The sequence below is a fragment of the Leisingera sp. ABD4_442 genome (assembly GCF_056160905.1).
Genome location: NZ_JBSWYB010000001.1, coordinates 279,773 through 337,233, shown reverse-complemented (window position 1 = coordinate 337,233; position 57,461 = coordinate 279,773). Strand labels below are relative to the sequence as shown.

Below are 57,461 nucleotides of genomic sequence, written 5' to 3'. Positions count from 1 at the left end.
TCAGCTGATCATTGCCTTTGTGGCCCAGCAGGGTGTCGCGGCCGGAGCCGCCGGACAGCGTGTCGCTGCCACTGCCGCCGAACAGCTGGTCATTGCCGGAGTTGCCTTCCAGGCGGTCCTTGCCGGACCCGCCCTTGAGCGTGTCATTGCCGCCTTCGCCCAGCAGCTGGTCGCCGTGGCGGCCGCCGTCGAGGCTGTCATCGCCGAAGCCGCCGAACAGGCGGTCGCGGGCAGCACCGCCCAGCAAAGCGTCGTTGCCGTCGCCGCCCTTGAGGGTATCCCGGCCGCCGCCGCCCAGGATCCGGTCATCGCCCTCTTCGCCCAGCAGCAGATCCCTGCCGGAGTGGCCGGAGATCGTGTCGTCGCCGCGGCCGCCAAGGATCAGGTCGCTGGAAGGGGAAGAGGAGTCGCCGGACAGGCTGTTGCTGAGGGAGGAGCCGGCCTGCAAGGCGAAGGTGCGGTCAGAGAATTCCAGCTGTTCGATGGAGGAAATCCGGTCGCGGCCATCGGCGGAGCTGATGGTCACGCTGCCAAAGCTGGAAGACAGCTCTGCATCGGCGAAACGGTCGCTGATGATCAGCCGGTCGGTGCCGGTGCCGCCGTTAACCGTGTCATCGCCGGTGCCCAGCGAGATGGTGTCATCGCCGCCATAGGCCTGCCACAGCTGGCCCTGCGACATGTTGGAAGTGATCGTGTCGCTGCTGGCGAGAATACGGGCTTCTGCCTGAGCACCGGACAGGGTGGAGAAGGTAAAGAGGTTCATCGAGAACCCGGTCAGGGACATCACCGATGTGCCGTGCGAGGTGATGTTGATCCCGGTTATGGTCCAGGAAAAGCGGGACGCCGAGGAAAAATCCCCGGTGAGGTTGAAGCCGGCGCCATTGGTGCCGGTGAACACGATCAGGCTGGAGGTTTGCGTGGTGATCTGCGCATTTGCGAAGTCCGGGGAGTTCAGGTCCGCCAGGGACCAGCTTCCGTTCAGATCGTTTACGGTAATTGTCGCCATTCCGTGAATTCCTGTTTTGATCAACACGCTGGCGGGGCTGCCGCGTCTTTAACGGTTCATTAGCGTTGTCAACTCTTACTTGCAAGGTAAGGAAAGCAGGAAGCTAATACGCGATCCGGATGGCGCGGTGCCTGCCTGGGACCCGGTTGGCCAGTCCGGCAGCCTGGCACGCTGCGTGTCCTTCCCGTCCGCCGGCCGCGGGCCGGTGGATGGGAAAGGGAAATGGCGCGCCGCGGGGCGCGCCAGGCCAGCGGGCTGGTGGCAGTTTCAGAACAAGAAGTTGCCCGCGTCCTGGAGCTGCTCCACGGTGATGTTCTCAACCAGGATGGTCACATTTGCAAAGGAGACCAGAACGTCGTCGCCCTGTTGTTCGAATTCCAGCTGTTCCAGGCCAGAGGCGCCGCGGCCGATGCCGATCTGGTCAAGGCCTGCAGTGAAGTCGGTGATCGTGTCGTTGCCATGATCTTTAAGGAAGACAAACACGTCCGCATGGGCGCCGCCGGTCAGCACGTCGTCGCCTTGATTGCCGAGCAGCAGATCTTTGCCTGCGCCGCCGGACAGCGTGTCGTTGCCGTCGCCGCCGTTCAGCGTGTCGGCGCCCTTGCCGCCCTTCACCACATCGGTGCCGCTTCCGCCGGACAGGCTGTCATCGCCGCCGCCGCCCTGCAGGCGGTCCTGGCCGGCGCCTCCTTCCAGCGTGTCCTTTCCAGCATCGCCGCGCAGCTTGTCGCCGCCCTTGCCGCCGCTGAGGCTGTCGCGGCCGCTGCCGCCGATCAGAAGGTCGCCTGAGGCGCCGCCGTCCAGCGTGTCGTCGCCTGCGGCGCCGTAGAGCGTGTCCCGTCCGGTAAGCCCCAGCAGATTGTCGGCGGCACCGGAGCCGGCCATCACGTCCCGGTTTTCCTCTGCGTAGGTATCGCCTTCGGTTTCTGCCGCGTCCGCCTTGGCTTTGGTGACGGCAATTGTCCGGTCGTTGAATTGAAGGAATTCCACAGATTTGAAACTGTCCCGGCCGCCTGCATGTTTGACCCCGAGACTGCCCTCCCAGGCCCCTGTTTTGGCGTCCGCCAAATCAGAATTAATAATGAGCGTATCGGTGCCGCGGCCGCCGAGGACGGTGTCATTTCCACGGCCCGGATCAATGGTGTCATTTCCGCGCCCGGCCGCCCAGAGACTGCTGCCTTTGGGGCCTTCTATCAAATCATCGCCTTTCAGCCCGTCTGCGGCAAAACTGGTGAGGAAGGCATTAAGATGGCCGCTTCTGCTGGCCTCATAGGACAGGGCCAGGCCGGTCGCAGTGACGGCATCTGAGCCGTCCTTTTGCAGACTGAACCCTGTAATTGTGCCGCTAGCCTGTTTTCTGGACAGGGAAAAACTGCCATCTAAAGTCAGCAGAAAACTGCCCCCGCCGCTGAGTTCGCCTGCGATAATCACTTGGCTGGCAGTTGTTTCAGAGACCCAGCTGTCAGCGACCATGCTGGTGCCGGTAAGGTCCCAGAAGCTTTCCGGCAGCTGTTTTCCCCAGGCGAATTTGGAATCAAATACAGTGAACTGTGCCATAGTTTTCCCCCCGGTATGGCATTACGCCCGCGTGCTGCGGGTATTTTGGTGTCGAGGAAACCAACTAGAATTGCAGTTTCCGAAGTCGAGAGAAAATGCGGGGGGCGGAATTGCGGACAGGGGGCAGCAGGCTTTGAGAACTGCTTAAACGGGAAAAACAGGCGCGCCGCGGGACGCGCCTGGGAATTTGGCCGGCGGCAGGGCTCAGAACAGGAAGTTGTCCGTGTCCTGAAGCTGCTCCAGGGTGATGTTCTCGACCAGAATGGTCACATCGTCGAAGGAGACCAGAACATCACCGCCCTGGGTTTCAAAGCCAAGCTGTTCCAGACTGGACGCGCCGCTGCTGATCTGGATCCGGTCCCGGTTCTCTGTGAAGTCGGTTATCGTGTCGTTGCCATCGCCTTGCTTGAACACAAAAACATCTGCTTTGCGGCCGCCTTGCAGAATGTCGTTGCCTGCGCCGCCGAGCAGGCGGTCGCGTCCTGATCCTCCGTCAAGAAAGTCATCGCCGCCCCCGCCTTTGAGACGGTCGCGCCCGCTCTCGCCCAGCAGCCGGTCATTGTGACCGCCGCCATGCAATTTGTCGCCGTTCGCGCCGCCAATCAGGGTGTCGCTTTGCGCGCCGCCGGAGAGCCGGTCCTTGCCATCGCCGCCAGCCAGCGAATCTGCGCCTGCACCGCCGGACAGTTTGTCGTTTCCACCGCCTGCGAGCAGGGTGTCTTCGCCATTTTTGCCGAACAGCTGGTCGTTGCCGTTGCCGGAAGACAAGATGTCATGGCCGACGCCGCCATCGAGGTAATCATTGAAGGCTGCGTCAGACCGCAGATCGCTTTCCAGGCTGTCATTGCCGCTTCCGCCATAGAGGCGCGCTTCGCCGTTTTCGCCAAGCAGGATGTCGTCGCCCGCTTCGCCATAGAAGACGTCGGCGCCGCTGCCGCCTTTCAGGGTATCATTGCCATCGCCACCCTGGACTGTGTCATCCTCGCGGGAGCCGATGAAGCTGTCGTTGCCGCCGAATGTGAGTAACGTCACGCCATGGTGCGGATATTGGTCCCACGTTTCGCTGGACCAGACCTGCTGAACACCGGAAAGGTCGATCAGATCATCGGTCTCTGAGCCGTAGAGAGTGCCGTTTGTGGCTAGGATCTCGATCGATTCCTCTTCGCCCAGCACCAGTCGCTGGATGTGGTCCAGATGTCCGACCGACAGCATGTCGGTGCCCTCGCCGCCGCGGATCAGAACGTCGCCGCCAAAGTAGAAGTCGGTGATGCGGATGGTATCATTGCCGTCGCCGGCAAAGACCGTGTCGTCAAAAGCATAGCGGTCCTGAGGCAGGGTTCTTTGGTTGCGGAATCCAGTCACGATCAGATCATCGCCGGCACCGCCGTCGAAATAGTCGGATCCTTCGCCGCCTTCCACCGTGTCACTGCCGGCGCCGCCATAGAGGGTATCCTCGTCAAAGCCATTGCCATTGCCGCCGACCAGCCAGTCATTGCCTTCGCCGCCAACCAGAGAGTCGTGGCCGTTGTCGCCTGAAAGCGTATCATCGCCGGTGCCGCCAATCAGTGTGTCGTAGCCGCCTCCACCGTAAATTTCATCATCGCCGGCTTGGCCGTGCACCCAGTCTCTTTTTGCCAAGGGCGCATCGGAGAGAGGGACAAATCGATCTTTTCCCTCCGTCAGGTAGACAGGATCCTGCACCAGGGTTTCATCCGGTTCGGTAATCGGTTCGCCAAGTCCTGCCAAATCAGCCTCCTAAAATCCTTGAAAGTATGGATGGCTAGAGGTTTGCGGCAGGGCTGCACGGTGCGGAAGCTGGGAATGTTCATAGGTGGCTTTGGCCGGCGGGATCGGCGGTTGCCTATAGCGTGCGGCGGACGGGAGGTATCAGCCCCGTTGCCCAAGGGGGCTTGCCCACGAAAAACGCCGCGGGGAGGCTCGCGGCGCTGCTTGTATCAGATGCGGGCTGGCAGGCCTGGGATGGCTCAGCCTTCGGCCTTGTGCGCGGCGGTCGCGGCCTGCACGGCGGCTGAGGGGGCCGGAGCGGCGGCGGGCGCCGGAGCGGCCGGAGCTGCCTTGCGGCCGCCCGGGTTCAGCGGGTCGTCCTGGCGCTGCACGGAGCCTTCGAAATGGGCGCCGGACTCAATGGCGATGGTCTTGTGGATGATGTCGCCCTCGACCCGCGCGGTGGCGGTCAGGCGGACCTTGAGGCCGCGCACACGGCCGACGATGCGGCCGTTGATGACCACGTCATCGGCGGTGACTTCACCCTTGATGGTGGCGGTTTCGCCGACGGTCAGCAGATGCGCGCGGATGTCGCCTTCGACGGTGCCTTCGACCTGGATGTCGCCAGTGGTCTTGACGTTGCCGGTGATGTGCAGGTCAGAGCTGAGCAGCGACGCAGCGGGTTTGGCCTTGGGCGCGCTGGATTTGTAGTCGCTGGCCGCAGGCGCAGCTGCCGGGGCCGCCGCGGGTGCCGGGGTTGCGTCGGCCTGCTTCGGCCCGGGCTCGTTGATTTTGCTCTTAGAAAACATTTCTCGCAGCCTTGATGTAGATCATGGGGTTTACAGGTTGCCCGTTGACCCTGACCTCGTAATGGAGGTGGGTCCCGGTGGACCGTCCGGAGTTACCCATATCAGCAATGTGATCCCCGCGCGAGACCCTTTGGCCCTTTGTCACGCGGAGTTTCGAGTTATGGGCATATCTGGTTTCAATGCCGAAAGCGTGGCGGATGGTGACAAGCCGGCCATAACCGGATTGCCAGCCGGCGTGGGTGACGACGCCGTCCGCGGTGGCAAAGATATTTGTGCCGGTGCCGCCTGCGAAATCCGATCCCTTATGCAAGCGGCGGCCGCCGGTCTTGGGGTCACGGCGGTAGCCGAAGCCGGAGGTCTGGCGCACCTGGCCCAGGTTCACCGGCGTGGCAAAGGGCGCCTGCTGCGCCGCCAGCCGGTAGAGGTTCAGCTGGTCCAGCTTGGCCAGGATGGCGTTGGCGCGCAGCGCTTCGGGGCTGGGTTCCTCGCCGCGGGTGGACATCGCCAGCGGTTCCAGCGGCCCGCCCTGGCCGTTGTAGCCGCGGCGCACCTGTTCCAGGATCCGGTCGGGCGGCATTCCTGCGTTGCGGAACATCTTGTCGAGCGGGGTGACGGAAACCGCCACCGCTTCCTCCAGCTGGCGGAAGATCTGGCCGTTGCGCTCATTCATCAGCTGCAGTTCCAGCTCCAGCTCATCGCGCTGGCCGATCGCGTCGCGGGCGTCGGCCATGATCTGGTCGCGTTCTGCCGCGGTGTCGGTCAGCACGCCTGCCAGGAGATCCATCTGGGCTGAGGCGCTGGCCATGGCGGCATGGGCGGCGTTTTCGTCCTGGGTGTCCTGTTTCAGCTGGGCCAGCGATTTGCGGGCGGTGTCGCGCTGGGTCATGGTATCGCGCAGGGTGGACTGGATCACCTCGATCCCGGTTTCCAGCTCGCGGCGGCGGGTCTCAGAAGCCAGCAGCTCGGATTGCATCATGGAAATCTGGGTCAGCGCCGCGTTGAACCTCTCCTGCGCGGCCAGGGCCTCCTCGGCGCGGGCGTCGCGTTCGGCAGAGATCGCATTCAGGCGTTCGCGGTAGGTTTGCTGGTCGCGTTTGGCGAGTTCGCGGAAGTTGCCGGCGCCAATGCTGTCCATCAGCACAATAGCAGTGGCAACGATGGCCCAGGCCACGAACAGCGTGATGCCGGCCACCGCAACCAGCTGGGTTTCAGAACGCAGCCGGATAAAGCGCGTGTCGCTGTCGGATTTCAGGAAGACCCGCCGTTCCGGGAAGCGGCGTTCGAGAAAGCTGTGAATTCTGATCGCGAGCCGTGTGCGCAATGTCTGGTCCCTGTTCCATCCCGTCCAGTGCCGGTGCCGCAGGGCGGTGCCGGTGCCTTGGGCGAAGTGAATAGACAGGGCGGGCCATTTGGGCAAGCCTGTTGACCCATCCGCCGCAGATGCGGCGGATGCGGCCCCGGTATAGGCGGAATTCTGCCGAAGATACCGGGGCTTGGGCCGGGGGCTGACTGGGTCAGCTGGCGGAGCGTGCAACCAGGCGCAGGACGCAGGCCATGACGATCCCGTAGAGCACATGGCCGGCCAGGGCGACCCAGGCGATTCCGGTGAAGTTCAGAAAGAACGGCAGCCCGGCAATGGCGGTGATGCCGCCGATGGCAAAGAGCCACAGGCCAAAGCCGTAAAGGGCAGAAGGCAGGAGCCAGCCGCCGCGGCCAGTCACCCGGGACCAGGCCGGTTTGAACAGGAACAGCCAGCCTGCCGGGTAGCCGATCAGCCCGACCAGGTAGAAATGCACGAAATAGCCGGCAAAATCGCCGTTGGGCAGGCCGAGGCTGCCCAGCAGGCTGCGTGCCAGCCCATGCGGCGACAGATTGGCAAAGCCCAAGCCGGGGCTGATGAGCTGCCCCCAGAGGTCAAAGGCATTGGTGGCGAAGAACCCGGATATGAACATGAGGCCCAGCGTTTGGGTGTTCAGGGCGGGAAGGGCGCTGCGGCTGGCAGTTGTCATTTGGTTCGGTCTCCTGTGCGGGCTGTGTTGCCGCCGAACATCGGGATGCCAGACGCATCTTCAATCCGCTGTAGCAGGATCTCACCGGCAGGTGATCCGGCCGCCGGGACGTCGTGAGGATTGTTACAGGCCGGCAGCGGCAGGTGCTGCGGCTGCCGCGCTCACCAGCCGGGCAGCGGTTTCACCTGATCTGCCAGCGGCCAGTAGAAATCGGGCGGCAGGCCGGCGTCGGCGCGTTTTTCCTCGTTAAAGGGCGGCTTCAGAGCGCCGCGGAAATATTTGCGCACCAGGGCGTGGAACGTCTCTTTGGGATCCAGGTTGTCCCGGCCGCAAAGGAAGTTGAACCATTTGGAGCCATAGGCGACATGGCTGACTTCCTCGGCATAGATCAGCTCCAGCGCTTCGACGGCCTGGGGGAGGTTTGCTTTGCGGAAAACCTCGATCATGCCGGGGGTCACGTCGAGACCGCGGGCCTCCAGCACCATTGGCACCACGGCAAGGCGGCCCATCAGGTCGTCTGCCGTGTCCTCTGCGGCGCGCCACATTCCGGCATGTGCGGGAAGGGCGCCATAGTGGCTGCCCAGCGCTTCAAGGCAGTCGCACATCAGGTTGAAATGCTTGGATTCCTCATCTGCAGCCTTAACCCAGTCGTCAAAGAACCCCAGCGGCATCGGCACATGCGAAAAGCGGGCGATGATGTCCCAGTGCAGATCGACGGCATTGAGTTCGATATGGGCCACCGCGTGCAGGAGGGCGAGGCGACCGGCCTCGGACCCGGGCTTGCGCTTGGGCACGTCGCGCGGGTTCAGGAGTTCGGGTTGCTGGGGGCGTGCCGGGTGCATCGGAGGGGAGGCGGTGCCGGTGGGGATCTGCGGCATCTCGCCCTTGCGGCTGGCGAACCACTCAGCCGCATGCTGGCGCGACAGGGCGGTCTTGGCACGCCCGTCAGCGGTGGTCAGCACCTCTGCGGCGCGTTCGGCAAGCGAAAGGGGCTGATCAGTCATGTGTCTCTCCTGGTGCGGCGGGGCGGCTGGGACATTGCAGGGGCGGGTTCATCTGATTTCTGCGGCGGAGTCCAGAGCGGAAACCGGAACGCTCCCGCGCCTGCGGGCGATTAGCAGGCTAATCGCCCTGGCAGCCTTGGGTCCGGCAGGGCGCGGGCAGAGCTGGCGGGAGTGCTGCCGACGTGTTTGCACAGCGCAGTACTCAGAGGGCGCGGACCGCTTCCAGCACTTCCTCGGCGTGGCCGTCGACCTTTACCTTGCGCCAGACGCGGGCGATGCGGCCGTCGGCCCCGATCAGGAAGGTAGAGCGCTCAATGCCCCAGTGTTTTTTGCCGTACATGCTCTTTTCTTTCCACACGCCGTAATCCTCGCAGACGGTGCTGTCCGCATCCGACAGAAGCGGCGTGGTCAGCCCGTGTTTTGCGGTGAAATTCTCATGCTTCTTGAGGCTGTCCTTTGAAATCCCGAAAACGTGAGCGCCGGCATCGGCAAATGCCTGCAAAGCCTCTGAAAAGGCGATGGATTCTTTGGTGCAGCCGGGCGTATTATCGCGGGGATAGAAGAACAGCACCACGGGCGCGCCCTTGAGGCTGGACAATGTGACCTCTCCGCCGCCGCCGCGGGGCAGGTTAAAGGAAGGGGCGGGATCTGAAACGTCGAGCATTGGCCTGTCTCCTGTCATCTGCGCAAATCACTGCGCGGCCAACATAACCCATGAGCAGCAAAGGGAAAGCTGAGATCAAACCTGCTGGCGACAATAAGGGGCCAGCCGCCGAGGCGGTGCCTGTCCGCGGCCCGGAGCCGGTTGCGCAGAGCGGCGGCGTTGCCGCGCCGGCGCGGCAGCGGCGCTGGCCCTGGCGGCTGCTGCGCGGCGGCATCTGGCTGCTGGCGCTGCTGTGTTTTCTGGGCGCGGGCGCGGTTTACTTCGGCATCGGCACCCGGCTGGACGCGCCGGAGTGGGTGCGCAGCCGGGTCGAGTCACGGATTGAGCGGCATCTGAACGGGCTGCAGATTGAATTCGGCGCCATCCATGTGGTGGTCAACAAGGGCTGGCGCCCGCGGGTGAGCCTGCAGAACGTGGTGCTGCGCCATCCGGACGGGGCGGTGTTTGCGCAGCTGGCCGATGCCCAGGCAAGCCTGGCGATGCGGCCGCTGCTGCGCGGCCAGGTGCAGCCCAAGCGGATTGCACTCAGCGGCTTGTTCGCGGCGCTGCGGCGCAACAAGGACGGATCCTTTGCGCTGAGTTTCGGCGAAGGGGCGCTGCCCTACCGGCAGGCGGGCAACCTGGCGCAGCTGATCGAGCAATGGGACAGCCAGCTGCAAAAGCCGGTGCTGGCGGCGCTGACCGAGCTGGAGACCAGCGCCCTGACGCTGTCTTATACCGATGACCGGCTGGGCCGGGGCTGGACCCTGGACGGCGGCCGGATCGGGTTGCAGAAGGACGGCGGCAGCGTGTCGCTGTCGGCGGTGTTTTCGGTTCTCAGCGGCCGCGGCGATGTGGGCACGGTTGAAGCCAGCTACAGCTCGGAGATCGGCAGCGCGGAGGCAGATTTCGGGGTGCTGGTTTCGGATATCGCCAGCGAGGATATTGCGCTGCAAAGCCCGGCGCTTGGCTGGCTGGGGGTGCTGCGGGCGCCGATCTCCGGCTCTTTGCGGGGCGGGATTGCTGAGGGCGGCGTGCTGGAGCCGGTGCAGGCGAGCCTGCGGATCGGCGAAGGGGTGATCCAGCCCGCGGCGCAGACCCGCCCGGTGCCGATCAGCGGTGCGCGCAGCTATTTCACCTTTGATCCGGCGCGGGAGTTGCTGGAATTCTCTGAGCTGGCAGTGCAAAGCGGCTGGGGCTCCGGGGTGATGCAGGGGCAGGCGCGCCTGGCCGGGGTGGAGAACGGCCAGCTGAGCGGGCTGGTGGGGCAGCTGCGGTTCTCTGATCTGGAGCTGAACCCGCGCCGGCTGTTTGAAACGCCGGTGAAATTCCCCGCGGTGGACGCGGATTTCGATCTGCGGCTCAGGCCCTTCCGGCTGCGGCTGGGGGAGATGCTGGTGCGCGACGGCGGAAGCCGCATTCATTTCGATGGCTCCGTCGGGGCCGGGGCTGAGGGCTGGAACTACGATCTGAACGGAAGTGTCGACCGGGTGAGCGTGGAGCGGGTCAAGGTGTTGTGGCCGCAGGTGCTGGCGCCCAAGCCGCGCGAATGGGTGCGTGATAATCTGCGCTCCGGACAGGTGCAGGATGTTGGCTTTCACATGCGCGGGCGCGGCAGCGGCAAACCGTTTGTCAGCCTGGACCTGGCTTTCACCGGGGCCGAGGTGCTGTTTCAGAAGTTCATGCCGCCGGTGCGCCAGGCCGCCGGACAGCTGAGCCTTTACGGCCAGCGGTTCGTGGTAACGGCATCGGCCGGCACCGTGACGCCGGAGCAGGGCGGCGGGGTGGATGTTGCCGGCACTTCCTTCATCATACCGGATGTCTCGGCCAAGGACGGCACGCCGGGGATTGCGCGGATCCGGGCAAAGGGCTCTGCCACGGCTGCGCTGTCCTTGCTGAACCGTGAACCATTGCGTGTGATGGACAAGGCCGGCCTGCCGGTGGCGCTGGCCGAGGGCCAGGTGGAGGCCGAAGGCACCCTGGCGCTGCCCTTGCAGAAAGAGGTGCCGGTGGAGGAGATCCTCTATCATTACCGCGGGCAGATCCGCGGTGTCGAAAGCAGCAAGCTGGTGCCCGGCCATGTGGCGGGAGCAGAGGTGCTGGAGGTGACCGGTGATCAGAGCCAGGTGCGCATCAGCGGTGCGGGCAGACTGTCCGGGGTGCCGCTGACGGCCAGCTGGTCGCAGAAGATCGGCAAGGACGCGCCGCAGGACAGCAGCGCCGAAGGCAGCATCGAGCTGTCGGAGGCGGCGGTGGAGGCCTTCAATATCGGCCTGCCGCGCGGTGCCGTTTCCGGCACGGGGCAGGGGCGCTATGCGGTGCATCTGGCGCCGGGCGCGCCGCCGCGGCTGGAGCTGGAGTCGGATCTGGCTGGTGTGGGCCTGCGCATTCCGGAGATCAGCTGGCGCAAGAGCGAAGCGGCCGCCGGCAAGCTGTCGCTGACAGCCACGCTGGGGCAAACGGCAACGGTGGAGCGGCTGGAACTGCAAGCGCCAGGGCTGACGGCCGCAGGAAGGGTGACCACGCGCCAGGGCGGCGGGCTGGATCAGGCCGTGTTCAGCAGCGTTCAGGCCGGCGATTGGTTCCGCGGGGCGGTCACCTTCCGCGGCCGGGGCAATGCGCCGCCGGCCATTGAGGTAACGGGCGGGCGGCTGGACCTCTACCGCTCCCCCTTTGCCGCAACCGCGGACAGCGGCGGCGGCGCCAGCAGCGGCGGCGCATCGGTGCCGGTATCGCTGCGTCTGCAGAACCTGCAGGTCACCGACAGCATCGGCCTGCAGAACTTCCAGGGCCGGTTCTCGACACAGGGCGGCATGAACGGGGACTTTACCGCGCGGCTGAACGGGCAGACGCCGGTGGCTGGCACGGTGGTGCCGCAGAACGGCGGCACTGCGGCGCGGATCCGGGCTAATGATGCGGGCGGGGTGTTCCGCTCTGCCGGGGTGTTCGAACATGGGCGCGGCGGGTCTTTTGACATGACGCTGGTTCCGGCAGGCAAGCCGGGCGAATATGACGGCAGGGTTGAGGTGCGCAATATCCGGGTCCGCAATGCCCCGTCGATGGCAGCGATCCTGAACGCGATAAGCCTGGTCGGCCTGCTGGACGAGATGACTGGCCAGGGCATCCTGTTTACCAGCATGAACGGACGGTTCCGGCTGGGCGCCTCGCATCTGATCCTGCATCAAAGCAGCGCGGTTGGTCCGTCGATGGGGCTGTCGCTGGACGGCAATTTCGACCTGAACAGCACTGCGCTGAACATGCGGGGGGTGATTTCACCGATCTATCTGGTCAACGCCATAGGCCGGCTGCTGGCGCCGCGCGATGGCGAGGGGCTGATCGGGTTCACCTTTACCCTGCGCGGCACCGCGGAAAACCCGGATGTGTCGGTCAACCCGCTGGCCGGGCTGGCGCCGGGGTTCCTGCGGGAAATCTTCCGCGGGCCAGCACCTGAGGTGCCGGGCCAGCAGCGCGCCTTTACGGCCGAAGAAGAGGCCGCGCAGGAAGAGCGGCGGCAGTACCGCGAACCGCGCGGCGCGGACAAGTAACGCGCCAAAAACCGCGGAAACCCCATGGATTTCCGCTGCGGCGGGCCTTATATCGCGCGGCATGAAACTCAGCGATTTCGACTTTGACCTGCCCGACGATCTGATTGCCACCCGGCCTGCCAATCCGCGCAGTTCGGCCCGCCTTCTGGTGGCAGAGGGCGGCGCGTTGCACGACGGCCAGGTGACCGATCTGGTCCACTGGCTGCAGCCTGGCGACCGGCTGGTGCTGAATGACACCAAGGTGATCCCCGCGCGTCTCAGCGGCCTGCGCCACCGGGACAGTGCGCAAGGGCCGGTTGCGGCGAAAATCGAGGCAACCCTGCTGGAGCCGCGCGCCGATGGCAGCTGGGCGGCGCTGCTGAAGCCGCTGAAAAAGATCAAAGCAGGCGAAGAGATCGTCTTTTCCGAAGATCTGAGCGCCAGGCTGGAAGAGATCGCCGATGGCCAGGGGCATCTGCGCTTTAACCTGAGCGGCACCGATTTCGACGCGGCGCTGGCCGAGGCCGGCGCGATGCCGCTGCCGCCCTATATTGCCGCCAAACGCGCGGCGGATGAGCAGGACAAGACCGACTATCAAACCGTCTGGGCCAAAAACTCGGGCGCGGTGGCGGCACCGACGGCCTCGCTGCATTTCGACGCGCCGCTGCTGGCGGCGCTGCAGGCGCGCGGGGTGGAGATTTCCTATGTCACGCTGCATGTGGGCGCGGGCACCTTCCTGCCGGTCAAGGTGGAGGATGTGACCACCCACCGGATGCATGCGGAATGGGGCAAGGTGAGCGGGGAGGCCGCGGCGGAAATCGCGGCGACCAAGGCGGCGGGCGGCCGGGTGATCCCGGTTGGAACCACGGCGCTGCGGCTGATCGAAAGCGCCGCCAGGGACGGGCAGATCCGTCCCTGGGAAGGCGATACCGACATCTTTATCTACCCGGGGTTTGAATTTCAGGCGGCCGATGCGCTGATGACCAATTTCCACCTGCCCAAGTCGACCCTGCTGATGCTGGTCTCGGCGCTGATGGGGCAGGAGGAGATCCGGCGGATCTATACCCATGCAGTTGAATACCGTTACCGGTTCTTCTCTTACGGCGATGCGTCGCTTTTGATCCCGGCCAAGGCGAATACATCTGAGAACAGCGGCGCGGAATCATAGACAAGCGCCGCAACTGCGGGCTCTGACAGCGCAAACAGAGTCACGAAACTGAAACCGGAATCGGCGATACAAGGCGCCTGAGCCTTGATCGCCAGGACATAACATTCAAATGTGTTGGCAGCCCGTCCCCTGTGGAGGGCTGCTTTGCTTTCGAAGGAGGCATGAAATGCTGCAGGTGCTGTCGAGCGCATGGGCGCTGTTGCTGGGGGTATGCTTGCTGATGGTGGGCAACGGCCTGCAGGGCACCATGCTGGGGGTCCGCGGCGACCTTGAGGGGTTTTCCTCCTTTGAGATGTCGCTGGTGATGGCGGCCTATTTCGTCGGCTTCCTGGGCGGGTCGCGGCTGGCGCCGGAGATGATCCGCCGCGTCGGCCATGTGCGCGTTTTTGCGGCGCTGGCGTCGTTCATTTCTGCCGTGATGATCCTCTATCCGATCCTGCCCAACACCCTCGCCTGGGGCCTGGGGCGGGTGGTCATCGGCTTCTGCTTTTCCGGTGTGTATGTGACGGCGGAAAGCTGGCTGAACAATGCCGCCGACAACACCAACCGGGGCAAGGCGCTGTCGCTTTACATGATCGTGCAGATGATCGGCATCATCACGGCGCAGGGCCTGATCCAGATCGGCGATCCGGCGGGCTATGAGGCGTTCATCATTGCGTCGATTCTGGTTTCGATCTCCTTTGGCCCGATTCTGCTATCGATTTCGCCGACCCCGGCCTTTGACACCACCAAGCCGATGTCGCTGAAGCAGCTGATGAAAATCTCGCCGCTGGGCTGCGTTGGCATGTTCCTGCTGGGTGGGGTGTTCTCGGCCCAGTTCGGCATGAGCGCGGTTTACGGCGCCGCCGCAGGCCTGACGCTGACCCAGCTGTCGATCTTTGTCGCCACTTTCTATGTCGGGGCGACCATTCTGCAGTATCCGCTGGGCTGGCTGTCCGACCGCATGGACCGCCGGGTGCTGATCCTGTTTGTTGCGTTGTTTGGCGCCTGCGGCGCGGTTGCGGGTTTCCTGTTCGGCGCCGATTTCAAGATGCTTCTGGTGGCGGCCTTCTTTATCGGGGGCCTGTCGAACCCGCTTTATTCGCTGCTGATCGCTTATACCAACGATTACCTGGACCATGACGACATGGCAGCAGCGTCGGGCGGGCTGGTGTTTATCAACGGGCTGGGCGCCATTGCCGGCCCGGTGATCACCGGCTGGCTGATGAGCGATGCGGTTTTCGGGCCTCCGGGGTTCTTTAGCTTCATCGCGGCGCTGATGTTCGTGATGGCTGCCTATGCCGCTTACCGCGCGACGCAGCGGGCCTCCACCCCGGTGGAAGAAACCGGCAGCTTTACCGCTATGTCGCCCACCGCGACCCCGGTGGCTGTGGAGTTTGCACAGGAATACGCCATCGAGACAGAGCTGGAGGAGCAAGAAACTGCCCAGGAAACAGGCTGATTGCGCTAACTAGCGGGAATTGTGAGGATTATTTCACACAGGACCCTTGCCTGTTGCAATTTGTGACCCAAGCTTACTTGTAAAGGTAATGTAAAATGGCCTGAAGATAGGGTCAGGAGAAACTTGGAGTTACGACCGATGGCTGGTCCCGAAGAGATACTTGCATTCTGGCTCGACAAAGTCGGGGAGAAGGGATGGTATCTGCAGGATGACGCGCTGGATGAGGAGATCCGCGCGACGTTTCAAAAAACCTGGGAAGAGGCCTGCGAAGGCAGGTTCTCTTTCTGGCTGACTTACCCCAGCGGCACGCTGGCCTATATCATCCTGATGGATCAGTTCCCGCGCAACATGTTCCGCGGCGAGGGCAAGGCCTTCGCTTCTGACCGGGCGGCGATGTCGGCGGCCAAAGTGGCCATCAACAAGAAATGGGACATGAAGATCGACGAACCGGCGCGCCAGTTCTTCTACCTGCCACTGATGCATTCTGAGAACCTGTGCGACCAGGAACGCTGCATCCGCCTGATGATGGAGCGGATGCCGAAGACCGGCACCAGCAATCTGCTGCACGCGCGCGCGCACCGCGAAGTGATCCGCCAGTTCGGCCGCTTCCCCTACCGCAACGAGGCGCTGCACCGCGCCAGCACCGGGCCTGAGCTCGACTATGTAATGGCGGGCGGCTATGGCGAAACCGTGCGGCAGGTGCAAGCGGCCGGCTGACGCCCGGCTCCTGATACCGGATTGGAAACGCCGCGCCCTGACCGGGGCGCGGCGTTTTCCGTTGCAGCAGGCGCAACGCTGCGTTTTCACGGTCTTGGCGGAAATTTGTGCTGGCGGGACGCCCGCCCGCGGCATAGCCTGATTGGGCTGGTGTTGCAAAAATGGCCGGAAACTGCCGGCCTGCTATCCTGCAGCACAGGATGATTGCAGTGCAGAAAAAACTAGTTTAACGGTAAACTAGTTTTTGGAACCTGTTCGAGGCGAGGGGACACCATGGCCGCACAATCCTATGACGTGATCGTAATCGGCGCCGGGCCGGGGGGCTATGTTGCCGCCATCCGTGCCGCACAGCTGGGGCTGAAAACCTGCGTGGTTGAACGAGAGCACCTGGGCGGCATCTGCCTCAACTGGGGCTGCATCCCGACCAAGGCGCTGCTGCGGTCGTCGGAAGTGTTCCACCTGATGGAGCGGGCCAAGGATTTCGGCCTGAAGGCAGAGAACATCGGCTATGACCTGGACGCGGTGGTGAAACGCTCGCGAGGGGTGGCGAAACAGCTGTCTTCCGGCATCGGCCATCTGATGAAGAAGAACAAGATCGACGTGGTGATGGGCGAGGCGTCCATTCCGGCCAAAGGCAAAGTGTCGGTCAAGACGGACAAGGGCGTGCGGGAGCTGACCGGCAAAAGCATTGTGCTGGCCACCGGCGCCCGTGCGCGCGAGCTGCCGGGGCTGGAAGCCGACGGCGATCTGGTCTGGACCTACAAGCACGCGCTGCAGCCGGTTCGGATGCCGAAAAAGCTGCTGGTCATCGGCTCCGGCGCCATCGGCATCGAGTTTGCCAGCTTCTACAACACGCTGGGTGCTGACACCACGGTGGTTGAGGTGATGGACCGGGTGCTGCCGGTCGAGGACGCGGAAATCTCTGCCTTTGCCAAGAAGGCCTTTGTAAAACAGGGCATGAAGATCATGGAGAAAGCCATGGTCAAGCAGCTGGACCGCGGCAAGGGCAAAATAACCGCCCATATCGAGACCGGCGGCAAGGTCGAGAAGCACGACTTCGACACCGTAATCTCTGCCGTGGGTATCGTCGGCAATGTCGAGGGGCTGGGACTGGAAGAACTGGGCGTCAAGGTCGACCGCACCCATGTGATCACTGACGAATTCTGCCGCACCGGCGTTGACGGCCTTTATGCTATTGGCGACATCGCCGGCGCGCCTTGGCTGGCGCATAAGGCGTCGCACGAGGGTGTCATGGTGGCGGAGCTGATCGCGGGCAAACACGCGCACCCGGTGAAGCCCGAAAGCATTGCCGGCTGCACTTACTGCCAGCCGCAGGTGGCCTCCGTCGGCTATACTGAGGCGAAAGCCAAGGAGCTGGGCTATGACATCAAGGTCGGCCGCTTTCCCTTCATCGGCAACGGCAAGGCAATTGCGCTGGGAGAGGCAGAGGGCATGGTGAAAACCATCTTCGACGCCAAGACCGGCGAGCTGCTGGGCGCCCATATGGTTGGCGCCGAGGTGACTGAGATGATCCAGGGCTATGTGGTGGGCCGCCAGCTGGAGACCACTGAGGAAGACCTGATGAACACCGTCTTCCCGCACCCGACGCTGAGCGAAATGATGCATGAGTCGGTGCTCGACGCCTATGGCCGTGTGATCCATATGTAGGCTGCCCGGGCGGCGGATTTCGAAAGGCGGTCCTGTGCGGGCCGCCTTATAATTTTGAAGAAGCGCTGTTAAGGTGCTGAACAGCCTGAAGAAAACTCCTCAACCCAGGCCTGCCACTCCCGGGTGATTTTCCCGATCTTGCGGTCATCACGTCCGGGGCGCAGGTCTGAGGGGCGGCGTTTGCCGCTGGCCATATAAGAGATTTTTCCCACTGGGTAGGCAGCGGGATCCACGTCAAAGAAGCTCATGCTGCTGCCATGGGCGCTGGCGACCAGCGGTTTGAGGAAGGTGGCGCGGCGCACCAGATGCGGCTGCAATGCCGCCACCCGGGCCAATTCGCGGGCGGGCCAGGCGCCGTCCAGCTCCAGCGTTTCCAGCGCGGGCAGGGCATGGAAGCAGTCCAGCGACTCATCCGGCGTGCGCAGCCCGGCCAGCGACAAGTTTCGCAAGCTGTGAAGAGTTTTAAGAGGTTGCATGGAGATCTTCTTCCAGCCGCCGCCCAGTGCAGGACCGCTGAGGCGCAGGGTCTGCAAGTGCGGCATGGCGCAAAGGGCGGATATGTCCAGCAGCCGGCTGCAGCTTTCCACGATCAGGGTTTCAAGGGATCTGAGGCAGTCAGCGGACGCCAGCGTTTCGAGCCGGGGGAGGTCCATCAGGGCCAGCGTTTTCAGATCCGGCAGGCAGTCCAGGCAGGCGAGGCTGGTGATTTTTCCGCCTGCCAGCAGCAGGTGGCGGGGCCGGTGGCGTGCCAGCGTTGCCTCAGCCGTGTCCTGATCAAAGCCGCGCAGAACCAGGGTGCCGTGGCATTGTGTGCCACTGTCCGGTCCGCTGTCTTTGTCCAGTGTCAGGCCAGTGTCAAACAGCCGGGCTTTCTCTGCTTCGAACGGGTTGAGTGCATGGGCGTCGAAGTCCGGGTCATAGGGCATGTAGCGCATCGGGGCTCGAAACGTTTGGTTGCAAGGCTGCGGGTATAGAAGGGGGCTCCGCCCTTTTATTCAAGTCCTTGATCGCTGCAATTGGCGGCTGGCCGGAGAGCGGCGGCATCCTTATGAGGAACAGGCCGGGCGTCGGCACATTCTGTTGCAAGGGCAAAGGCCGAAAGGAAGTCACATGGCAGAAACAGCGAGCCGCTGGGGCGCGATACTGGCGGTCTGGGCCGCGGGGCTGGGTGCAGCGGCGCAATACGGCAAGGTGTCGGTTGTCTTTGATCAGCTTGGCGCGCTGTATCCGGAGGCCGGCGCAGGCTTGAGCCTGAGCGTGTCGATGACCGGCGTGCTGGGAATTTTGCTGGGGGCGGTGGCCGGGCTGTTTGTTTCTGCCTTTGGCTACCGGCGGGCGCTGGTCTGGGCGCTGTGGACTGGCGCTGCGATGTCAGCGCTGCAGGTGCTTCATCTGCCCTATGGGCTGTTCCTGGTCACCCGTGTGGCCGAGGGCCTGTCTCACTTGGGCATCGTGGTGGCGGGGCCGACGCTGATGGCGCTCTTGGCGAATGACCGGCAACGGGGCACAGCGCTGACGGTGTGGAGCACCTTCTTTGGCGTCGCCTTTACGCTGCTGAACTGGTTGGGGTTGCCCCTGGTGGCTGCGTATGGCCTGCTGGCATTGTTTGCCGCCCATGCGGTGCTGATGGCCGCACTGGCGGTGCTGCTGCACTGGGCGATGCGGGATCTGCCGGTGCCGCCGCGCCAGCCGATGCCGCAGCTTGCCAAGCTGCCAGCGCTGCATTTGCAGATCTACCGCTCGCCGTTCAAGCTGGCGCCGGCCGCGGGCTGGCTGTTTTACACCACCTGCTTTGTGGCGCTGCTGACGGTGCTGCCGCCGCATCTTCCAGAGGGGCAGCGGGGGTTTGTGATGGGGGCGTTTCCGCTGATCTCCATCGCGTCGTCTATGGTGATCGGGGTGGCGCTGCTGCGGGTGATGCCGGCGGTGCAGCTGATCCAGGTTGGTTTTGCCCTCTGTGCGGCGGGCGGGCTTTGGCTGTGGGCGATGCCGGGGGACTGGCTGGCGTGCTTTGCGCTGGCGGCGGCCTTTGGCCTGGTGCAGAGCGGAAGCTTTGCCTGTGTTCCGCAGCTGAACATCATTGCGGCGGATCAGGCCGAGGCAAACGGTGCCATGTCGCAGGCGGGCAATGCTGGCAATGTGATCGGCACGCCGCTGCTGCTGGCGGCTCTGGGGGTGGCGGGTTACGGCGGCATGATGATGGTGGTTTGCGCGCTGTTCCTGGCGGGCATTCTGGTGCACCAGCTGCTGGCGGCGCGGCGGAGGGCCTGGGCCTAGCAGCCGCTCCCGCCCGTCACCGGCCCCTTTTCAGGGACCGTTCCCGTTGGGCCAAGCGCCGCGCCGGGCGCGGCGCGGCGGAATTCGCGGCGAATTCCGGGCCGGAAAACGCAGGTTTTCCGGCTGCTGCCAGCTGCTGTCAGCAAGTTTCATCCTGTTCGCGCATTGTTCTCTTTTGGGGCTTGGCGTTTTCCACCGCATTCCCTATCTGTAGGGCGGGCGTCCGCCATGGGTTCGGCGGCGCGGGCACGGGGGCATTATGGCTGAGCTGAAATCCATCGAAGTGCGCGGCGCGCGCGAGCACAATCTGAAGAGCATCGACGTGGATATTCCGCGCGATGAGCTGGTGGTGATCACCGGCCTTTCGGGCTCGGGCAAGTCCAGCCTCGCGTTCGACACCATCTATGCCGAGGGCCAGCGCCGCTATGTGGAATCGCTCAGTGCCTATGCGCGCCAGTTCCTCGACATGATGGAAAAGCCGGATGTGGATCACATCAGCGGGTTGTCTCCGGCGATCTCGATTGAGCAGAAGACCACCTCGAAAAACCCGCGCTCGACCGTAGGCACCGTGACCGAGATCTACGACTATCTCCGTCTGCTGTTTGCCCGTGCAGGCACGCCCTATTCGCCGGCCACCGGGCTGCCCATCGAGGCGCAGCAGGTGCAGGACATGGTCGACCGGATCATGGAGATGGAGGAGGGCACCCGCGGCTATCTGCTGGCGCCGATCGTCCGCGACCGCAAGGGCGAGTACAAGAAGGAATTCCTGGAGCTGCGTAAGCAGGGCTTCCAGCGGGTGAAGGTGGACGGGGAGTTCTATGAACTGGACGAACCGCCCACGCTGGACAAGAAGTTCCGCCATGACATTGACGTGGTGGTCGACCGCCTGGTGGTGCGCGAGGGCATGGAGACCCGGCTGGCGGACAGCCTGCGAACGGCGCTGGATCTGGCCGATGGCATTGCCATTCTGGAAACCGCGCCCAAGGAGGGTGACCCGGAGCGGATCACCTTCAGCGAAAACTTTGCCTGCCCGGTCAGTGGCTTCACCATCCCGGAGATCGAGCCGCGGCTGTTTTCCTTCAACGCGCCCTTCGGGGCCTGCCCGGAATGCGACGGTCTGGGGGTTGAGCTGTTCTTTGACGAGCGGCTGGTGGTGCCGGACCAGAGCCTGAAGGTCTATGACGGCGCGCTGGCGCCCTGGCGCAAGGGCAAGTCGCCCTATTTCCTGCAGACCATCGAGGCCATCGCGCGGCACTACGAGTTTGACAAGAACACAGTCTGGAAAGACCTGCCCGAGAAGGTGCAGAAGGTATTCCTCTATGGCTCGGGCGACGAAGAAATCCTGTTCCGCTATGACGAGGGCGGTCGGGTCTATCAGGTGGAGCGCACGTTCGAGGGCGTGATCCCGAACATGGAGCGGCGATACCGCGAAACGGATTCGAACTGGATCCGTGAAGAGTTCGAACGCTATCAGAACAACCGCTCCTGCGGTGCGTGCCGCGGACACCGGCTGCGCGAGGAAGCGCTGGCGGTGCGGATCGCAGAGAGGCATGTGGGCCATGTGGTGCAGCTGTCGATCCGCGAGGCGCTGGCCTGGATCGAGGATGTGCCGAACCATCTGAGCCAGCAGAAGCAGGAGATCGCCCGCGCCATCGTCAAGGAGATCCGCGAGCGGCTGGGCTTCCTGAATAACGTGGGGCTGGAATACCTGACGCTGAGCCGCAATTCCGGCACCCTGTCGGGCGGCGAGAGCCAGCGCATCCGTCTGGCGAGCCAGATCGGGTCTGGCCTGACCGGGGTGCTGTATGTGCTGGATGAGCCGTCGATTGGCCTGCACCAGCGCGACAACGACCGGCTGATCGGCACGCTCAAGAACCTGCGCGACCAGGGCAACACCGTGATCGTGGTGGAGCATGACGAGGACATGATCCGGCAGGCGGACTATGTCTTTGATATCGGGCCCGGTGCCGGGGTGCATGGCGGTGAGGTGGTGAGCCACGGCACGCCGCAAGCCATTGCGTCTGACGCTGGCTCGATCACCGGCCAGTATCTGGCGGGCACGCGGGAGATCGCGGTGCCTTCCAAGCGGCGAAAGGGCAACAAGAAAAAGATCAAGGTGGTGAAGGCCACCGGCAACAACCTGAAAGAGGTGACGGCCGAATTCCCGCTGGGCAAGTTTGTCTGTGTGACCGGTGTATCCGGCGGTGGCAAGTCGACGCTGACCATCGAGACGCTTTTCAAAACTGCCTCGATGCGGCTTAATGGCGCGCGCCAGACACCAGCGCCTTGCGAGAGCATTAAGGGGCTGGAGCATCTGGACAAGGTGATCGACATCGATCAGCGCCCGATCGGGCGCACGCCGCGGTCGAATCCAGCCACTTACACTGGTGCCTTCACCCCGATCCGCGATTGGTTTGCCGGCCTGCCGGAGGCCAAGACGCGGGGGTATAAACCCGGGCGGTTTTCCTTCAACGTCAAGGGCGGCCGCTGCGAGGCCTGCCAGGGTGACGGGGTTATCAAGATCGAAATGCACTTCCTGCCCGACGTTTATGTGACCTGCGAGACCTGCAAGGGCGCGCGTTATAACCGGGAAACGCTGGAAATCAAGTTCAAGGGCAAGAGCATCGCCGATGTGCTTGATATGACCGTGGAGGATGCGCAGGAGTTTTTCCAGGCAGTTCCGGCGATCCGCGACAAGATGGATGCGCTGATGCGGGTTGGCCTTGGCTATATCAAGGTGGGCCAGCAGGCGACCACGCTGTCCGGCGGCGAGGCACAGCGGGTGAAACTGTCCAAGGAGCTATCGAAACGCTCCACCGGGCGGACGCTGTATATTCTGGATGAACCGACCACCGGCCTGCATTTCGAGGATGTGAAGAAGCTGCTGGAGGTGCTGCACGAGCTGGTGGAGCAGGGCAATTCGGTGGTGGTGATTGAACACAACCTGGATGTGGTCAAGACCGCCGACTGGATTATCGACATTGGCCCCGAGGGCGGTGACGGCGGCGGCGAGATTGTTGCGGCCGGTACGCCCGAAGCAGTGGCGGACGAACCGCGCAGCCATACCGGGCGCTATCTGAAGGACATTCTGGCGGCGCGGAAGGTGGCTGCGGAGTAAGGGAAGCGTTTGAGGTGGGAGGGGCGCTGCCCCTCTTGGCCGTTGGCCAATTCACCCCGGAGTATTTCTGCAAAGGTGAACAGGGGGCGATGACGCCCCCTTTCTTATGCGGGTTGCACGGCAGTTGGGCGGGCCAGCAGCAGCGGAACCAGGAACAGCGCCAGGAAGGCCGTGTTCATCACCACGTTGAACCAGGCACCGGCGGCGAGGGAGCCGAGGCTGTCAGGGATGTACCAGGCCAGCAGCGCCGGGATCAGCAGGCGGCGGCCGAGGGCCGGATCGGTGCTGTAGACGTGCTCTGTCAACAGATAGATCAGCACACAGAATCCGCACATCAGCCCGCCGCTGATGGCTGTCATCAGTGAGGCCGCGCCGGGCGCCAGCGCCTGGGCGCCGTCCACCGGCAGGAATGCGAGGTCGATGAACAGGCTCAGCGGAAGGGCCAAGGGCGTGGCCAGGGCCAGCACCATGGCGAGGCCAAAGGCTGCTGAAAGGATGGAGGCGGTCTTGAGGATGCGGATGGCGGCGGTGTGGGTCATTGGGGGCTCCTGTACAATCTCCGTTGCAGGGTGCAGTGGCGAAGGGAGGCAAAACAATTACCTGTGGGGTAAGTGAATTCCCGGCCGCAAGCCCTTATGCTGTTGAAAAGGGAGGCAGTGGATGGCGGAGAGCTTTGGCGCGGTTCTGAAGAAATGGCGCAGCCTGCGGCGGATGAGCCAGATGCAGCTGGCGCTGGAGGCTGGGGTCTCAGCCCGGCACCTGTCGTTTCTGGAGAGCAGCCGAGCGCGTCCAAGCCGGGGTATGGTGCTGCGGCTGAGCGAGGCGCTGCAGCTGCCAGGCGGGGCGCAGAACCAGTTGCTTACGGCAGCGGGGCTGGCGCCTGCCTATGCGAGCCGGGATCCGGAGGATGCAGCGCTGGCGCCGCTGAGGCAGGCGGCGGAGCGGATGCTGGCGGCGCATGCGCCTTTTCCGGCGATGATGATCGACCGGCATTGGCGGCTGCTGGAGATGAACCCGCCGATGGAGAAAATGCTCGGCGGTGCAGGGGTGGAGAAGGGCAGCAGCCTGATCGGGGCGCTCCTGGAGAATGCGGCGCTGCGGGCGGCGCTGGACAATCTGGAGGAGGTGGAGCGGCACAGCCTGGCACGGCTCAGGACAGAGCTTGTGTATTTCGGGGCCGACCCGGTGCTTGAGAAGGCGGTGGCCCGGCTGCAAGAAAACACTGCGGCCCATGCGCCGCCGCAGGAGAGCGTGCTGCCAGCGGTGATCCCGGCCCGCTACCGGCTGGGCGGGCAAGTACTGTCCTTCTTCTCCGCCATCACCCAGTTCGGCGGCACCGGCGATCTGGCCATGTCGGAGCTGAGGATCGAGATGCTGTTTCCTGCCGATGAGGAGACAGGCCAGGCGTTGGCGGCAATGGCCGCTCTCTGACTGCGCTGCCCGGCTATTACTGAGAGAGCGTGTCCGCAGCGCCGATCAGGCGCAGCACCTTCTGGGTTTCGCGGTTCACCTGATAGACATAGCCGCCGGCCTGCACATAGGTGCCATAGGGGTCCGGCGCCCAGCCGCCCGGATCGCCGATCCAGACATAATCATCCAGGATGTGATCGCCGCGGCGGTAGAATTTTTTGGCGTAGCCCGGCGGCACGCATCGCGCCGATTGCCGGGTCAGGCCCGGCGGGCAGTCAAAGCTGGCGGGTTTCATTTTGTCCTGGCCGCTGCCTGCGGCCAGCGGGATGGCCACGGCGCTGGCCGAGGCGAGAACAACTGCGGGAACTAAAAAACGGCGCACCATTTACGCGGATCCTCTTTTGAACGGTCTTTGACATAACCGGCCCGGCGGAGATTCCAAGTGCCCTCGAAAGCGGCCGGCGGCGGCCCGCCTGCGGCGGATTACGCAGCGGCAAGAACCCGCGCTTCGAAGCTGCGAAGCGACAGCCGGGCGGCATTTCCATAGCCGCGGCCGGTTTCTGCGCAGAGGTCCGGGAACAACTCGCGGATTTCCGCCTGTGTGCCGGCATCAAAGCCCGCGGCGGTTTCAGGGCCGGGCTGGTAGCTTTCGCTGAGGGCGCCGTTGGCCCAGAGAATCTGATGGCTGCCAAACAGAAGGTGGAAATACTCCGCCTCCTGCATTTCCAGCGCCGGGCGGACGGTCTTGTCGTTGACCAGATCCTTGGCCTTGACCAGGACTTCCTCCTCGCCGAACAGCAACGCCGCCAGCGGGCCGGAGACAACCATCCTGTGCTGGGGCGAGACATAGAGGTCCCGGCTATTGCCGCAGCTGCCAGCAGCAAAACGGACCGGGGCGGTGTCAGCAGTGCAGCGGGTGCGGCGGCTTCCGGCCCATTTCAGCACCTGGGGGCCGTTGTCATAGGTCAGCACTTCCATGCCCGGGCGCAGGTCCTCGACCGCAACGTCGCCGCCGGGTGTGCGGATCAGGGTGCCGCGCAGGAAGCAGGGCACGGTCTGGTTGATCTCGACCAGGCCGGTGTCGGAGTTCCCAAGGCCATTGTCCGCCGTGTAGTTGAAATAGACGGTTTCCAGGTCGCCGTCGGTGACCACGGTCAGGGTGCCGTCGGCGTTCAGGGTGACCTGCTGGCCTGTCGTCAGGGTGACAGTGTCGCCGGCTGAGACCGCCTGGTCGTTGATATGGGTGATGGTCAGCGTGCCGGCCGTGGTGCTGTCATTGTCCAGCACGTCGATCACCCGGGTCTTGTTGATCGCGATGTCTTCCTGGTCGTCCTGCGCAACCACGGCCGTTTGCACCGACCCGCCGGCAATCAGCAGGTTGGTGTCATAGCTGCTGTCTACGGTATCGGCGACACCGATTTTCAGGGTGTTGATGACACCTGGATTCACCGGTGCGACAAAGGTCAGGGTGATGGTGAACCCGTCCATCTCTGTGTTGAACTGGTCGCCGGTGTTGTCGACATAGATGTTTTCGGTGCCATCATTGATATTGCCGATGGAAGCGGTTCCGTTACCGATAGAAACCTGTGCCTCAACCCCGTTCACCCAGACGCCGACCACGTCGTTGTACTGGGAATTGGAGAATTCCGGATATTCCTCTGAGGATAGCACGAAGTCGATGGTCAGCGTGTCGCCGTCCGGGGTGAAGTCGATTTCCAGGAACGCGGCGTCGCGGGTTGCGGCGCCTGCCAGCGCGTTAAAGTCGGCGTCGTTGTTCGCACCGCTGGTATTGGTGCTGGTGTTGCCGCGGACGTTGGTGTTGGTGGAGCCGTCGCTGTTGGTAAAGTCGCGGGCATAGCCGGTTGACAGGATGACACCGGAATCCGCCGGCGCTACCCCTGGAGAGGTGGTATCAGCGCCGGTGTAGATGCCCGATGACAGATTGTCGCCGCTGTAGCTGGCGCTGTTGACGGTAACGCCATCGCCAAAGATCTCCTCCGCCATTTGGGTGGCGGTGGCGGAAGAGTTGATGTTCAGTTCGGTTGCCGTGGCCATATCGGGCAGCAAGCCTCCGGGAATGCGTCGTTAATATTCGCTTACCGGAATGCTGCTGAACTTGGACGGAACTGTGGCAGGCTGGTGCCAAAATCCTGGAGTTTATTCGAATTTTACGGGTATTTTCAGAGAAGGCGGATGAAAAAGGCGGCCTGCAACGGGCCGCCTTAAACAGGTATTTCTGAGGCTGCGCGCGGTCAGCCGCCGCGGCTGCGCTGCTCAAACCGGGGCAGCATTGCAGAGAAATCCATGCCCTTGCCGTCTTCGTCCTCGACGAATTTCCTGTACAGCGCCATTGCCAGCTCGCCCATCGGCGTGTCCGCGTCTGCGCTTTCCGCCGCTTGCTGGCTGAGGCCCAGATCCTTGAGCATCAGCTCCGCGGCGAAACCCGGCTGGTAGCTGTTGTCGGCGGGCGACTGCGGGCCGACACCGGGGGCAGGGCAATAGGCGTTCATGGTCCAGCTGTAGCCAGAGGAGGTGGAGACCACATCGAACATTTTCTGCCGGTCAAGGCCCAGCTTGTCAGCCAGGGCAAAAGCCTCGCAGGTGGCGATCATAGTGACGCCCAGAATCATGTTGTTGCAGATCTTGGCGGCTTGTCCAGCGCCTGCCTCGCCGCAATGCACGGCTTTCTGGCCCATGATAACGAACAGCGGTTCTGCTGCGGCAAAGGCCTCTGCAGAGCCGCCGGCCATGAAGGTAAGCGTGCCGCCCGCAGCGCCGCCGATACCGCCGGAGACCGGCGCATCGACGGACAGCAAACCAGCGGCCTCGGCCTGTTCCGCAACCGCGCGGGCGGAATCCACATCGACAGTCGAGCAGTCGATAAAGGCGGCGCCTTTGGCCATGGCCGGGATAACCTCTGCCGCAACAAGGCGCAGGATGGCGCCGTTGGGCAGCATGGTGATCACCGCATCGGCGCCTGCTGCGGCCTCGGGGCCAGAGGCGGCCATGGTCACGCCCTCGATACTGACATCGGCCATGTCGAAACCGGTGACCTCATGGCCGGCCTTGGCCAGATTGGCGGCCATCGGACCGCCCATATTGCCCAGCCCGATAAATCCGATCTTCATTGCACGTCCTCCTCAAATGTCAGCGCATCGGCGCCCAAGGGCGCCAGCATATCCTCGACCGCCTGTGCAGGCACGGTCTGGCCCGCATATTGCCACTGCGGATTGCGGTCCTTGTCAATGATCTGGGCCCGGATGCCTTCCAGGAAATCCCCCTTGGCCATGGCGCGGAAGGTGTAGCGGTATTCCAGGTCCAGCGCCCGGCGGATGGCAGGGCCATCGGAGCGAAGGCGGCGCAGCATCGCCAGCGTGCAGGCCATCGACAGCGGAGAATTGCGGTTCAGGGATTTCAGCGCAGCGGCGGCGAACTCGCTGCCGTCTGCCTCAAGGCTTTCCTGGATGGCCTCAAGGCTGTCTTTGCCGAAATGCTTGGCGGCATCTTCGCGGGCCCCGCGCAGTTTGCCTTCGGGGGCGGGTTTGGCGGTGTCCTCGACCAGTTTGGGGGAGCCGGTCTCTTCCAGCCCGGCAATCAATTCAGGCCATTGATCCTGAGGAATGAAATAATCGGCAAAGCCTGCGAGGATGGCGTCATCCGCGCCCATCCGCGCCGCCGTCATGCCGAGGTATTCACCCAGGTGATCCGGTGCCAGCGCCAGCATCAGCGAACCGCCGACATCCGGCACCAGCCCGATGCCGACCTCCGGCATGGCGATCTGGCTGCTTTCGCCGACCACCCGGTGGGTGCCGTGGCAGCCTATGCCGACGCCGCCGCCCATGGTGAAGCCCTGCATGAAGCTGATCACCGGTTTCTTGTACTCGAAAATCCGCGCGTTCAGCCGGTATTCATCGCGCCAGAAGGTACGGCCATAGGAGTAGTCGCCCTTGGTGCCGGTGTCATAAAGCTCGGCAATGTCGCCGCCTGCGCAGAACGCCTTATCGCCCTCGGCGTCGATCACCACCAGCTTGACGGTGTCGTCCTCGGCCCAGCCGCGCATGGCGGAGTCGATCGCCATGCACATCTCATAGCTCATCGCGTTGAGCGCATTGGGGCGGGTGAAGGTGATGCGGCCGGCCTGGCCGGTCTTGCGGATATGGATGTCACTCATTGGGCGTGCTCCATCAATGGATAGTGCGGGCAGTCTGGGGCAGGGCGGTTCAACCTGCAATCAGCTGACGCGAGACGATCAAACGCATGATCTCGTTGGTGCCTTCCAGGATCTGGTGCACCCGCAGGTCGCGGACAATCTTCTCGACACCGTAGTCGGCCAGATAGCCGTAGCCGCCGTGCAGCTGCAGGCAGCCGTTGGCCACATCAAAAGCGGTGTCGGTGACCATCAGTTTGGCCATGGCGCAAAACTTGGTAGCGTCATGGGCGCCGATGTCCAGCTTCCACGCTGCCTGGCGGAGGAAGGTGCGGGCGGCCTGAAGGCGGGTTTCATACTCCGCCAGCCGGAACTGCAGCGCCTGGAACTGGTTGATGGATTTGCCAAAGGCCTTGCGCTCGGACATATACTGCACGGTCTGGTCCAGCGCCGCCTGGGCGCCGCCAAGTGCTCCTGCGGAGATATTCAGGCGGCCGCCGTCGAGGCCCGCCATCGCATAGGAAAAGCCCTTGCCTTCCTCGCCGATCAGGTTGTCCGCGGGGATCGCGCAATCATCGAATTGCACCTGCGAGGTGGGCTGCGCCTTCCAGCCCATCTTGTCCTCCAACGCACCGAAGGACAGGCCCTGCGTGCCATCCTCAACCACCACGGTGGAGATGCCTTTGGGGCCGTCCTCGCCGGTGCGGCACATCACGACATAGGCGTCGGAGTAGGAGCCGCCGGAGATAAACGCCTTGGTTCCGTTCAGCACATAGCCCTCATTGCTGCGCTCGGCGCGGGTTTTCAGCGCCGCGGCATCGGAACCGGAGCCGGGTTCGGTCAGGCAGTAGGAAAACACCTTTTCCATGGTGCACAGGCTCGGCAGCCATTTTTGCTTGGTCTCCTCCGAGCCGAATTTGTCGATCATGCCGCCGCACATGTTGTGGATCGACAGAAAGGAGCCGGTCGCGGGGTCGGCCATCGCCAGCGCTTCGAACACCAGGGTGGCATCGAGGCGGCTGAGGCCGGAACCGCCGTATTCCTCGGACACGTAAAGCCCGCCGAACCCCAGTTCCGCCAGCTGCGGCCACAATGTTTTGGGGATGGTGCCGTCCTTTTCCCACTGGCGGGCATGCGGTGCGATGTTTTCCTGGCCGAATGCATGGGCCATGTCGAATATGGCCTGCTGTTCCTCTGTCAGTGCGAAATCCATGAGCCGCGCCTCCCGTCGCTCAGATGAATTGAACAGTTGTTTATTTAATAGCGGCCAGGGGGCGCTGAGGCAAGCTGCGCAAATGCAAAGCCGCCGTGCAGCAATGCCGCGCCAGCGGGGCGGCGGGTGAGGGGAATATTAAGAAACTTCGGAGAAACTCTGTCTCAAACTGTCCGATTGCGGGGGAAACCTGCCGCAAGCATTCCAAAAGGAGTTTTATCAGTGTCGAATTCAGGTGCCCCGCACTTTTTGGCGTCCCAAGGTTCAAAAGGGTCAGGTGATGCAGCACATGCCAAATCAGAGCTTTTGAAGGCTGAAAGAGGCCGCGCAATGGCGGAGTTTGCCTTGTCCCAGAGGCACGGAATGATCCGATCTGTAGTCGGCACGCCCGAAGAACAAGCTTCATCTCTGTATCGAGAAGGCCGGAAGCTAGCGCTCAAACGCAGATACACAGACGCAGAGTTTTTGTTCCGCAAAGCTCTGGAGCTGGACGGTGCTTACCGGATGATTCACACCGCGTTAGGTGAAGTTCTTGAAATGATGAACAAACCTGAGCAAGCAATTCTTGCCCACATCGACGCTTTGAGACTGGATCCGACAGACTCCAAGAGTCTGGAGAAGATTGGCAGCTTCCTGATGCGTTTGAAGCAGGAAGAAGAGGCAATCGGGTACTTCGAAGCCGCAGTCAAGTTTGATCCGAAGAACGGGAACGCGTGGTCGCGGCTGTTCTTTCTGCAGCGTCAGCACTGCAATTGGACCAAATTGGCGAATACTGAAAAACGTGTTCCGCTGTTCAAAAAGGGGGGGCACTATTCGGACCCCTTTGCGCTACTGAACCTTGCAGATGATCCGGCCATGCAGAAGAAAGTGTCGGAAACGGCTGCAGCGGTATTGAAAACAGAAATAGACCAATTCACTTTTGACCGGCCCAGAGCGGAGGACCGGAAAATCCGGATCGGGTATTTCTCGTCAGATTTCCACACCCATGCAACGATGTTTCTTATGGGGCGCCAGCTGGCACTGCATGACCGCAGCAAGTTTGAGATTTTTCTCTATGACTATGGTGTCAAGGGCGATGAGGAAGGCCGCAAAAAAGCCCGGGAAACAGCTGATACCTATCGGTTTGTAGCTGGCAAAGAGCACGGGGAGATCATTCGGATTGCCCGGGAAGATGATCTGGATATTGCTGTCGACCTTAAAGGGTATACGAAAGACAACCGGCTGAACATTTTCAACCGGAGACTCGCTCCTGTCCATGTGTCTTTTCTGGGCTACCCCGGAACAACAGGCCTGCCTGGAATGGATTACATGGTCGCTGATCCTGTGACTATCCCAGCCCGCTACCGCAAGCACTATTCTGAAAAGATCCTCTACATGCCGGACTGTTACCAGGCAAACGACGATCAGCGTTCCGCATCGCAGAACCGTCCGGCACGGGCAGAGGCCGGACTGCCTGAGGACGCCTTTGTCTTCTGTTCCTTCAACAGCCCTTACAAAATTTCGCCAAAAGAATTTGATGTCTGGATGAAGCTTCTCAAACTGGTTCCTGGCAGTGTTCTTTGGTTGTACGCAACACGTTCAGAGATCCGGGAGAACCTGTTGAAGGAAGCACAGAAAAGGGGGATTGGAGCGGAGCGGATCGTGTTTGCCGGCTTTGCCGAGCAAAAAGACCACCTGGCTCGTCTGCCGCTGGCCGATGTTTTCCTGGATTGTTTTGCCGTCAATGCGCATACCACCGCCAGTGACGCTTTGTGGGCCGGGGTTCCGGTCGTCACCAAGACAGGCAAACAATTTGCCGCACGCGTTGCCAGCAGCTTGCTGAGTGCTGTCGGGGTGAGTGAATTGGCCGCCGGGTCGGTTACGCAGTATCAGGCTCTTGCACTGAAACTGGCCCGGGATCCGGAGTATTTGGCGGATGTAAAGGCGCGGGTGAAACAGGGGATCGCCGATGGGCCGCTCTATGACACCGAAAAATTCACCCGCAATTTCGAGGTGCTGATGGAAAAGGCGCTGGAGCGCTACAACGCGGGCCTCGAACCTGATCACATCAGCCTGACCCAGTAGCCAGGTTCCAAAAAAGAAAAGGGTGCGGCCAATGCCGCACCCTTTTTCATAACACCGTTTCTGCCAGTGCTACACCAGCCGCACCTGGGTGCCGATCTGCACCATCTCATACAGTTCTTCGACGTGCTGGTTATAAAGGCCGATACAGCCCGAGGAGCTTTGCCGCCCGATCTTGCGGGTGTCGTGGGTGCCGTGGACCAGATAGGCGGGCCAGTCCAGATACATTGCACGGGTGCCCAGCGGGTTGCCGGACACGCCGCCCTCGATACGGACCGGCAGCGTCGGGTCGCGCTCGCGCATAGAGGCGGTGGGCGTCCAGCTGGGGTTCTCGCGTTTGCGCACAACCTTGGTGTAGCCGCGTTTGGTCAGGTCTTCGGTCATTGGAACCGACGACGGGAACAGGCGGTAGGTCTCACCGTCCGGTCCCCAGTAATGCAGCGCGCGGGAGCTGATGTCGGCCAGCAGGCAGCCAGCACCCAGCTCGTCAAAGTGATCCTGCCAGTTCTGCTGCGAGAAGGCAGAGATGTTGCGCTGCACGGGAACCTGTTCGCGGATCGCCTGTTCATTCTGCGGAAACGCGTCAGTGGATTGCGCGCGCAGGACCGCCGGCGCGGTAAGAGAGGCGCCAAGGCCCATCAGGGTGGCGCGGCGGGTGATACGGAGTTTGGTCATTATTCCTCAACCGTGCTGCTCGAAAACTCCGCAGCAAGATAAGCAGGCTGGCGGAATTTCCTAGGGGCGGCAGAGCGGTTTTACGGCGGCTCACAGGCTTGTGTTGCCCAGGGCGGCGGAAGACCGCCGCCTGAGGGCTGTGCCGGGGTCAGGAATAGAGGCTGCGGGCCTGGGCGAAGGACAAGAGGCGCTTGCTGTCCTCATCCCACAAGTGCAGGCGCGCATTGGCCAGGCTTTCGCGGATGGTCATCCGGTTGCCTTCGGCCAGTTCCGCGTGGTCCCGCAGCACTTGAGGCAGACGGTAGAACGGGATGCGGCTGTAGAGGTGGTGCACATGGTGGATGCCGATATTGGCGCTGAGCCATTGCAGCACCGGCGGCAGCACGTAATGCGAGCTGCCGTGCAGCGCGGCGTCATGCAGCTGCCAGTCTTCTTCACTCTCCCATTGGGTGGTCTCGAACTGGTGCTGCACATAAAACAGCCACAGCCCGGCGGTGGCGGCGATCAGGGTGGCGGGCAAGAAGATCAGCAAAAGCGGCATAAGGCCGCCGAAATACCAGATCAGCCCCAGCGCCCCGAGGATCGAAACATTAGTGCCCATCGCGCTGATCCAGTAGCGGGCCTGGCCTGTCAGACCGTAGGGAATACGGTTCTGGAGGAAAAACAGGTAGCCGGGGCCGATGCAGAACAGCGTCACCGGATGGCGGTACAGCCGGTACATCAGCCGATCCCAGCGGCTGGCGGCGCGGTACTCGGCCACCGTCATTGTGTGGATGTCGCCCATGCCGCGCTTGTCCAAGTTGCCGTGGGTGCTGTGGTGAATCGAATGGGTGCGGCGCCAGACGTCATAGGGGGTCAGCGTCAGAACGCCGATGATGCGGCCCACCCAGTCGCTGACATGCCGGTTGGCAAAGAAGGACCCATGGCCGCAATCGTGCTGGATAGTGAACAGGCGCAACAGGAAGGCTGCGATCAGCACCGAGATTGCCAGCGTCAGCCAGTAGCTGACCGACAGCGACCACCAGGCCAGCGCCCAGAGCAGCAGAAATGGCACAATTGTCACTGCCAGCTCAAAGCTGCTGCGCAACGGATTGGGGTCGCGGTATTGGGCCAGGATCTTGACCCAGTCGCGGGCGGTCTTTGCAGCCGCCTGCGGCTGGTTCTGTTCTTCTGTCTTGCTCATGCGCCTGCCGTTTGTCTGTCTGTTGCTGACCGGATAGACGAGTTACGCCGCGGAACAAGTAAAAACTGGCCAAAACGCTTATTTTACGTGGCGCCGTGCCGGCAAAAACGCCATCAGACGAAACGGCTCTGCGCGGGCAAGGCGGCCGCCCAAGAAAAAGGCCCCGGAAAATCCGGGGCCTTTTCCTGTTAAGAGGCAGAGGTTTAGTCCATTGCCTTGAAGTTGAACTCGCCGCCTTCTTTGATGCCCGAGGGCCAGCGGGAGGTCACGGTCTTGGTGCGGGTGTAAAATTTGAAGCTGTCCGGGCCGTGCTGGTTCAGGTCGCCGAACATCGACTTCTTCCAGCCGCCGAAGGTGTGGTAGGCCAGCGGCACCGGGATCGGCACGTTGATGCCCACCATGCCGATGTTCACACGGGAGGCAAAGTCGCGTGCGGTGTCGCCGTCACGGGTGAAGATCGCGGTACCGTTGCCGTACTCGTGATCCATCGCCAGCTTCAAGGCTTCCTCGTAAGTGCCTGCGCGAACAGTGGAAAGCACCGGGCCAAAGATCTCCTGCTTGTAGATGTCCATGTCGGTGGTGACATGGTCGAACAGGTGGGCGCCGACAAAGAAACCGTCTTCATAGCCCTGCAGTTTGAAGTCGCGGTTGTCGACCACCAGCTTGGCGCCCTGATCGACACCGGACTGGATCAGGCCCAGGATGCGTTCCTTGGCGGCCGCGGTCACAACCGGGCCCAGGTCGACGTCGTCGCCGGCGGTGTAGGGGCCGACTTTCAGTTTCTCGATGCGCGGGATCAGTTTTTCGATCAGCTTGTCGGCGGTTTCCTCACCAACCGGAACTGCAACCGAGATCGCCATGCAGCGTTCGCCGGCCGCGCCGAAGCCTGCACCGACCAGCGCGTCAGCGGCCTGGTCCAGATCGGCGTCGGGCATCACGATCATGTGGTTCTTGGCACCGCCGAAGCACTGGGCGCGCTTGCCGTTGGCGGTGGCGCGGGAATAAATGTACTGCGCAATCGGGGTGGAGCCCACGAAGGACACGCCCTGGATGATCTCGCTGTCCAGAATGGTGTCAACCGCCTCACGGTCGCCGTTCACCACCTGGAACACGCCTTCCGGCAGGCCGGCCTCGACGAACAGCTCAGCCAGCATCAGCGGCACGGAGGGGTCGCGCTCGGACGGTTTCAGCACCACGGCGTTGCCGCAGGCCAGGGCCGGGCCGACGTGCCACAGCGGCATCATGGCCGGGAAGTTGAAGGGCATGATGGAGCCAACAACACCCAGCGGCTGGCGCATGGAGTACATGTCGATGCCGGGGCCTGCGCTGTCGGTGAATTCACCCTTCAGCATCTGCGGCGCGCCAATGCAGTATTCGATCACTTCCAGGCCGCGCTGCAGGTCGCCCTTGGCGTCCGGGATGGTCTTGCCGTGCTCGCGGCTCAGCGCCTCTGCCAGCTTGTCCATGTCGCGGTTCATCAGGCCAACCATGGCCATCATCACGCGGGCACGCTTTTGCGGGTTGGTGGCGCCCCATGCGGGCTGCGCTGCCGCGGCTTTTTCGATAGCGTCGGTGGTTTCCGCCGCGCTGGCCATCGGGCACTGGTACTGCACTTCGCCGGTTGCGGGGTTGAAAACATCGTCAAAACGGCCTGAGGTGCCGGAGACCAGTTTGCCGTTGATAAAGTGGCCGAGTTCTTTCATCGGATCCTCCTCTGTTCATCTTGCCCATATCCTAGGCTTGCAAAAAACATCGGAAAAGAGGAAACATTTCAAAGAGGCTTTGCAGGAACGCAAAAGGTTAACGTCAGGTTAGCAGCAGAACGGAGGACCCGGGGCAAATGGATCCGCAGTGGGATGATATGAAAGTGTTTTTGGCGGTGGCGCGGGAGGCGAGCCTGTCGGGTGCCGGCCGCATTCTCAAGATGGACCCCGCCACCGTTGGACGCCGTATTGCCCGGTTTGAAGCTGCGCTGGAAACCCCGCTGTTTGTGAAATCGCCGCAAGGCTATGCCCTAAGCGCCGCCGGCGACCGGCTGCTGGTTCATGCGGAGGCGGCCGAGCAGGCAATGCGGGCGGGCACCGAAGCGCTGACCGGGCCCAGCGACACTTTGTCCGGGCAGATCCGGATCGGCGCCCCGGACGGCAGCGCCAATTACCTGCTGCCGCAGGTCTGCGCCCAGATTGCCGAGGAGAACCCGGACCTGGATATCCAGATCGTGGCGCTGCCGCGGGTAATCAACCTCAGCCGCCGCGAGGCCGATATGGCAGTCACGGTCAGCGCCCCCACCGCGGGCAAACTTCTGGTGCAGAAGATTTGCGATTATAAGCTGCATCTGGTGGCCTCACGGCATTACCTGAAGAACCACGCGCCGATCACCAGCCTGGAGGACCTGAAGGGCCATAAAATGATCGGCTATATCCCGGATATGATCTTTGACAAGGAACTGGATTACCTCAATGACATCGGCATTGAGCGGGTGGCGCTGGCCTCCAATTCGGTGTCGGTGCAGATCAAGATGGCGGCACAGGGCACCGCGATTTGCGTAGCGCATGATTTCAGCCTGCCCGCGCACCGGATGCTGCGCAAAATCCTGACCGACAAGGTGAGTCTCAGCCGCAGTTTCCACCTCGTGCGGCACCAGGGCGACCAGCGCAGCGAACGTCTGAACCGCTTTGCCCAGGCGCTGTCCAAGGGTATCCGCGACGAGGTGGCCCGCCTGGAAGCCTTGACTTGAAGCTGCATTGCGGCAAACCTCTGAATTACGCAATAATATTACGGAGGTGTGTGCAGAATGCTTGTTCAAGAGATTTTGAAGTCAAAGGCCGGCTCCGGTGTTGTCACCGTTCCTCTGGATGCGAGCGTTGCTGAGGCTGCAAAAGTGATGGCGGACAACCGTTTTGGCACCGTGGTGGTTTCTGCTGACGGCGAATACCCGGACGGAATCCTGTCCGAACGCGATATTGTGCGGGAACTGGCTAAGGGCGGTTCCGGCTGCCTGGACCAGCCTGTCAGCGGCTATATGACGCGCGAGCTGGTCACCTGCACCAGCCAGTCCAATGTGGGCGAGATATTGCAGCAGATGACAGACGGGCGGTTCCGCCACATGCCGGTGGTCGAGGACGGAAAACTCATTGGAATCGTGACAATTGGCGATGCGGTCAAGGCGCAATTGGCGCAGGTTGCGATGGAGAAGGATGCGCTGCAAGACATGATCATGGGGCACTGAGCCGCAGGGGCAGGATCCGTATTTCTGCCCTATTGCATTCGCAGCATCAGATATGTTTGCCTGTGCAGAAATTCTGACTAGGCAGGAGGCCGCCCATGCGTGTGGGTCTGTATCCCGGCACCTTTGACCCGATCACCATCGGGCATATCGACATCATCCGCCGCGCCAGCGCGTTGGTGGACAAGCTGGTGATCGGCGTCGCCATCAACCGCGACAAAGGGCCATTGTTCAACCTGGAAGAGCGGGTGGAGATGATCGAGGCGGAATGCGCCAAGCTGAGTGCCGAGACCGGCACCGAAATCGTTGCGCATCCGTTCGAAAACCTGCTGATCGACTGCGCCCGCGACGTCGGCGCCCAGATCATCGTCCGCGGCCTGCGGGCGGTGGCTGATTTCGAGTATGAATTCCAGATGGTCGGCATGAACCGTGCGCTGGACAGTTCGGTCGAGACGGTATTCCTGATGGCAGAGGCCCGGCATCAGGCGATTGCCTCGAAACTGGTCAAGGAGATCGCCCGGCTGGACGGGGATGTGTCGAAATTCGTGACGCCCCTGGTCAAGGAACGGCTGTTGGAACGGCTGGGCAAGACGGGCTGAACAAGCGGCAGGCAAACTCGCAGCGGAATGCGCTTGACAGGGGAAAGGGGCAGGGGTGCTGCCCCTCTTGGCCTTGCGGCCAATTCACCCCGGAGTATTTTCAACCAGAAAGAAGCAACTCCGCCAGCGGCAGGCTGAAGCGCATGCAACTGGCTGGCGGTCGCGGGTCAGCGCCAGAAGGCGACCCAGTCGATCAGGGCAAACAGTTTCTTTCCCAGGAAGATCATGTGCTGATCCCCGAACAGCGCAATGTCTATGATGGCAGCGCCAATCAGGAACAGGCCGAGGAAGATGGCAATCCGGTTGGTCATGAAGGCTCCGCCGCAAAGAAAACGCCCGCCCAGATAACCTGAGCGGGCGTGAATTCTCAAGCGGTTAAGGCTGGCTTAGCCCAGCTTGCCCATCGCAACAGCCACATCGGCCATACGCACCGAGAAGCCCCATTCGTTGTCGTACCACGCCAGCACGCGCACCATGCGGTCTTCGACCACGCGGGTCTGGTCCGGTGCAAAGATCGAGCTTTCCGGGGTGTGGTTGAAGTCGGTGGAGACCAGCGGCGCCGGCTCAAAGCCCAGAACGCCCTTCATCGGGCCTTCAGCCGCTTCCTTGACGGCAGCGTTGATCTGCTCGGCGGTCACGTCGCGGCCGGCGCGGAAGGTCAGGTCGACAGCGGAGACGTTCGGGGTCGGCACGCGGATGGCGGACCCGTCCAGGCGGCCCTTCAGGTTCGGCAGCACTTCACCCAGAGCTTTTGCAGCACCGGTCGAGGTCGGGATCATCGACATGGCGGCGGCGCGGGCGCGGTACAGGTCCTTGTGGCGGCGGTCCAGGGTCGGCTGGTCGCCGGTATAGGCGTGGATGGTGGTCATGATGCCGTGCTCGATGCCGAAGGCCTCGTCCAGCACCTTGGCCAGCGGCGCCAGGCAGTTGGTGGTGCAGGAGCCGTTGGAGATCATGGTGTCGCCGGCTTCCAGCTGGTCATCGTTGACGCCGTAAACGATGGTCTTGTCGACGTTTTTGCCGGGGGCGGACAGCAGAACCTTCTTTGCGCCGCGCTCCAGATGCGCCTTGGCTTTCTCGCCGTCGTTGAACTTGCCGGTGCATTCCAGAACCACGTCGCAGCCTGACCAGTCCAGCTCACCCATGTCGTAGGTGGAGAACATCTGCATGTCGCCGCGGCCCAGGTTCATGGTGCCTTCGCCGATGGTGACTTCGCCGGGGAAACGGCCATGCACGGAATCGTATTTGATCAGGTGTGCTGCGGTGTCCAGCGGACCAGTGGCGTTCACCTTGATCACTTCGATGTCGTCGCGCCCCGAGGCGGCGATGTGAGACAGGGTGCAGCGGCCGATGCGGCCAAAACCGTTGATCCCGACTTTGATGGTCATGAGTACGTCTCCAAGCGAGCAAAACCTTTGGCCGCCATATAGACCGGGGCGGATGTGGTCTAAAGGGGTAAAAGCGTCATTAAATGAAACTGTTAGCGCAAAATGTGAGCGGTGGCGCTAACGGTTCGGTGCGGTGGCGGTAACGGATTTTTGCCTCCACAGCACGGTGGCGCTAACGCTTGTGCTGCGGCGCGGAAGCAGGCAGATTGCCCCTCAAACGCGGACAGGATTTGAGGGATTTGGCATGAGCGGTTTGCTGGCGCTTCTGGATGACGTGGCGGGGATTGCCAAGGTGGCGGCAGCCTCGGTTGACGATGTGGCCGCAGCAGCGGGCAAGGCCGGTGCTAAGACCGCGGGGGTGATCATCGACGATGCGGCGGTGACGCCGAAGTACCTGCAAGGGTTTGCGCCCGCCCGCGAGCTGCCGATCATCTGGCGCATCACCCGCGGTTCCTTGTTCAACAAGCTTATCCTGCTGCTGCCGGTGGCGATGCTGCTGGCGAACTTTGCGCCGTGGCTGATCACCCCATTGCTTATGCTGGGCGGGTCATACTTGTGCTTCGAAGGGGCTGAGAAGGTCTTTCACGTGCTGTTCCCCCACGCGAGCCACGCGATTGACGAGGATATGAGCATCAAGGATCCCGGCCATTTGGAGGAGCAAAAGATCAAGGGCGCGATCAAGACCGACTTCATCCTGTCGGCGGAGATTATGACCATTGCGCTGGCTGCCATCGAGGCGCCGAATGTCTGGATGCAGGCGGCAACGCTGGCGGTTGTGGCGATTGGTGTGACGCTGGCGGTCTACGGCTCTGTCGCGCTGATCGTGAAGATGGATGATGTGGGGCTGTACCTGGCGCAGAACGCACCGACGCCGGTGGGGCGCGGGCTGGGGCGCGGGCTGGTCAAGTTCATGCCGGTGCTGATGAAGATCCTGTCCGTGGTTGGCACCGCGGCGATGCTGTGGGTCGGGGGCTCCATTATCATCCACGGGCTGGAGGTGCTGGGCTTTGGCTGGCTGGGCCACCTGATCCACGACTGGGCCTATGCCGTCGGCCACGCGGTGCCTGCAGCCTGGGAGGGCTTTGCAGAGTGGAGTGCCAAGGCGGCTATGGATGGGGTGTTTGGCGTTGCCTGGGGGCTGGTGCTGATCCCGCTGGCGACCAAGTTGATCGGGCCGGTGATTGCGTCGGTTTCGGGGAAGTCCGCAAGCCATTGAGTGAAGTGTCCGTGCAAAGCACGGCAGCGCCCGACCGGCCCCATCATGCCGGAGGCATGCTTTCAGCATGACGAGGGCGCTTCACACCGACTCCAAGGCCCGGGCGCCGGCGCCTTTGGTCTGTGCCAACTAGCCTTCCCGCAATGAAAAAAGGGCACCCAATCGGGTGCCCTTTCTTTTTGGCTTTCGGAGTAGTTTACCCCAGCAGCTCTTTCACCTTGGCGACGGCGCCCTCAGCCGTAATGCCGAAGCGTTCGAACAGCTCGCCTGCCGGGGCGGAGGCGCCGAAGCGGTCCATGCCGACGAAACCGGCTTTCTTCTCCTGGCCGCGCTCGCCCAAGAGCCAGCGGTCCCAGCCGCCGTCACGTACAGCGGCCTCGATACCCACACGCACCGGACCTGCGGGCAGGACCTTGCGGCGGTAGGCTTCGTCCTGCGCGGCAAACAGTTCCATGCAGGGCATGGAGACGACGCGGGTGCCGATGCCTTCGGCTTCCAGCTTGGCCTTGGCTTCCATCGCAACGGAGACCTCAGAGCCGGTGGCGATCAGGATCACCTGACGCTTGTTCTCGGCCTCAGACAGCACATAGGCGCCTTTTTCGACCATGTTGGTCAGCTTGTGCTCGGTCCGCACGGTCGGCAGGTTCTGACGGGTCAGGGTCATCACCGAGGGGGTTTCCTTGGAGGTCAGGGCGATTTCCCAGGCCTCGGCGGTTTCCACGGTGTCGGCGGGGCGGAACACATAGGTGTTCGGGGTCGCACGGCAGATCGCCAGATGCTCAACCGGCTGGTGGGTCGGGCCGTCTTCGCCAACGCCGATCGAGTCGTGGGTCATCACGAAGACCGACGGGATTTTCGACAGGGCCGCCAGACGCATCGCCGGGCGGGCATAGTCAGTGAAGCAGAAGAAGGTGCCGCCGTAGGGGCGCATGCCACCGTGCAGCGCCATACCGTTCATCGCGGCTGCCATGCCGTGCTCGCGGATGCCCCAGTAGACATAGCGGCCCTTGCGGTTGTCGGTGTCAAAGACGCCCAGATCGCCGGTCTTGGTGTTGTTGGACCCGGTGAGGTCGGCAGAACCGCCCACGGTTTCCGGCATCAAGGGGTTGATGACGGCCAGCGCCATCTCGGAGGATTTGCGGGTGGCAACCTTGGGCTGCTCCTCGCTCACCTGCTTTTTCAGCGCCTTGATGGCTGCGGACAGTTTCTTGGGCGCATCCAGGTTGTAGGCGCGGTTGAAGCGGTCCTGCTTCTGCTGCGACAGCTCTGCAAAGCGGGCTTCCCAGGCTTCGCGCTCGGACTTGCCGCGGGAACCGATCTCTTCCCACTGGGATTTGATCTCTGCCGGAACCTCGAACGCGCCGCCGGTCCAGCCGTAGGCGTCCTTGGCCGCCTGCAGTTGGGCTGCGTCGGTCAGCGCACCGTGGCCCTTGGAGGTGTCCTGTGCAGCGTGGCCCAGGGCGATATGGGTTTTGCAGGCGATCATCGACGGTTTTTTCGATTTCTTCGCCGCCTCGATGGCCTCATCGATGGCCTTGGGGTCATGGCCGTCGATTTCCAGAACCTGCCAGCCCGACGCCTTGAAACGCTGCACCTGGTTGGTGCGGTCGGACAGTTCAACGGTGCCGTCAATGGTGATGTTGTTGTTGTCCCAGAAGACAATCAGCTTACCCAGCGAGTGGCGGCCGGCAAGACCGATGGCCTCTTGGCTGATGCCCTCCATCAAGCAGCCGTCGCCTGCGATCACATAGGTGTGGTGATCCACGACTTTCTTGCCGTAGTGCGCACGCTGCATTTCCTCAGCCATGGCAAAGCCGACGGCATTGGAAATACCCTGGCCCAGCGGGCCGGTGGTGACTTCAACCGCGTCCAGAAGGAAGTTTTCCGGGTGGCCCGCGGTCAGCGCGCCGGACTGGCGGAAGTTCTTGATCTGGTCCAGGGTGACCTGCTTGTCGCCGGTGAGGTACAGCAGCGAATAGATCAGCATCGAGCCGTGGCCCGCCGACAGGATGAAGCGGTCGCGGTCCGGCCACTGCGGGTTGGATGCATCGAATTTGAGATGCTTTTCGAACAGAACGGTTGCCACATCGGCCATGCCGATCGGCATGCCGGTGTGCCCGGAGTTGGCGGCGGCTACGGCGTCCAGCGCCAGCGCGCGGATGGCGGCGGCCTTGTTCCAATGCTCAGGGTTTGCGGTGCGCAGGGCTGTCAGGTCCACTTGGATTGTCCTTTGGCGTTAACAGGCATTTGCTGCGCTCAATAACAGCGATGCGCCAAAGATCAAGCATGGTTGCGCGCAACTCTGCTATGTTGCGCGAAGTTGGCGCGGCAAGTGGTTGAAACGCAAAGGGGGGTGATTTATTCCTGAAGGGGAAGAACTGGCCCATGCCGCCGCCGGTGGTCCGATTCGGACAGGCGGCGGAACGATAATGGAGCGGATGGGCCCGGGTGAGGGACAGGCATGAACCAGATTGAAGAATTGCAAGGCCGCATCCAGGCTGCGCTGGAGCGCATCAGCGCAGGCTCCGCAGCGCTGCAGCAGGCACGCGCGGCAGACCAGGCCCGCGCCGAAGAAGCCGCAGCCGCAGCCGCGCAAGCAGCAGAGGCCGCCGCCGCAGGTGCCGCCAATGAAGAGCTAGAGCAGGCGCTGGATGAGGAAAGAACCGCTAACGCCCAGCTGGAAGAGCGGGTGAAGGTGCTGCACGCCCGCCTCAAAGAGGTTGAGGGCGATGCGCCCGCAAGCTCTGCCAGCAGCGAAGATATTGCGGCGATGGAAGCCGAACTGCAGCTGTTGCGGAATGAGGCCGGCGATCCGGCAGAGAAAGAGGCGCTGCGCGCCGAGGTCGCCCGCCTGAAAGGGGAACTGGAGGCCGCGGCCAATACCGCAGCCAGCGAAAAGGAAATGCTGGAGGATCAGCTGTCTGAGGCGCAGGCCGCCTTGGACAGTTTGAAGGCCCAGCTTGAGGCGGCGCAGCCCGCTGATGATGCAGCAGCGCCTCAGCCCCAGGATATGAGCGCTGAGATTGAGCGCCAGAATGAAACGCTGGTGCGGCTTGACACCGAATTGCAGCAGCTGCGCCAGGCCAATGAGGAATTGCGAGCCTCCAACGCGGCCCTGCGCGAAGCTAACGCGCAAGGCTTGGGGGATGCCGGGCTGATCAACACCGCCATGGAAGCCGAAATCGAAGGGCTGCGCGCCGCGCAGGCCAGTGATCAGGCCCAGGTCAACGCGGTTCTGGCCAAGCTGGAGCCGCTGCTGGCCAATGCCCGCAACTTGCCCGAGGGAGAGGAAGTCTGATGCCCGAAGTGACCATTCATATCGGCGGCCGCGGCTTTGAGGTTTCCTGTCAGGAGGGCGAGGAAAGCTATCTGCATTCCGCCGCCAAGATGCTGGATGACGAGGCGCAGGTGCTGTCGGACCAGATCGGACGGATGCCCGAGGCGCGGATGCTGCTGATGGCCGGTCTGATGCTGGCGGACAAAACCGCCGCAGTAGAAGACCGGATCAAGGAAGTTGAGGCGCAGCTGGCCGAGCGAGAGCAGGAGCTGGAGGCGCTGAAAGCCGCGCCGGCTCCTGAGCCTGAACGCATCGAAATCCCAGTGGTGCCGCCGCAAGTGACCGAAAGCCTGGCCGAACTGGCGGCCCGTACCGAGGCGCTGGCACAGGATATTGAGGAACAGGCCCAGCCTGCCGGATGACGGCTCTTTCCGGCGCCGGCAACCTGTATTGGCGGGTCCGGAAAGCGGCAGAATTCTGACCTTAATCAGACCTTTACGCGACTGCCGGGAAACACTGTTATTCCTTTGTTAACCGCCGTTCCGCCTCGTGCTTGACCGTCCTGTGCGATAGGATCTCTGCCAGGGAAGAAGTCCCTGGGCAGCGGAGCGGCAGAATGTACGAAGCAATGATCCTGGCAGTTCTGGTGCTGGCCGGCGGTTCGCTGGGGTCTTATGGGTTCGATGTTCCGGAAACGGCGCCGGACACGCCGGACACGGAACCGACGGACGGGGCCGACCGGCTGCAGCTTGGCGATGGCCCTGATGAAGTGAACGCGGGGCGCGGTTTCGACCAGGTGATTGCAGGCGCGGGCGATGACACTGTATCCGGCGGGCCGGGGATGGACACGCTCGACGGGCAGGGTGGCGACGACCAGCTTTCTGGCGGTGAGTTTCACGACATTCTGCTGGGCGGCAGCGGCAACGACCTGCTCGACGGCGGCGGCGGCAAGGATATCCTGTTCGGCGGCATCGGCGACGACACCGTGCTTGGCGGCGACTGGGATGATGTGATCGCCGGCGGCGAAGGGGCGGATCAGCTCTTTGGCGGCATCGGCAACGACACTCTCATTGGGGTTGGCCTGCTATCCGATGAACCGGATGCCGAAACGCTCGACACTTTGCGCAACGGAGAGAAGGCCGAAAACATCTTTACCCTGTCCGAAGACACAGAGGCCGACACACTGGACGGCGGTGACGGCAACGATTACCTGGCAATCGGTGCAGGTGATACGGCCCGCGGCGGCACTGGCAAGGATGTTTTCGAACTCTACTTTGGCGGGACAGCCGGGGCGGAAATCCGGATCGAAGACTATCAGGCGGGCGAGGACATCCTGCGGCTGGCTGCGGACAGCCCAGCGGGGATCACCGCCGCAATAGACGCAGAGACCGGCGATTCAGTGCTGCTGCAAGACGGTGTGGTGGTGGCGCGGCTGGTTGGTGCGGGCGAGGGCGTCGCACTGCAATAGCGGCCCGGCGGTTGGTCAAATCAGCCCATCCTTATGCCTTTCCTGACCGTGCCGGGTATTGTTTCCCGGCTGGTAACAGTTCGTTTATGTCCATTTTTAGGCAAAATTCGGGAAACTTATAGTCAAACTCCGAGCCTTTCCTTAATGAGGTTGAGGCGTATTTCAGCTTTCTACTTTTGGGGGAAATAATGATCGGAGCATTTGTTCTTGGCACCTTGGCGGTCGCAGGCTTGGCGATCAGCCTGGACGATGATGATGTTGACAACGGCGCAGAGCCCGATCCGGTTGACGAAAACCCGGTTCCTGTCGTTCCGGACAACCTTCCCACCGATGGGCCGGATGATCTGGTCCTGGGCGGCGAGGACGACGTGCTGGACGCAGGCAGGGGGTCTGACCGGGTTTTCGGCGGCGGTGGCGACGACCAGATTTCCGGCGGCGACGGCCAGGACACGCTGCTGGGCGGCGAAGGCGACGATACGGTGTCCGGCGGGAGCTTTCACGATCTTGTTTACGGCGGTGAGGGGGACGATGTTCTGTCCGGCGACGGCGGCATCGACATGCTCTTTGGCGAGGGCGGCAACGACACTCTGGACGGCGGCGATTGGAACGACACGCTGGATGGCGGTCAAGGTTTCGACAGCCTGACGGGCGGCATCGGCAATGACCTTCTGAACGGCGGTGAAGGCAAGGACGTGGCCTTTGGCGGTGAGGGCAACGACACTGTGTCCGGCGGTGATTGGCACGACATCGCCTATGGCGGTGCAGGTGACGATGTGCTGGCCGGTGACGGCGGCATTGACGTCCTGTTCGGTGACGATGGAGACGACACGCTGGACGGCGGCGATTGGAATGATGATCTGATCGGCGGCAACGGGGCGGATGTCCTGAACGGCGGCAGCGGAAACGATGCCCTGAGCGGCGTGAACCTGACTCGCGACCTGACACCGGAAGAGATCGCCAGCCTGCGCGACCAGGAAGAGGGCTTTACCCTGCAGGACGTGGGTTTCGCCAATACGGCAGACGGAGCCGACACGCTGGACGGCGGCAGTGGCAACGACTTCCTGCTGCTGGGGGCTGGCGACACCGGCACCGGGGGCCTGGGTCAGGACAGCTTTGCCCTGTACATGACACAGGAGGGCGGCGGCGTTGCTACGATCACGGATTACACGCCGGGCGACGACCTGATCCAGCTTGTGTTCAACAACGGCAGCGAGACTGTGAACACGGAGGACTTCACGGTCGAAAGCGATGCCGCCACGGGGGATGCGCTGATCCTTCAGCAGGGCCAGTTGGTGGCCCGGATTGAGGGCGCTGCGGCGACCTTCACCGCAGATGACCTGGTCTTGATCGACGCGGCCTGATGCCGGGGCCCTCCCAACATGGGGGGCCTGTGCAAAGAAAAAGCCTGCTGCAGACAGCTCTGCAGCAGGCTTTGCGCTTTACCGCAAGCGGCCGGCTTAGGCGTTGGCTTCGCGGATCTTGTCGGCAGCTTCCTTGTTGAAGGTGATGCCGTTTTCCTCGAACATGCCGTCCAGTTCGCCGGACAGGGTCATTTCGGTGATAATGTCGCAGCCGCCGACAAATTCGCCCTTTACATAGAGCTGCGGGATGGTCGGCCAGTCGGAATAATCCTTGATGCCTTGACGGATTTCCTCATCCGCCAGAACGTTCACATCGGTGTAATCCACACCGATGTAGTTCAGTACGCCTGCCACGCGCGAGGAAAAGCCGCACTGCGGCATGTCCTTGGTGCCTTTCATGTAAAGCACCACGTCATTGGCTTTGACGGTTTCGTCGATGCGGGTCTTTGCGTCGGTCATGTGTCGGTGTCCTTTTCGTCGTGCCGCCGAGGATGTACCGGCAGGAAGTCTTTGAGTGCGAGATACGTCACAATGGGCAGCATTAAAAGGGCCGCGGACGCAGAAACTTGCTCTCCCGCAAACTCAAGCAGCCAGTTCAGAGAGTTATTCCGGCGCCTTGGTGGTCAGCGCAAGCGCGTGCAACTCGCCGTCGGGGCCGTCCATCTTGCCTTTCAGCGCGGCATAAACGGCACGCTGCTGCTGGACGCGGTTCTTGCCGCGGAAGCTTTCGTCGACAACCATGGCCGACATATGCACGCCGTCAGTGCCAGCCACCTGGATTTCGGCGTCGGGAAAGCTTTCGCGCAGCAGTTCTTCGATTTCGTGGGCTTGCATGGGCATCCGGAGAAGTCCTTTGTCTTGTTTGGTAAAAATGTAGGTGGGCGCCGGGAGCTGTGCAAGCAGGATTAGGGCCGGCCCGGCGCAAAAGGCGCGATGGATCCGACGAATTCCGGCACTGCCGCCAGGGCCTCCTGCACGCTGTCTTCCTCAAAGTCCCAGATGGACGACGGGTCGTCCGGGCACAGCGCGGCGGTCAGTTCGGCGCAGCGGTTTTGCAGGTCTTTGGGCAGGGGCAGGGCAGCAGCCTCCTGCAGCACCAGAAGCGCCTCGTGGATCGGGCGCAGCACCCGCAGCGCATGGGTCATATGTGTCAGCAGGTCCGGATCATCGCGCCAGGTTTCGCCGTCAAACAACTGCTGCGTCACCCGCTGGCCGGCTCCGGCGCAGGAATAGGCGACGCAGCCGCCAAAGCCGCATTTGGCAAGATCGGAATGAATGGAGCAGCGGAAATCCGCGGCGAGGTTGGGGCAGGGGGTGTCTGCCCGTTTCAGCAGACCGAAATCTTCATGCGCCTCAAACGGATAGGCCACGCAGCAAAGGCCCGCGCAGCGGCTGCAATCCTCTGTCAGTTCAGGCAAGATCATGGGCCGCCCCTGGGTCAAATAAAAAGGCGGGACGGCTGTGCCATCCCGCCAATCTTCATCTATCAATCGCTGCCCGCCGGGGCCAGCAATCAGGCCACGGCTGCTGCAAAGCTTGAGCGGAAGATGTCTTTCAGCTCCTCCAGCGGCGCCTCAGCACCGCCGATCTTCACCATGTCGCCGCCGAACTTGCCGACGGTGGCCAGCGGCACGCCGGCCTGGCCCGCGGCCAGCATCAGTGCTTCGGCCTGGTCGAAGTTGCAGGCGATCAGGTAACGGGCCTGGTCCTCGCCGAACAGGGTCTGGGTATCGCCCGCGTCGATCTGCACGCCAACGCCGGCTTCTTCGGCCATCTCGAACGCTGCCAGCGCCAGGCCGCCATCGCCCAGGTCGGTGCAGGCCTTGATGAAGTCGCGGTTGGCGCGGATGAATTCGCCATTGCGTTTTTCAGCTGCCAGATCCACCGCCGGCGCGTCGCCGTCCTCGCGGTTGAAGACCTCGGCCAGCAGCGCCGACTGGCCCAGATGGCCGATGGTTTCACCCACTAGCAGGGCAATGTGGCCGTCGCGCGCCTCGCCGATGATCGGCTCTTCGTCTGCGGCAATCAGGCCGACGGCGCCGATGGTCGGGGTTGGCAGAATGCCCTTGCCATCGGTTTCATTATACAGCGACACGTTGCCAGAGACGATCGGCATGTCCAGCGCAGCAACCGCCTCGCCGATGCCTTTGATGGCGCCGACGAACTGGCCCATGATTTCCGGCTTTTCGGGGTTGCCGAAGTTCAGATTGTCGGTGGTTGCCAGCGGCTTGGCCCCAACGGCGGTCAGGTTGCGGTAGGCCTCAGCCACCGCCTGCTTGCCGCCCTCAAACGGGTTTGCCTTGACGTAGCGCGGGGTCACGTCGGAGGTGAAGGCCAGTTTCTTGTCGGTGCCATGCACCCGGATCAGGCCGGAGCCCGCGCCCGGACGGCGCTGGGTGTCGCCCATCACGGTGGTGTCATATTGCTCATAGACCCACTGCTTGCCGGCATAGTTCGGCGACGACAGCAGCGCTTTCAGCCCGTCAATCGGGTCGATGGTCGGAACGTCCGCGTCAGTCAGCGGCTCGGCTGCCGGGGTCTCATTCCACGGACGGTCGTATTCCGGCGCGGTGGAGGACAGTTTCGACAGCACCAGATCGGCCTTCACTTCGCCGTTGTGCATGATCAGGAAGCGGTCCTCGGCAATGGTCTCGCCGACGATGGCAAAGTCCAGGTCCCATTTCTCGAAGACTGCGCGGGCCTCGGCTTCCAGCTCCGGTTTCAGCACCATCAGCATGCGTTCCTGAGATTCCGACAGCATCATTTCATAGGCTGTCATGTTCTCTTCGCGCTGCGGCACGTTTTCCAGATCCAGGCGCACGCCCAGCTTGCCCTTGTCGCCCATTTCCACAGCAGAGCAGGTGAGGCCCGCCGCGCCCATGTCCTGGATCGAGATCACCGCGCCGGTCTGCATCAGCTCCAGCGTGGCTTCCATCAGGCGTTTCTCGGTGAAGGGGTCGCCGACCTGAACGGTGGGGCGCTTTTCCTCGATGGTGTCGTCGAATTCGGCAGACGCCATGGTGGCGCCGCCCACACCGTCACGGCCGGTCTTGGCGCCCAGGTACACAACCGGCATGCCCACGCCCGACGCGGCGGAATAGAAGATGCCGTCGGTCTTGGCCAGGCCCGCGGCAAAAGCGTTCACCAGGCAGTTGCCGTTGTAGGCCGGATGGAAGCGGACTTCGCCGCCTGCGCAAGGCACGCCAAAGCAGTTGCCGTAACCGCCGATGCCCTCAACCACGCCGTTGACCAGCTGGCGGGTCTTGGGGTGGGAGGTTTCGCCAAAGGACAGCGAGTTCATCGAGGCGATGGGCCGCGCGCCCATGGTGAAGACGTCGCGCAGAATACCGCCAACCCCGGTTGCCGCGCCCTGATAGGGCTCGATGTAGGAGGGGTGGTTGTGGCTTTCCATCTTGAAAACCACAGCGTCGCCATCGCCGATGTCCACGATGCCCGCGTTCTCGCCGGGGCCGCAGATCACCTGCGGGCCATCGGTCGGCAGGGTGCGCAGCCATTTCTTGGAGGATTTATAGGAGCAGTGCTCGTTCCACATCGCCGAGAAGATACCCAGCTCGGTGAACGTCGGCTCCCGCCCGATGATTTCCAGGATCAGATCGTATTCCTCGGGCTTCAGCCCGTGGTTTGCAATCAATTCAGGCGTGATGGCGGGTTCCTGCATCCGTAAACGTCCCCAATGGCTGCGATTGCGCGCCTTTTAGGGCAAGGAGGGGCGCGGGGGAAGTGGAATTAGAGGATTCCCCGCCAGTTCTGCCTCCTGGCGTCTTTGCGCCGCAGCAGAGATCGCCGGTTACGCCGCGAACATGCAGGCTTTTCAAAGTGATGCTTGCGCAGGCATGGGCCCGTCCGGGCGCTGAAATTACAAGCATTGCGAAAGTTGCGTCGGAAATGGAAAAAATTTTAGCCTTCTGAAGATGTCGCGCCTGCCAGCCTCTTGCCAAGGTGGCTTCAGCGCTAGGGCAGCGCCGGGCTTTGATTTGCATCCTGCCCCTAGGGGCTTTGGGGCTGGCCGGTTAAACTGATTAATATCAGAAGGTTGAACGCCAAAAAAAAGGCCGAGCACTAAGCTCGGCCGAAGTCCAACAGGGAGGTATGAAGGGGGGCAAGGCCGCCGCCTTCATGAGGATCATTTAGGGCGCCGGGCCTGCCCCTTCAAGGGGATTAATGCTAAATGAACGTCAAGGCTGCTATGCGGTGAATGCATGGCTTGCGGCACGGTGCCGCTTTGCCCATTCCAAAACCGCAGCCGGCGCTGCGATGCGGCGGCCGCGTGCCGGGCAGGCGGTCAGAGCTTGCCCAGTTCTTTCATATGCTTGCGGTGCGCCATGATCTCGCTTTGGACAAAGTCCCGGAACGCGCCCACACGCTGGGAATGGCGTAATTCCTCAGGATAGGCGAGGTAGACAGGAACGCCGTTCTGATCCTCTTCCGGCAGAACCTCTACCAGCTCGGGGAATTCCTCGGTCACGTAATCCGGCAGGATCCCGACGCCCAGGTCATGCAATACCCCTTGCAGCACCCCAAAGTAATTGTTGACGGTCAGCAGCGAGCCCGGGTTGCTGGCCATCAGCTTTTTGCCCAGAACAGCGGCAGAGCCAACCTGCGCCGAACGCTGGTTCTGGCAGATCAGCCGGTGTTTAGAGATATCCTCAGCAGTTTCGAGCGAGCCATGCTTTTCCAGATAGGCCGGCGTTGCATAAAGCCCCATCCGAACGGTCATCAGCCGTTTGCGCACCAGATCGGCCTGACTAGGCTCCTTCATGCGGATCGCCACGTCAGCCTCGCGCATGGGCAGGTCCAGCACCCGTTCCTCAAGCATCAGGTCGATCTTGAGGTTGGGGTACTGCTCATACAATTTGGTCAGCCGCGGCGCCAGCCACAGGGTGCCAAAGCCCACAGTGGTGGTAACGCGCAGTTCGCCGAACACTTCCTCTTCACTGTCGCGGATGCGGGCCGAGGCTGCTTCCAGACGCGCGGACATGGATTGGGTGGCGTCAAACAACAGCTCACCCTGCTCAGTAAGAATCAGTCCGCGCGCATGACGGTGGAAAAGCGTCGCATTCAGGCTTTCTTCCAGCGCCCGGATCTGGCGGCTGACCGCCGATTGCGACAGATTCAGCTTGTCGCCCGCATGGGTCAGACTGCCCGCATCGGCCACCGCGTGAAATATTCTGAGCTTGTCCCAATCCATATGTGTTACTTTCTGTCCGTTTGGGGCCGACTGTATGAAATCTTAGTTATGTATCAGTTTTCACGGCGCAAGCGAGCAAAATCGAAAAAAATGCGGCTATTCAGGTCAGCAATTATGACCTATTCTTGGGGTTAGAAAGTGCAAGCTAATCCCGGTTGAGGAGGCCATGATGAGCACGCCGAAGATCACACTCAATGACAAGTACGACCTGACCAAATCGACGGTGCTGTTGAACGGCACCCAGGCGCTGGTGCGGCTGATGCTGATGCAGAAGCAGCGCGATGTTGCCGCAGGTCTTAATACCGCCGGACTTGTCACCGGCTACCGCGGTTCGCCCCTTGGGGCAGTCGACCTGCAGATGAGCAAGGCTGAAAAGCAGCTGAAAGCGGCCGACGTCACCTTTCAGTACGGGCTGAACGAAGACCTGGCCGTCACCGCGCTGTGGGGGGCGCAGCAGGCAGAGGTGCGCGGCGAGGGCAAGTATGACGGCGTCTTTGGCCTGTGGTACGGCAAGGGCCCGGGCGTTGACCGCTCCGGCGACGCAATCCGTCACGCCAATATGGCGGGCTCTTCCAAACACGGCGGCGTGCTCTTGGCGATGGGCGACGACCACACCGGCGAAAGCTCCACCGTGCTGCACCAGTCGGAATGGTCGCTCTTGGACTGCTACCTGCCGATCGTCAGCCCGGCAGGCGTGCAGGAGATCCTGGATTACGGCATCTACGGCTATGCGCTCAGCCGCTTCTCCGGCCTCTGGACTGGCCTCAAGACCATGAAGGACACGATCGAGGTAACCTCGGTCGTCGATGCCCGCCCGGAACGGATGAACATCGTCACCCCGGAATTCGACATGCCGCCGGACGGGCTGAACATCCGCCTGGATGACGACCGCTTCCGCCAGGAAACCCGGATCATTGACTACAAGCGTTTTGCGGCAGAGGCCTTTAGCCACGCCAACAAGATGGACAAGCGTAAGTGGGGCAAGCCCGGCGCCAAGATCGGCCTTGTCGCCGCGGGCAAGAACTGGCTCGACCTGGTGCATGCGCTGAAGCTACTGAACATCGACGAAAACATGGCAGAGCGGCTGGGCATCACCACTTATAAGGTGGGCCAGACCTTCCCGATGGACATGAAGGGCTTCCACGACTGGGCCGAGGGGCTGGACCTGATCGTCGTGGTCGAGGAAAAGCGCAAGCTCATTGAGATCCAGATCAAGGAAGCGATCTTTGACGACCGCCAGGGCCGCCGGGTTTATGGCTGGTATAAGGGCGGCGCCGGCGGCATGCACCGCGAGGAGCTGTTCCCGACAAAGTTTGCACTCGATCCGATCATGATCGCCGAGAAACTGGGCGGCATCCTGATCGAGGAGGGCCGCGAGACCGAAGCAATCAAGGCCGGGCTGGAGGCGCTGGCAGAAGCGCGGCGCGCCGACAACGCCGAGGAAATCGCCACCCGCCTGCCGTATTTCTGTTCCGGCTGCCCGCACAATTCCTCCACCCGCCTGCCCGACGGCTCCCGCGCCTATGCCGGCATCGGCTGCCACTTCATGGTGCAGTGGATGGACCGCGAGACGGTGGGCTTCACCCATATGGGCGGTGAAGGCGTCAACTGGGTGGGTGAAGCGCCATTCTCCACCCGCAAGCATGTGTTCCAGAACCTCGGTGACGGCACCTACAACCACTCCGGCGTGCAGGCGATCCGTGCGGCCTTGGCCGAGGGCACCAACATCACCTACAAGATCCTCTACAACGACGCGGTGGCGATGACCGGCGGCCAGCAGGCCGAGGGCGGTCTCACCGCGCAGCAGATCGCGCATGAGCTGAAAGCGATGGGCGTCAAGACCATGGCCGTGGTCTATGACGAGAAGGAAGACGTGGACGCCGCCCTGTTCCCGGCCGGAATGCGGATGCATGAACGCGCCGAGATGATGAAGATCCAGCGCGAGTTCGAACAGGTCGAGGGCGTCTCCGCCATCATCTACATCCAAACCTGCGCCGCCGAAAAACGCCGCCGCCGCAAGAAGGGGCAGTTCCCGGACCCGGACCAGCGGGTGTTCATCAACACCGACGTCTGCGAAGGCTGCGGCGATTGCGGCGTGCAGTCGAACTGCGTCTCAATCGTGCCCAAGGACACCGAACTGGGCCGCAAGCGCGCCATCGACCAGTCGTCCTGCAACAAGGATTTCTCCTGCCTCAACGGCTTCTGCCCGTCCTTCGTGACGGTTGAGGGCGCCAAAATCCGCAAAGAGGCCACCGCAGGCCTCGATCTGCCGCATCTGCCGCAGCCGGAACTGCCCGCCATTGACGGCACCCACAACCTGGTGATCACCGGCGTCGGCGGCACCGGTGTTGTGACCATCGGCGCGGTGCTGGCGCAGGCGGCGCAGATCGACGGCAAGGGCGCAGGCCTGATGGAAATGGCCGGCCTCGCCCAGAAGGGCGGTGCGGTACATATTCACTGCCGCATCGCCAATGAGCCCGATGACATCTCCGCCATCCGCGTCGCCACCGGCGAGGCGCACGCCCTGATCGGCGGCGACCTGGTGGTCAGCGCGGGCGCCAAGACCCTGGGCCTGACCACCACCGGCAAGACCGGTGCGGTGGTGAACAGCCACGAGATCATCACCGGCGAATTCACCAAGAACACCGAGTTCAAGGTGCCCACCGACCGCCTGGAACTGGCCCTGCAGGCCCGCCTGCGCAACCGGCTGGACCTGTTCGACGCCTCTGAACTGGCCCGCGCCACCATGGGCGACTCGATCTTTTCCAACATGATGGTGTTCGGCGGCGCCTGGCAAAAGGGCCTGGTGCCCGTCAGCTTTGAGGCCATCGAACAGGCGATCGAGATGAACGGCGCCGCGGTAGAGCGCAACAAGCGCGCCTTCGATATCGGCCGCTGGGCGGTGCTGCACCCGGAAGAGGCCGCCAAACTGATCCAGCCCCAGGCGGTGGACAAGCCCAAGACGCTGGAGGAGAAAATCGCCTTCCGCGCCGATCACCTGGTGGCCTACCAGGGCAAAGGGCTGGCGAAACGCTATGCCAAGCTGCTGGACGGCATCAGCGATCCCGCGCTGAAAGAGGCAGTGGCAAAGGGCTATCACAAGCTGCTTGCGTACAAGGATGAATACGAGGTTGCCCGCCTGCTGCTCGACAGCCGCGCCAAGGCGGAAGCGGAGTTCGAGGGCGACCTGAAGCTCTCCTACCACCTGGCGCCGCCGATGCTGGGCGGCACCGATCCGGACGGCCGCCCCAAGAAACGCAAATTCGGCGCCGGCATGGAACGCGGCTTCCGCTTGCTGGCCAAGCTGAAACGCTTGCGCGGCACGCCGCTGGACATCTTCGGCTACACCGCGGAACGCAAGATGGAGCGGGCGCTGATCAAACAGTATGAAGCTGACATGAAGGAATGGCTGCCCAAAGCCGCGCCTGAGATTATGGAACCGCTCATCGCTCTAGCCGAACTGCCGCTGCAGATCCGCGGTTTCGGCCCGGTCAAACTGGCCAATGAACAGAAAGCCGCAAAGCGCCGCGAGGAACTGCTGGCGGCCCTGCGCCAGGGCGGTGTGCCGCTGAAGCAGGCGGCAGAGTAAGCCGCGGTTCAAACCGGGCAGGGCGGAGCACTCCCGCCCGCCTTGACCCATTCTAAGAAAGGGTCAAGACCGTTGGGCCCAGCGCCGCGCTGACGCGCGGCGCCTGACGTTCCATGGCTTCTTTCTGGTTCGAAAATTCTCCGGGGTCCGGGGCAGAGCCCCGGCATTGCGCGGCAGCAATGCGTCACACAGCTGTTACGGGCCGGTTGCATATTCCCTTTCCGGCCTTATTTGGCCGCAGTGATCAGGCAGTGACCAGACGGAGACCCTCCCCAATGCAGGCCCAGCGCCATATCGCCCGTGACATCTCCTATGCTCATTCCGCCTCCACCCGCGCAGGCCGCGCAATGATCCGGGTGATGGAGAACGCCACCGGACGCCTCAACCTGATCCGCCGCGCCGCCGGATATGAGCAGGAGGTGGCGGCAGGCCGCGACTTCTGGTCGGTGATGGCAGACCGCTACGGGCTGACGCTGGATATTGCGGGCGGCGCGCTGTCGAACATCCCCCAGGACAAGCCGGTGATCCTGATCGCCAACCACCCCTATGGCATCCTCGACGGTCTGATGATGGGGCAAATCCTGTCCCGGACCCGGGGCGATTTCCGCATCCTCGCCAACCATGTGTTCCGCAAGGCCGAGGATCTGAACAAGGTCATCCTGCCAGTGGATTTCGCCGAAACCCGGCAAGCAATGCAAACCAACCTGCAAACCCGCAGGGAGGCGCTTAGCTACCTGGGGCAGGGCGGCGCCATCGGCATCTTCCCGGGCGGCACCGTGTCCACCGCGGCGCACCCGATGGGCCATCCGATGGATCCCGGCTGGCGCGGCTTCACCGCCCGGATGATCGCCAAATCCGACGCCGTGGTGGTGCCAGTGTTTTTCGACGGCCACACTTCGCGCCTGTTTCAGATCGCCAGCCATCTGCACGCGACGTTGCGCATGGGGCTGCTGATCCAGGAATTCCGCAAGCGGGTCGACACGCCGGTCCGGGTGGTGATTGGCGCGCCAATTGACCGTGGCACTCTGGCGCCACTGGCCAAAGACACAAAAGCCCTTATGGATTTCTTGCGCAAAGCGACGTATGAGCTGTCTCCAGAACCTCTCAAATCCTATGCGTACGGGTTTGAGTTCGAAGAGAAACACCGCGCGTGAGAAGGCGATATGGCTGTAGGCATCTTTGATTCTGGCCTGGGCGGGCTGACTGTCCTGGACGCGGCGCAAAAGCGCCTGCCGGATGTGGATTTCCTCTATTACGGCGACAACGCCCGCGCGCCCTACGGCGTGCGCGATGCCGAGGATGTCTATCAGCTGACCAAATCCGCCGTGCAGGACATGTGGGACAAGGGCTGCGATCTGGTGATCCTCGCCTGCAACACCGCCTCTGCTGCCGCGCTGCGCCGGATGCAGGAGGGCGGGCTGCCCCAGGGCAAGCGGGTGCTGGGCGTCTTTGTGCCGCTGATCGAGGCGCTGACCGAACGGCAGTGGGGCGACAACTCCCCCCCGCGCGAGGTCGAGGTAAAACACGTCGCGCTGTTTGCGACACCCGCCACCGTCGCCAGCCGCGCCTTCCAGCGGGAACTGGCGTTCCGCGCCATCGGCGTCGATGTCGAGGCGCAGGCCTGCGGCGGCGTTGTTGACGCGATCGAAGACGGCGACATGATCCTGGCCGAGGCGCTGGTGCGCTCTCACGTCGATGCGCTGAAACGCAAGATGCCGCATCCGCAGGCCGCGATCCTTGGCTGTACCCATTACCCGCTGATGGAGCAGACTTTCCAGGAAGCACTGGGCCCGGACGTCAAGGTGTTCAGCCAGGGCAGCCTGGTGGCCGACAGCCTGGCGGACTATCTGAGCCGCCACCCGGACATGTACGGCAATGGCGGCGGCGGTTACTATACCACCGGCGAACCCCGCCGCGTCAGCGACCGCGCGACCCAGTTTCTCCGACGGGAAATCACCTTTCAGGCGGCCTGATCGCAAACGCCCCGGAACCTTGTTCCAGGTCAAAGTGCGCCGCCGCGATTCCCAATATTTCTCTCCGCAGATGGCTGCGGAACCGGCATATCACATCGAAAGACGAGGTCTGACATGACCCATAAAGTGGCTATCCTTGGCGCTTCCGGCTATACCGGCGCCGAACTGGTGCGGCTGATTGCCCAGCACCCGAATATCGAGATCGCGGCGCTCTCCGCCGACCGCAAGGCCGGCATGACCATGGCCGAAGTGTTCCCGCACCTGCGCCATATGGAACTGCCGGTGCTGTGCAAGATCAATGAGATCGACTTTGCCGGCATTGACCTGTGCTTCTGCGCGCTGCCGCATAAGACCAGCCAGGAAGTGATCGCAGCTCTGCCCAAGACCCTCAAGATCGTTGACCTGTCCGCGGATTTCCGGCTGCGCGACCCGGCGGAGTATGAGAAGTGGTACGGCAACCCCCATGCCGCGCTGGAGCAGCAGGAGGAGGCGGTCTATGGCCTCACCGAATTCTACCGGGAAGATATCAAATCCGCGCGCCTGGTTGCGGGCACGGGTTGCAACGCTGCTACCGGCCAGTTCGCCCTGCGGCCGCTGATCGAGGCGGGCGTCATTGATCTGGACGATATCATCCTGGATCTGAAATGCGCCGTCTCCGGCGCCGGCCGGTCGCTCAAGGAAAATCTGCTGCACGCGGAGCTGAGCGAGGGTTACAACGCCTATGCCATTGGCGGCACCCATAGGCACCTGGGCGAGTTCGACCAGGAGTTCAGCAAGATCGCCGGGCGGCCCGTGAAGGT

At 62.8% G+C, this 57,461-nt stretch carries 47 protein-coding genes (2 of these 47 running past the window's edge); 21 read left to right on the top strand and 26 right to left on the bottom strand.

Features of this window, described 5'->3' with window-relative positions; all coding sequences use genetic code 11:
* From ACXAHG_RS01570 to ACXAHG_RS01535, 8 genes are all read right to left on the bottom strand, one after another.
* Positions 1–1,006, bottom strand: partial view of a calcium-binding protein gene (locus tag ACXAHG_RS01570; protein ID WP_475055552.1) — the 5' portion only. Its footprint begins 236 nt before the window's first position; only the first 1,006 of its 1,242 coding nucleotides appear in the window; the start codon lies at positions 1,004–1,006; the stop codon falls past the left edge of the window.
* A 267-nt stretch (positions 1,007–1,273) separates the two neighbouring features.
* The gene (locus ACXAHG_RS01565; protein ID WP_475055551.1) at positions 1,274–2,563 is read right to left on the bottom strand and encodes a calcium-binding protein; all 1,290 of its coding nucleotides are present in this window, start codon (positions 2,561–2,563) and stop codon (positions 1,274–1,276) included.
* Between the two features lie 204 nt (positions 2,564–2,767).
* Positions 2,768–4,309 carry a calcium-binding protein gene (locus ACXAHG_RS01560; RefSeq protein ID WP_475055550.1) on the bottom strand — a complete coding sequence of 514 codons (1,542 nt, stop codon included), beginning with the start codon at positions 4,307–4,309 and terminating at the stop codon, positions 2,768–2,770.
* A gap of 239 nt (positions 4,310–4,548) precedes the next feature.
* Positions 4,549–5,097, bottom strand: coding sequence for a bactofilin family protein (locus tag ACXAHG_RS01555; protein WP_475043043.1), 549 nt, complete (start codon positions 5,095–5,097; stop codon positions 4,549–4,551).
* Positions 5,087–6,418, bottom strand: coding sequence for a DUF5930 domain-containing protein (locus ACXAHG_RS01550; protein ID WP_475055548.1), 1,332 nt, complete (start codon positions 6,416–6,418; stop codon positions 5,087–5,089). The genes ACXAHG_RS01555 and ACXAHG_RS01550 overlap by 11 nt, the downstream gene beginning before the upstream one ends.
* Positions 6,419–6,611: 193 nt before the next feature.
* The gene (locus ACXAHG_RS01545) at positions 6,612–7,106 is read right to left on the bottom strand and encodes a hypothetical protein (RefSeq protein ID WP_475043048.1); all 495 of its coding nucleotides are present in this window, start codon (positions 7,104–7,106) and stop codon (positions 6,612–6,614) included.
* Between the two features lie 161 nt (positions 7,107–7,267).
* Positions 7,268–8,110, bottom strand: coding sequence for a ferritin-like domain-containing protein (locus tag ACXAHG_RS01540; protein WP_475055547.1), 843 nt, complete (start codon positions 8,108–8,110; stop codon positions 7,268–7,270).
* A gap of 202 nt (positions 8,111–8,312) precedes the next feature.
* Entirely contained in the window at positions 8,313–8,774 is a 462-nt protein-coding gene (locus tag ACXAHG_RS01535) for a peroxiredoxin (protein WP_475055545.1), read from the bottom strand.
* Positions 8,775–8,824: 50 nt separating this feature from the next.
* On the opposite strand from ACXAHG_RS01535, the gene ACXAHG_RS01530 reads away from it, so the two are divergent.
* From ACXAHG_RS01530 to lpdA, 5 genes are all read left to right on the top strand, one after another.
* On the top strand, positions 8,825–12,298 hold the full coding sequence (locus ACXAHG_RS01530; RefSeq protein ID WP_475055544.1) for a YhdP family protein: 3,474 nt from the start codon (positions 8,825–8,827) through the stop codon (positions 12,296–12,298).
* Positions 12,299–12,359: 61 nt separating this feature from the next.
* Positions 12,360–13,445: a tRNA preQ1(34) S-adenosylmethionine ribosyltransferase-isomerase QueA gene (gene queA, locus ACXAHG_RS01525; protein WP_475055542.1), complete on the top strand. Its 1,086-nt coding sequence runs from the start codon at positions 12,360–12,362 to the stop codon at positions 13,443–13,445.
* Positions 13,446–13,611: 166 nt separating this feature from the next.
* The gene (locus ACXAHG_RS01520; protein WP_475055541.1) at positions 13,612–14,886 is read left to right on the top strand and encodes an MFS transporter; all 1,275 of its coding nucleotides are present in this window, start codon (positions 13,612–13,614) and stop codon (positions 14,884–14,886) included.
* 138 nt (positions 14,887–15,024) lie between these two features.
* Positions 15,025–15,603 carry a DUF924 family protein gene (locus tag ACXAHG_RS01515; RefSeq protein ID WP_475043059.1) on the top strand — a complete coding sequence of 193 codons (579 nt, stop codon included), beginning with the start codon at positions 15,025–15,027 and terminating at the stop codon, positions 15,601–15,603.
* 273 nt (positions 15,604–15,876) lie between these two features.
* Positions 15,877–17,271: a dihydrolipoyl dehydrogenase gene (lpdA, locus tag ACXAHG_RS01510; protein WP_475055539.1), complete on the top strand. Its 1,395-nt coding sequence runs from the start codon at positions 15,877–15,879 to the stop codon at positions 17,269–17,271.
* A 68-nt stretch (positions 17,272–17,339) separates the two neighbouring features.
* Here lpdA and ACXAHG_RS01505 read toward each other — a convergent pair whose 3' ends face one another.
* Positions 17,340–18,206, bottom strand: coding sequence for a leucine-rich repeat domain-containing protein (locus tag ACXAHG_RS01505; protein WP_475055537.1), 867 nt, complete (start codon positions 18,204–18,206; stop codon positions 17,340–17,342).
* A 175-nt stretch (positions 18,207–18,381) separates the two neighbouring features.
* Here ACXAHG_RS01505 and ACXAHG_RS01500 point away from each other — a divergent pair, with 175 nt between their 5' ends.
* Together ACXAHG_RS01500 and uvrA are read left to right on the top strand one after the other, a co-directional pair.
* Entirely contained in the window at positions 18,382–19,548 is a 1,167-nt protein-coding gene (locus ACXAHG_RS01500; protein WP_475043064.1) for an MFS transporter, read from the top strand.
* 259 nt (positions 19,549–19,807) lie between these two features.
* Complete coding sequence (gene uvrA, locus ACXAHG_RS01495; RefSeq protein ID WP_475055536.1) at positions 19,808–22,666, top strand: excinuclease ABC subunit UvrA; 2,859 nt, start codon at positions 19,808–19,810, stop codon at positions 22,664–22,666.
* Positions 22,667–22,770: 104 nt separating this feature from the next.
* On the opposite strand, the gene ACXAHG_RS01490 is transcribed toward uvrA, so the two are convergent.
* Positions 22,771–23,205: an excinuclease ABC subunit A gene (locus ACXAHG_RS01490; protein ID WP_475043068.1), complete on the bottom strand. Its 435-nt coding sequence runs from the start codon at positions 23,203–23,205 to the stop codon at positions 22,771–22,773.
* Between the two features lie 121 nt (positions 23,206–23,326).
* On the opposite strand from ACXAHG_RS01490, the gene ACXAHG_RS01485 reads away from it, so the two are divergent.
* Positions 23,327–24,097, top strand: a complete 771-nt coding sequence (locus tag ACXAHG_RS01485; RefSeq protein WP_475055535.1) for a helix-turn-helix domain-containing protein — start codon at positions 23,327–23,329, stop codon at positions 24,095–24,097.
* 16 nt (positions 24,098–24,113) lie between these two features.
* Here ACXAHG_RS01485 and ACXAHG_RS01480 read toward each other — a convergent pair whose 3' ends face one another.
* From ACXAHG_RS01480 to ACXAHG_RS01460, 5 genes are all read right to left on the bottom strand, one after another.
* Positions 24,114–24,461, bottom strand: coding sequence for a hypothetical protein (locus ACXAHG_RS01480; RefSeq protein WP_475043071.1), 348 nt, complete (start codon positions 24,459–24,461; stop codon positions 24,114–24,116).
* Positions 24,462–24,559: 98 nt separating this feature from the next.
* Positions 24,560–26,131 (bottom strand): choice-of-anchor L domain-containing protein, encoded by a 1,572-nt coding sequence (locus ACXAHG_RS01475; protein WP_475055533.1) that lies wholly within the window; start codon positions 26,129–26,131, stop codon positions 24,560–24,562.
* A 197-nt stretch (positions 26,132–26,328) separates the two neighbouring features.
* Positions 26,329–27,204 carry a 3-hydroxyisobutyrate dehydrogenase gene (mmsB, locus tag ACXAHG_RS01470; RefSeq protein WP_475055532.1) on the bottom strand — a complete coding sequence of 292 codons (876 nt, stop codon included), beginning with the start codon at positions 27,202–27,204 and terminating at the stop codon, positions 26,329–26,331.
* Positions 27,201–28,247 carry an enoyl-CoA hydratase/isomerase family protein gene (locus tag ACXAHG_RS01465; RefSeq protein WP_475055531.1) on the bottom strand — a complete coding sequence of 349 codons (1,047 nt, stop codon included), beginning with the start codon at positions 28,245–28,247 and terminating at the stop codon, positions 27,201–27,203. The genes mmsB and ACXAHG_RS01465 overlap by 4 nt, the downstream gene beginning before the upstream one ends.
* 49 nt (positions 28,248–28,296) lie before the next feature.
* On the bottom strand, positions 28,297–29,436 hold the full coding sequence (locus tag ACXAHG_RS01460) for an acyl-CoA dehydrogenase family protein (RefSeq protein ID WP_475043078.1): 1,140 nt from the start codon (positions 29,434–29,436) through the stop codon (positions 28,297–28,299).
* A gap of 330 nt (positions 29,437–29,766) precedes the next feature.
* Here ACXAHG_RS01460 and ACXAHG_RS01455 point away from each other — a divergent pair, with 330 nt between their 5' ends.
* Complete coding sequence (locus tag ACXAHG_RS01455) at positions 29,767–31,500, top strand: O-linked N-acetylglucosamine transferase, SPINDLY family protein (protein WP_475055530.1); 1,734 nt, start codon at positions 29,767–29,769, stop codon at positions 31,498–31,500.
* Positions 31,501–31,569: 69 nt separating this feature from the next.
* Here the strand turns inward: ACXAHG_RS01455 and ACXAHG_RS01450 are convergent, their stop codons facing one another.
* The 3 genes from ACXAHG_RS01450 to ACXAHG_RS01440 all read right to left on the bottom strand — a co-directional run bounded on the left by ACXAHG_RS01450 (position 31,570) and on the right by ACXAHG_RS01440 (position 35,058).
* Positions 31,570–32,172: a L,D-transpeptidase gene (locus ACXAHG_RS01450; RefSeq protein ID WP_475055529.1), complete on the bottom strand. Its 603-nt coding sequence runs from the start codon at positions 32,170–32,172 to the stop codon at positions 31,570–31,572.
* 148 nt (positions 32,173–32,320) lie between these two features.
* A complete protein-coding gene (locus ACXAHG_RS01445; RefSeq protein WP_475055528.1) occupies positions 32,321–33,355 on the bottom strand; it encodes a fatty acid desaturase in 1,035 nt (344 codons plus the stop codon).
* A 203-nt stretch (positions 33,356–33,558) separates the two neighbouring features.
* Positions 33,559–35,058 carry a CoA-acylating methylmalonate-semialdehyde dehydrogenase gene (locus ACXAHG_RS01440; RefSeq protein WP_260018415.1) on the bottom strand — a complete coding sequence of 500 codons (1,500 nt, stop codon included), beginning with the start codon at positions 35,056–35,058 and terminating at the stop codon, positions 33,559–33,561.
* A gap of 137 nt (positions 35,059–35,195) precedes the next feature.
* Here ACXAHG_RS01440 and ACXAHG_RS01435 point away from each other — a divergent pair, with 137 nt between their 5' ends.
* From ACXAHG_RS01435 to coaD, 3 genes are all read left to right on the top strand, one after another.
* On the top strand, positions 35,196–36,092 hold the full coding sequence (locus ACXAHG_RS01435) for a LysR family transcriptional regulator (RefSeq protein WP_475043088.1): 897 nt from the start codon (positions 35,196–35,198) through the stop codon (positions 36,090–36,092).
* A 57-nt stretch (positions 36,093–36,149) separates the two neighbouring features.
* Positions 36,150–36,584, top strand: coding sequence for a CBS domain-containing protein (locus tag ACXAHG_RS01430; RefSeq protein ID WP_475043090.1), 435 nt, complete (start codon positions 36,150–36,152; stop codon positions 36,582–36,584).
* A gap of 95 nt (positions 36,585–36,679) precedes the next feature.
* Positions 36,680–37,180: a pantetheine-phosphate adenylyltransferase gene (gene coaD / locus ACXAHG_RS01425; RefSeq protein WP_475043092.1), complete on the top strand. Its 501-nt coding sequence runs from the start codon at positions 36,680–36,682 to the stop codon at positions 37,178–37,180.
* 167 nt (positions 37,181–37,347) lie between these two features.
* Here coaD and ACXAHG_RS01420 read toward each other — a convergent pair whose 3' ends face one another.
* Positions 37,348–37,491, bottom strand: coding sequence for a hypothetical protein (locus ACXAHG_RS01420; protein ID WP_475055527.1), 144 nt, complete (start codon positions 37,489–37,491; stop codon positions 37,348–37,350).
* 75 nt (positions 37,492–37,566) lie between these two features.
* Complete coding sequence (gene gap / locus ACXAHG_RS01415; protein ID WP_475055526.1) at positions 37,567–38,568, bottom strand: type I glyceraldehyde-3-phosphate dehydrogenase; 1,002 nt, start codon at positions 38,566–38,568, stop codon at positions 37,567–37,569.
* Positions 38,569–38,812: 244 nt separating this feature from the next.
* Here gap and ACXAHG_RS01410 point away from each other — a divergent pair, with 244 nt between their 5' ends.
* The gene (locus tag ACXAHG_RS01410; protein WP_475055525.1) at positions 38,813–39,784 is read left to right on the top strand and encodes a DUF808 domain-containing protein; all 972 of its coding nucleotides are present in this window, start codon (positions 38,813–38,815) and stop codon (positions 39,782–39,784) included.
* A 196-nt stretch (positions 39,785–39,980) separates the two neighbouring features.
* Here ACXAHG_RS01410 and tkt read toward each other — a convergent pair whose 3' ends face one another.
* Entirely contained in the window at positions 39,981–42,002 is a 2,022-nt protein-coding gene (gene tkt / locus ACXAHG_RS01405; RefSeq protein WP_475055523.1) for a transketolase, read from the bottom strand.
* A gap of 243 nt (positions 42,003–42,245) precedes the next feature.
* Here tkt and ACXAHG_RS01400 point away from each other — a divergent pair, with 243 nt between their 5' ends.
* From ACXAHG_RS01400 to ACXAHG_RS01385, 4 genes are all read left to right on the top strand, one after another.
* Positions 42,246–43,082, top strand: a complete 837-nt coding sequence (locus ACXAHG_RS01400; RefSeq protein ID WP_475043105.1) for a coiled-coil domain-containing protein — start codon at positions 42,246–42,248, stop codon at positions 43,080–43,082.
* Complete coding sequence (locus tag ACXAHG_RS01395) at positions 43,082–43,483, top strand: cell division protein ZapA (RefSeq protein ID WP_475043106.1); 402 nt, start codon at positions 43,082–43,084, stop codon at positions 43,481–43,483. Before ACXAHG_RS01400 ends, ACXAHG_RS01395 begins: the two co-directional genes overlap by 1 nt.
* 194 nt (positions 43,484–43,677) lie before the next feature.
* The gene (locus tag ACXAHG_RS01390) at positions 43,678–44,529 is read left to right on the top strand and encodes a calcium-binding protein (RefSeq protein WP_475055522.1); all 852 of its coding nucleotides are present in this window, start codon (positions 43,678–43,680) and stop codon (positions 44,527–44,529) included.
* 188 nt (positions 44,530–44,717) lie between these two features.
* Positions 44,718–45,890 carry a calcium-binding protein gene (locus ACXAHG_RS01385; RefSeq protein ID WP_475055521.1) on the top strand — a complete coding sequence of 391 codons (1,173 nt, stop codon included), beginning with the start codon at positions 44,718–44,720 and terminating at the stop codon, positions 45,888–45,890.
* A 96-nt stretch (positions 45,891–45,986) separates the two neighbouring features.
* Here the strand turns inward: ACXAHG_RS01385 and grxD are convergent, their stop codons facing one another.
* From grxD to ACXAHG_RS01360, 5 genes are all read right to left on the bottom strand, one after another.
* Complete coding sequence (grxD, locus tag ACXAHG_RS01380) at positions 45,987–46,349, bottom strand: Grx4 family monothiol glutaredoxin (protein WP_475043112.1); 363 nt, start codon at positions 46,347–46,349, stop codon at positions 45,987–45,989.
* A gap of 144 nt (positions 46,350–46,493) precedes the next feature.
* A complete protein-coding gene (locus tag ACXAHG_RS01375) occupies positions 46,494–46,730 on the bottom strand; it encodes a BolA/IbaG family iron-sulfur metabolism protein (RefSeq protein WP_019297755.1) in 237 nt (78 codons plus the stop codon).
* Positions 46,731–46,795: 65 nt separating this feature from the next.
* Positions 46,796–47,314, bottom strand: coding sequence for a hypothetical protein (locus ACXAHG_RS01370; protein WP_475055520.1), 519 nt, complete (start codon positions 47,312–47,314; stop codon positions 46,796–46,798).
* 89 nt (positions 47,315–47,403) lie between these two features.
* Positions 47,404–49,569: a phosphoribosylformylglycinamidine synthase subunit PurL gene (gene purL / locus ACXAHG_RS01365; RefSeq protein WP_475055519.1), complete on the bottom strand. Its 2,166-nt coding sequence runs from the start codon at positions 49,567–49,569 to the stop codon at positions 47,404–47,406.
* A 624-nt stretch (positions 49,570–50,193) separates the two neighbouring features.
* Positions 50,194–51,099 carry a LysR family transcriptional regulator gene (locus ACXAHG_RS01360; protein WP_475043118.1) on the bottom strand — a complete coding sequence of 302 codons (906 nt, stop codon included), beginning with the start codon at positions 51,097–51,099 and terminating at the stop codon, positions 50,194–50,196.
* A gap of 169 nt (positions 51,100–51,268) precedes the next feature.
* On the opposite strand from ACXAHG_RS01360, the gene ACXAHG_RS01355 reads away from it, so the two are divergent.
* The 4 genes from ACXAHG_RS01355 to argC form a co-directional block, all read left to right on the top strand.
* Positions 51,269–54,688, top strand: a complete 3,420-nt coding sequence (locus tag ACXAHG_RS01355; RefSeq protein ID WP_475055518.1) for an indolepyruvate ferredoxin oxidoreductase family protein — start codon at positions 51,269–51,271, stop codon at positions 54,686–54,688.
* Between the two features lie 275 nt (positions 54,689–54,963).
* The gene (locus tag ACXAHG_RS01350) at positions 54,964–55,842 is read left to right on the top strand and encodes a lysophospholipid acyltransferase family protein (RefSeq protein ID WP_475055516.1); all 879 of its coding nucleotides are present in this window, start codon (positions 54,964–54,966) and stop codon (positions 55,840–55,842) included.
* A gap of 9 nt (positions 55,843–55,851) precedes the next feature.
* Complete coding sequence (locus ACXAHG_RS01345; RefSeq protein ID WP_475043124.1) at positions 55,852–56,661, top strand: glutamate racemase; 810 nt, start codon at positions 55,852–55,854, stop codon at positions 56,659–56,661.
* Between the two features lie 114 nt (positions 56,662–56,775).
* Positions 56,776–57,461: the 5' portion of an N-acetyl-gamma-glutamyl-phosphate reductase gene (gene argC, locus ACXAHG_RS01340; protein ID WP_475055515.1), read on the top strand. The gene runs 343 nt beyond the window's last position; the window shows 686 of its 1,029 coding nt (coding positions 1–686); the start codon lies at positions 56,776–56,778; its stop codon lies beyond the right edge, outside the window.

Coding starts and splice junctions, on each gene's coding strand:
- ACXAHG_RS01400 (WP_475043105.1), top strand. CDS start 42,246: ATGAACCAGATTGAAGAATTGCAAGGCCGCATCCAGGCTGCGCTGGAG.
- ACXAHG_RS01390 (WP_475055522.1), top strand. CDS start 43,678: ATGTACGAAGCAATGATCCTGGCAGTTCTGGTGCTGGCCGGCGGTTCG.
- ACXAHG_RS01505 (WP_475055537.1), bottom strand. CDS start 18,206: ATGCGCTACATGCCCTATGACCCGGACTTCGACGCCCATGCACTCAAC.
- ACXAHG_RS01420 (WP_475055527.1), bottom strand. CDS start 37,491: ATGACCAACCGGATTGCCATCTTCCTCGGCCTGTTCCTGATTGGCGCT.
- ACXAHG_RS01520 (WP_475055541.1), top strand. CDS start 13,612: ATGCTGCAGGTGCTGTCGAGCGCATGGGCGCTGTTGCTGGGGGTATGC.
- gap (WP_475055526.1), bottom strand. CDS start 38,568: ATGACCATCAAAGTCGGGATCAACGGTTTTGGCCGCATCGGCCGCTGC.
- ACXAHG_RS01430 (WP_475043090.1), top strand. CDS start 36,150: ATGCTTGTTCAAGAGATTTTGAAGTCAAAGGCCGGCTCCGGTGTTGTC.
- ACXAHG_RS01465 (WP_475055531.1), bottom strand. CDS start 28,247: ATGAGTGACATCCATATCCGCAAGACCGGCCAGGCCGGCCGCATCACC.
- ACXAHG_RS01530 (WP_475055544.1), top strand. CDS start 8,825: ATGAGCAGCAAAGGGAAAGCTGAGATCAAACCTGCTGGCGACAATAAG.
- uvrA (WP_475055536.1), top strand. CDS start 19,808: ATGGCTGAGCTGAAATCCATCGAAGTGCGCGGCGCGCGCGAGCACAAT.
- ACXAHG_RS01345 (WP_475043124.1), top strand. CDS start 55,852: ATGGCTGTAGGCATCTTTGATTCTGGCCTGGGCGGGCTGACTGTCCTG.
- ACXAHG_RS01385 (WP_475055521.1), top strand. CDS start 44,718: ATGATCGGAGCATTTGTTCTTGGCACCTTGGCGGTCGCAGGCTTGGCG.
- ACXAHG_RS01535 (WP_475055545.1), bottom strand. CDS start 8,774: ATGCTCGACGTTTCAGATCCCGCCCCTTCCTTTAACCTGCCCCGCGGC.
- ACXAHG_RS01475 (WP_475055533.1), bottom strand. CDS start 26,131: ATGGCCACGGCAACCGAACTGAACATCAACTCTTCCGCCACCGCCACC.
- ACXAHG_RS01455 (WP_475055530.1), top strand. CDS start 29,767: ATGGCGGAGTTTGCCTTGTCCCAGAGGCACGGAATGATCCGATCTGTA.
- ACXAHG_RS01370 (WP_475055520.1), bottom strand. CDS start 47,314: ATGATCTTGCCTGAACTGACAGAGGATTGCAGCCGCTGCGCGGGCCTT.
- lpdA (WP_475055539.1), top strand. CDS start 15,877: ATGGCCGCACAATCCTATGACGTGATCGTAATCGGCGCCGGGCCGGGG.
- ACXAHG_RS01395 (WP_475043106.1), top strand. CDS start 43,082: ATGCCCGAAGTGACCATTCATATCGGCGGCCGCGGCTTTGAGGTTTCC.
- ACXAHG_RS01350 (WP_475055516.1), top strand. CDS start 54,964: ATGCAGGCCCAGCGCCATATCGCCCGTGACATCTCCTATGCTCATTCC.
- purL (WP_475055519.1), bottom strand. CDS start 49,569: ATGCAGGAACCCGCCATCACGCCTGAATTGATTGCAAACCACGGGCTG.
- ACXAHG_RS01435 (WP_475043088.1), top strand. CDS start 35,196: ATGGATCCGCAGTGGGATGATATGAAAGTGTTTTTGGCGGTGGCGCGG.
- ACXAHG_RS01360 (WP_475043118.1), bottom strand. CDS start 51,099: ATGGATTGGGACAAGCTCAGAATATTTCACGCGGTGGCCGATGCGGGC.
- coaD (WP_475043092.1), top strand. CDS start 36,680: ATGCGTGTGGGTCTGTATCCCGGCACCTTTGACCCGATCACCATCGGG.
- ACXAHG_RS01490 (WP_475043068.1), bottom strand. CDS start 23,205: ATGACCCACACCGCCGCCATCCGCATCCTCAAGACCGCCTCCATCCTT.
- ACXAHG_RS01565 (WP_475055551.1), bottom strand. CDS start 2,563: ATGGCACAGTTCACTGTATTTGATTCCAAATTCGCCTGGGGAAAACAG.
- ACXAHG_RS01480 (WP_475043071.1), bottom strand. CDS start 24,461: ATGGTGCGCCGTTTTTTAGTTCCCGCAGTTGTTCTCGCCTCGGCCAGC.
- ACXAHG_RS01545 (WP_475043048.1), bottom strand. CDS start 7,106: ATGACAACTGCCAGCCGCAGCGCCCTTCCCGCCCTGAACACCCAAACG.
- ACXAHG_RS01410 (WP_475055525.1), top strand. CDS start 38,813: ATGAGCGGTTTGCTGGCGCTTCTGGATGACGTGGCGGGGATTGCCAAG.
- ACXAHG_RS01500 (WP_475043064.1), top strand. CDS start 18,382: ATGGCAGAAACAGCGAGCCGCTGGGGCGCGATACTGGCGGTCTGGGCC.
- grxD (WP_475043112.1), bottom strand. CDS start 46,349: ATGACCGACGCAAAGACCCGCATCGACGAAACCGTCAAAGCCAATGAC.
- ACXAHG_RS01440 (WP_260018415.1), bottom strand. CDS start 35,058: ATGAAAGAACTCGGCCACTTTATCAACGGCAAACTGGTCTCCGGCACC.
- ACXAHG_RS01485 (WP_475055535.1), top strand. CDS start 23,327: ATGGCGGAGAGCTTTGGCGCGGTTCTGAAGAAATGGCGCAGCCTGCGG.
- ACXAHG_RS01460 (WP_475043078.1), bottom strand. CDS start 29,436: ATGGATTTCGCACTGACAGAGGAACAGCAGGCCATATTCGACATGGCC.
- ACXAHG_RS01375 (WP_019297755.1), bottom strand. CDS start 46,730: ATGCCCATGCAAGCCCACGAAATCGAAGAACTGCTGCGCGAAAGCTTT.
- ACXAHG_RS01555 (WP_475043043.1), bottom strand. CDS start 5,097: ATGTTTTCTAAGAGCAAAATCAACGAGCCCGGGCCGAAGCAGGCCGAC.
- ACXAHG_RS01445 (WP_475055528.1), bottom strand. CDS start 33,355: ATGAGCAAGACAGAAGAACAGAACCAGCCGCAGGCGGCTGCAAAGACC.
- mmsB (WP_475055532.1), bottom strand. CDS start 27,204: ATGAAGATCGGATTTATCGGGCTGGGCAATATGGGCGGTCCGATGGCC.
- queA (WP_475055542.1), top strand. CDS start 12,360: ATGAAACTCAGCGATTTCGACTTTGACCTGCCCGACGATCTGATTGCC.
- ACXAHG_RS01355 (WP_475055518.1), top strand. CDS start 51,269: ATGAGCACGCCGAAGATCACACTCAATGACAAGTACGACCTGACCAAA.
- ACXAHG_RS01450 (WP_475055529.1), bottom strand. CDS start 32,172: ATGACCAAACTCCGTATCACCCGCCGCGCCACCCTGATGGGCCTTGGC.
- ACXAHG_RS01540 (WP_475055547.1), bottom strand. CDS start 8,110: ATGACTGATCAGCCCCTTTCGCTTGCCGAACGCGCCGCAGAGGTGCTG.
- ACXAHG_RS01515 (WP_475043059.1), top strand. CDS start 15,025: ATGGCTGGTCCCGAAGAGATACTTGCATTCTGGCTCGACAAAGTCGGG.